Annotated in this window: 42 protein-coding genes (2 of these 42 running past the window's edge); 21 read left to right on the top strand and 21 right to left on the bottom strand. The window is 71.1% G+C overall.

Annotated elements, in window-relative coordinates:
* From CPH93_RS32615 to CPH93_RS32600, 4 genes are all read right to left on the bottom strand, one after another.
* Positions 1-766: the start of a RiPP maturation radical SAM C-methyltransferase gene (locus CPH93_RS32615; protein ID WP_093481682.1), read on the bottom strand. Its footprint begins 1,166 nt before the window's first position; only the first 766 of its 1,932 coding nucleotides appear in the window; it begins with the start codon at positions 764-766; its stop codon lies beyond the left edge, outside the window.
* A 248-nt stretch (positions 767-1,014) separates the two neighbouring features.
* Positions 1,015-2,880: a S9 family peptidase gene (locus CPH93_RS32610; RefSeq protein WP_100315494.1), complete on the bottom strand. Its 1,866-nt coding sequence runs from the start codon at positions 2,878-2,880 to the stop codon at positions 1,015-1,017.
* Positions 2,877-4,085: an MFS transporter gene (locus CPH93_RS32605; protein WP_096214903.1), complete on the bottom strand. Its 1,209-nt coding sequence runs from the start codon at positions 4,083-4,085 to the stop codon at positions 2,877-2,879. Before CPH93_RS32605 ends, CPH93_RS32610 begins: the two co-directional genes overlap by 4 nt.
* A gap of 468 nt (positions 4,086-4,553) precedes the next feature.
* Complete coding sequence (locus CPH93_RS32600; RefSeq protein WP_093648484.1) at positions 4,554-6,623, bottom strand: SpoIIE family protein phosphatase; 2,070 nt, start codon at positions 6,621-6,623, stop codon at positions 4,554-4,556.
* Positions 6,624-6,866: 243 nt separating this feature from the next.
* On the opposite strand from CPH93_RS32600, the gene CPH93_RS32595 reads away from it, so the two are divergent.
* Entirely contained in the window at positions 6,867-8,375 is a 1,509-nt protein-coding gene (locus tag CPH93_RS32595; protein WP_096214902.1) for a glutamate synthase subunit beta, read from the top strand.
* 14 nt (positions 8,376-8,389) lie between these two features.
* On the opposite strand, the gene CPH93_RS32590 is transcribed toward CPH93_RS32595, so the two are convergent.
* From CPH93_RS32590 to CPH93_RS32580, 3 genes are all read right to left on the bottom strand, one after another.
* Positions 8,390-8,635, bottom strand: coding sequence for a hypothetical protein (locus tag CPH93_RS32590; protein WP_093481688.1), 246 nt, complete (start codon positions 8,633-8,635; stop codon positions 8,390-8,392).
* A gap of 80 nt (positions 8,636-8,715) precedes the next feature.
* A complete protein-coding gene (locus tag CPH93_RS32585; RefSeq protein WP_093481690.1) occupies positions 8,716-9,858 on the bottom strand; it encodes an inorganic phosphate transporter in 1,143 nt (380 codons plus the stop codon).
* A 218-nt stretch (positions 9,859-10,076) separates the two neighbouring features.
* Positions 10,077-11,714: an APC family permease gene (locus CPH93_RS32580; protein WP_173909926.1), complete on the bottom strand. Its 1,638-nt coding sequence runs from the start codon at positions 11,712-11,714 to the stop codon at positions 10,077-10,079.
* A 1,106-nt stretch (positions 11,715-12,820) separates the two neighbouring features.
* Here CPH93_RS32580 and CPH93_RS32575 point away from each other — a divergent pair.
* Entirely contained in the window at positions 12,821-15,580 is a 2,760-nt protein-coding gene (locus CPH93_RS32575; RefSeq protein WP_443031414.1) for a SpoIIE family protein phosphatase, read from the top strand.
* A gap of 85 nt (positions 15,581-15,665) precedes the next feature.
* On the opposite strand, the gene CPH93_RS32570 is transcribed toward CPH93_RS32575, so the two are convergent.
* The 3 genes from CPH93_RS32570 to CPH93_RS32560 form a co-directional block, all read right to left on the bottom strand.
* Positions 15,666-17,117: an LCP family protein gene (locus tag CPH93_RS32570; protein WP_096215677.1), complete on the bottom strand. Its 1,452-nt coding sequence runs from the start codon at positions 17,115-17,117 to the stop codon at positions 15,666-15,668.
* 17 nt (positions 17,118-17,134) lie between these two features.
* A complete protein-coding gene (locus CPH93_RS32565) occupies positions 17,135-19,234 on the bottom strand; it encodes a bifunctional polysaccharide deacetylase/glycosyltransferase family 2 protein (RefSeq protein ID WP_093648492.1) in 2,100 nt (699 codons plus the stop codon).
* A 2,103-nt stretch (positions 19,235-21,337) separates the two neighbouring features.
* Entirely contained in the window at positions 21,338-21,877 is a 540-nt protein-coding gene (locus CPH93_RS32560) for a hypothetical protein (RefSeq protein WP_096214901.1), read from the bottom strand.
* Between the two features lie 974 nt (positions 21,878-22,851).
* Between CPH93_RS32560 and CPH93_RS32555 the strand changes: the two genes are divergently transcribed.
* The 7 genes from CPH93_RS32555 to CPH93_RS32525 all read left to right on the top strand — a co-directional run bounded on the left by CPH93_RS32555 (position 22,852) and on the right by CPH93_RS32525 (position 30,327).
* Positions 22,852-23,481 (top strand): response regulator transcription factor, encoded by a 630-nt coding sequence (locus CPH93_RS32555; RefSeq protein WP_093648496.1) that lies wholly within the window; start codon positions 22,852-22,854, stop codon positions 23,479-23,481.
* Between the two features lie 213 nt (positions 23,482-23,694).
* Positions 23,695-24,750, top strand: coding sequence for a 4-hydroxyphenylpyruvate dioxygenase (hppD, locus tag CPH93_RS32550; protein ID WP_231977034.1), 1,056 nt, complete (start codon positions 23,695-23,697; stop codon positions 24,748-24,750).
* Positions 24,747-25,904: an alpha-hydroxy acid oxidase gene (locus tag CPH93_RS32545; protein ID WP_096214899.1), complete on the top strand. Its 1,158-nt coding sequence runs from the start codon at positions 24,747-24,749 to the stop codon at positions 25,902-25,904. Before hppD ends, CPH93_RS32545 begins: the two co-directional genes overlap by 4 nt.
* Positions 25,894-26,805: a phytanoyl-CoA dioxygenase family protein gene (locus CPH93_RS32540; RefSeq protein WP_096214898.1), complete on the top strand. Its 912-nt coding sequence runs from the start codon at positions 25,894-25,896 to the stop codon at positions 26,803-26,805. Before CPH93_RS32545 ends, CPH93_RS32540 begins: the two co-directional genes overlap by 11 nt.
* Positions 26,805-28,118, top strand: coding sequence for an aminotransferase-like domain-containing protein (locus CPH93_RS32535; RefSeq protein WP_096214897.1), 1,314 nt, complete (start codon positions 26,805-26,807; stop codon positions 28,116-28,118). The genes CPH93_RS32540 and CPH93_RS32535 overlap by 1 nt, the downstream gene beginning before the upstream one ends.
* Positions 28,119-28,136: 18 nt before the next feature.
* Positions 28,137-29,225 carry a prephenate dehydrogenase gene (locus CPH93_RS32530; protein WP_443031475.1) on the top strand — a complete coding sequence of 363 codons (1,089 nt, stop codon included), beginning with the start codon at positions 28,137-28,139 and terminating at the stop codon, positions 29,223-29,225.
* A gap of 70 nt (positions 29,226-29,295) precedes the next feature.
* Positions 29,296-30,327 carry a zinc-binding dehydrogenase gene (locus CPH93_RS32525; protein WP_162501017.1) on the top strand — a complete coding sequence of 344 codons (1,032 nt, stop codon included), beginning with the start codon at positions 29,296-29,298 and terminating at the stop codon, positions 30,325-30,327.
* Between the two features lie 92 nt (positions 30,328-30,419).
* On the opposite strand, the gene CPH93_RS32520 is transcribed toward CPH93_RS32525, so the two are convergent.
* Entirely contained in the window at positions 30,420-31,217 is a 798-nt protein-coding gene (locus CPH93_RS32520; protein ID WP_096214894.1) for a PhzF family phenazine biosynthesis protein, read from the bottom strand.
* A 228-nt stretch (positions 31,218-31,445) separates the two neighbouring features.
* Between CPH93_RS32520 and CPH93_RS32515 the strand changes: the two genes are divergently transcribed.
* The 3 genes from CPH93_RS32515 to CPH93_RS32500 all read left to right on the top strand — a co-directional run bounded on the left by CPH93_RS32515 (position 31,446) and on the right by CPH93_RS32500 (position 34,694).
* Positions 31,446-32,705, top strand: a complete 1,260-nt coding sequence (locus tag CPH93_RS32515; protein WP_096214893.1) for a multidrug effflux MFS transporter — start codon at positions 31,446-31,448, stop codon at positions 32,703-32,705.
* Between the two features lie 12 nt (positions 32,706-32,717).
* Positions 32,718-33,188, top strand: a complete 471-nt coding sequence (locus tag CPH93_RS32510) for a RidA family protein (protein ID WP_096214892.1) — start codon at positions 32,718-32,720, stop codon at positions 33,186-33,188.
* 246 nt (positions 33,189-33,434) lie between these two features.
* On the top strand, positions 33,435-34,694 hold the full coding sequence (locus tag CPH93_RS32500; RefSeq protein WP_096214890.1) for a PP2C family protein-serine/threonine phosphatase: 1,260 nt from the start codon (positions 33,435-33,437) through the stop codon (positions 34,692-34,694).
* Positions 34,695-34,785: 91 nt separating this feature from the next.
* On the opposite strand, the gene CPH93_RS32495 is transcribed toward CPH93_RS32500, so the two are convergent.
* Together CPH93_RS32495 and CPH93_RS32490 are read right to left on the bottom strand one after the other, a co-directional pair.
* Positions 34,786-35,205 (bottom strand): MarR family winged helix-turn-helix transcriptional regulator, encoded by a 420-nt coding sequence (locus CPH93_RS32495; protein ID WP_096214889.1) that lies wholly within the window; start codon positions 35,203-35,205, stop codon positions 34,786-34,788.
* 172 nt (positions 35,206-35,377) lie between these two features.
* Positions 35,378-36,259, bottom strand: coding sequence for an NmrA/HSCARG family protein (locus tag CPH93_RS32490; RefSeq protein ID WP_096214888.1), 882 nt, complete (start codon positions 36,257-36,259; stop codon positions 35,378-35,380).
* Between the two features lie 103 nt (positions 36,260-36,362).
* Between CPH93_RS32490 and CPH93_RS32485 the strand changes: the two genes are divergently transcribed.
* Positions 36,363-36,842, top strand: coding sequence for a MarR family winged helix-turn-helix transcriptional regulator (locus CPH93_RS32485; protein WP_093481713.1), 480 nt, complete (start codon positions 36,363-36,365; stop codon positions 36,840-36,842).
* 226 nt (positions 36,843-37,068) lie between these two features.
* On the opposite strand, the gene CPH93_RS32480 is transcribed toward CPH93_RS32485, so the two are convergent.
* Complete coding sequence (locus CPH93_RS32480) at positions 37,069-37,500, bottom strand: SRPBCC family protein (protein ID WP_093481715.1); 432 nt, start codon at positions 37,498-37,500, stop codon at positions 37,069-37,071.
* Positions 37,501-37,577: 77 nt separating this feature from the next.
* Here CPH93_RS32480 and CPH93_RS32475 point away from each other — a divergent pair, with 77 nt between their 5' ends.
* Entirely contained in the window at positions 37,578-39,023 is a 1,446-nt protein-coding gene (locus tag CPH93_RS32475) for a hypothetical protein (RefSeq protein ID WP_096214887.1), read from the top strand.
* A gap of 104 nt (positions 39,024-39,127) precedes the next feature.
* On the opposite strand, the gene CPH93_RS32470 is transcribed toward CPH93_RS32475, so the two are convergent.
* Both CPH93_RS32470 and CPH93_RS32465 read right to left on the bottom strand, forming a co-directional pair.
* The gene (locus tag CPH93_RS32470) at positions 39,128-39,751 is read right to left on the bottom strand and encodes a CBS domain-containing protein (protein ID WP_096214886.1); all 624 of its coding nucleotides are present in this window, start codon (positions 39,749-39,751) and stop codon (positions 39,128-39,130) included.
* A gap of 344 nt (positions 39,752-40,095) precedes the next feature.
* Entirely contained in the window at positions 40,096-40,992 is an 897-nt protein-coding gene (locus CPH93_RS32465; RefSeq protein WP_096214885.1) for a universal stress protein, read from the bottom strand.
* Positions 40,993-41,656: 664 nt separating this feature from the next.
* On the opposite strand from CPH93_RS32465, the gene CPH93_RS32455 reads away from it, so the two are divergent.
* Entirely contained in the window at positions 41,657-42,061 is a 405-nt protein-coding gene (locus CPH93_RS32455; RefSeq protein ID WP_096214883.1) for a VOC family protein, read from the top strand.
* A 154-nt stretch (positions 42,062-42,215) separates the two neighbouring features.
* Here the strand turns inward: CPH93_RS32455 and CPH93_RS32450 are convergent, their stop codons facing one another.
* From CPH93_RS32450 to CPH93_RS32440, 3 genes are all read right to left on the bottom strand, one after another.
* Positions 42,216-44,060, bottom strand: coding sequence for a phospholipase C (locus CPH93_RS32450; protein WP_096214882.1), 1,845 nt, complete (start codon positions 44,058-44,060; stop codon positions 42,216-42,218).
* Positions 44,061-44,231: 171 nt separating this feature from the next.
* Positions 44,232-45,482, bottom strand: a complete 1,251-nt coding sequence (efeB, locus tag CPH93_RS32445; RefSeq protein ID WP_096215676.1) for an iron uptake transporter deferrochelatase/peroxidase subunit — start codon at positions 45,480-45,482, stop codon at positions 44,232-44,234.
* Between the two features lie 5 nt (positions 45,483-45,487).
* Positions 45,488-46,663 carry an EfeM/EfeO family lipoprotein gene (locus CPH93_RS32440; protein WP_096214881.1) on the bottom strand — a complete coding sequence of 392 codons (1,176 nt, stop codon included), beginning with the start codon at positions 46,661-46,663 and terminating at the stop codon, positions 45,488-45,490.
* 616 nt (positions 46,664-47,279) lie between these two features.
* On the opposite strand from CPH93_RS32440, the gene CPH93_RS32435 reads away from it, so the two are divergent.
* The 5 genes from CPH93_RS32435 (at position 47,280) to CPH93_RS32410 (ending at position 54,723) form a co-directional block, all read left to right on the top strand.
* Complete coding sequence (locus tag CPH93_RS32435) at positions 47,280-48,485, top strand: cytochrome P450 (protein ID WP_096214880.1); 1,206 nt, start codon at positions 47,280-47,282, stop codon at positions 48,483-48,485.
* A 272-nt stretch (positions 48,486-48,757) separates the two neighbouring features.
* Entirely contained in the window at positions 48,758-49,822 is a 1,065-nt protein-coding gene (locus tag CPH93_RS32430) for a type III polyketide synthase (RefSeq protein WP_096214879.1), read from the top strand.
* A 469-nt stretch (positions 49,823-50,291) separates the two neighbouring features.
* Complete coding sequence (gene dnaK, locus CPH93_RS32420) at positions 50,292-52,190, top strand: molecular chaperone DnaK (RefSeq protein WP_093648502.1); 1,899 nt, start codon at positions 50,292-50,294, stop codon at positions 52,188-52,190.
* Positions 52,187-52,801, top strand: a complete 615-nt coding sequence (gene grpE / locus CPH93_RS32415; RefSeq protein WP_096214878.1) for a nucleotide exchange factor GrpE — start codon at positions 52,187-52,189, stop codon at positions 52,799-52,801. Before dnaK ends, grpE begins: the two co-directional genes overlap by 4 nt.
* Before the next feature lie 212 nt (positions 52,802-53,013).
* Entirely contained in the window at positions 53,014-54,723 is a 1,710-nt protein-coding gene (locus tag CPH93_RS32410; protein ID WP_096214877.1) for a cholesterol oxidase substrate-binding domain-containing protein, read from the top strand.
* A gap of 24 nt (positions 54,724-54,747) precedes the next feature.
* Here the strand turns inward: CPH93_RS32410 and CPH93_RS32405 are convergent, their stop codons facing one another.
* Together CPH93_RS32405 and CPH93_RS32400 are read right to left on the bottom strand one after the other, a co-directional pair.
* Positions 54,748-55,860, bottom strand: coding sequence for a CapA family protein (locus CPH93_RS32405; protein WP_096214876.1), 1,113 nt, complete (start codon positions 55,858-55,860; stop codon positions 54,748-54,750).
* A 90-nt stretch (positions 55,861-55,950) separates the two neighbouring features.
* Positions 55,951-56,727 carry a GNAT family N-acetyltransferase gene (locus tag CPH93_RS32400; RefSeq protein ID WP_096214875.1) on the bottom strand — a complete coding sequence of 259 codons (777 nt, stop codon included), beginning with the start codon at positions 56,725-56,727 and terminating at the stop codon, positions 55,951-55,953.
* A gap of 396 nt (positions 56,728-57,123) precedes the next feature.
* Between CPH93_RS32400 and CPH93_RS32395 the strand changes: the two genes are divergently transcribed.
* Positions 57,124-57,671, top strand: partial view of a SpoIIE family protein phosphatase gene (locus tag CPH93_RS32395; RefSeq protein ID WP_096214874.1) — the 5' end (the start) only. 1,630 nt of this gene lie beyond the right edge of the window; 548 of the gene's 2,178 nt are visible here — the first part of the coding sequence; it begins with the start codon at positions 57,124-57,126; its stop codon lies off the right edge, out of view.

The raw sequence follows: 57,671 nt of genomic DNA, 5'->3' as shown, positions 1-57,671 counted from the left end.
GCGCCACGGAGGACGCCAGCCGCTCGAAGTAGCCGCTGTAGTCGGGCGGGAGGATGGTGGCGGGCGGCAGCGGGCTGGTGCTCATCGGGTTGGCGGTGCTGGTGCCGTCGGCCTGCCGGTGGCACAGCCCGGGGACGGCGGACAGCTCGGTGCCCTCGTCGAGGGCGGTGAGGAGCTGCGGGAAGGCGGCCTCGCCCTCACCGCGGACCACGAAGTCCAGGAAGCCGAAGTTGCGGTGGGCGGCGGCGCCCTGCTCGGCGTCGCAGTTGGCGCCGCCCATGACGGTCTTGATGTGCGGGGCGAGGCGCTTGACGTATTTGGCGGCGGCCAGCGCCGCGGTGTTCTGCTGGAAGGTGGAGGTGAAGCCGACGACGTCGGGGCCGGCCGCGACGATCCGAGTGGCGATCTCCTGGACGAACTCCGGTACCACGCGGTGCAGTTCATGGGACATCTGCAACCGTTCCGCGCGCAGTTTGCCGCGCATCGAGGCACTGAACTCCTCGGCGCGCCACTCGGGATCGTCGTAGAGCGCGGAGGAGAACACCCAGTCGCCGCATCCCATGAAGTACGAGGAGAGCGCATAGAACTGGTAGTCGTCCCCGGTGAAGGCGGTACGCCGGGTGATCCAGTCGGTGAACTCCAGGTTGGCGTGCAGGACATCGGCGTGCCCGGAGGTGCGCTCGTCGACGCTTCGTCTGAGGATTCCGAGTGCGAGCGAGGGCAGATCGATCGGGGACCAGGGCATATTGACCAGCAGGACGCGCATATCGGCTCCACGTACGGCGGCGGAAGGGTTGGCGGGCGGCCGGCGGCCGGCCGGTGCGGTGCACGGGTCCGGCCGGCCCGGTGGTGCCGGGCCGGCCGGGGAGGGTCAGTCCTCCTCGGTGTCCTCCGCGTTGCGGAACGGGACGGTCACCGTGATGCCGACGGTCGGCCGGCGGTTCTCTTCGTCACCCGTGAGCGGGTCGTTGTGGATGATGTCCTTCTGCATGGCTGTTCTCCTGTTCTGGCGAGTTATGGAACGTGCGTCGTGCACTCGGGGGCACCGGATGGGCCGGTGCCCCCGAAGACCCCGTCCGCTGCGGAACGGGGAGTTCGAGGGGCCGCGGGGGCGCGGCGCAGATGCTGGTCCAGGAAGCCCATGGCGCGCTGCAGTACGGCCATGTGGTGTGCGCCGCTGTATCCGTCGTGGCCGGTCTCCAGCCACAGGGACTCGTGCGGCACACCCGCCTCCCGCAGGGCGGTGAGGTAGCCGCGTACCTGGCCGGGCGGGCATTTGGCGTCGAGGGTGGCGGCGATCACCAGCAGCGGGGCGCGGACCTCGGCGGCGTAGTGGAGGGGTGAGCTGCGCGCGTAGCGTTCGGGTACGTCGTCGGGGGTGCCGCCGAACAGCCGCTCGTCCAGGGCCCGCAGCGCGGGGGTGCCCGTACGGTGGGCCGCCACGCAGTCGGCGACCGGTTTGACGGCGACCCCCGCCTGCCACAGGTCCGGGCCGGTGCCGAGCGCCAGCAGCGCCAGGTAGCCGCCCCAGGAGGTGCCCCACAGACCGATCGCGTCCTCGCGGGCCAGGCCGCGGCGCAGCAGATCGGAACGGACCGCGACGAGGTCGGCGACCTGGGTGAGCCCGACGCCCGCGCCGAACGCGGTGCGCCAGCGGGGCCCGTAGCCGGTGGAGCCGCGGTAGTTGACCCGGGCGACCGCGAACCCGGAGGCGACCAGGGAGTGCACCTCCGGGTCGTAGGCGTCGCGGTCGTGGTCGGCGGGACCGCCGTGCACCAGGAACACCAGCGGAGGCCGTCGGCCGGGGGCCGAGTCCGGTTCGCTGAGCAGGGTGTGCACGGGCCCGTCCGGGCCGGGGGTCCACAGCTCGCGGTGCCGGCCGGGTACCCGGGCGGGCAGGGTGGCGAGCGCCGGGAGGCGGGTGCCGGCGGTGGAGCGCATCTGCGGCGGGGTGGCCGCGTCGGTCCAGAGGTAGTGCACGTCGTCGCCCGGGTGCGGGGCGGCATCGAGCAGGGTGCCGGGCGGCGAGGGCACCGGGGTCAGGGTGCGCCGGTCGAGGTCGGCGGCCGCGAGGGTGGAGCGGCCGTGGCGGTCCTGGCGGACGAGGACCCGGCGGCCTTCGGGGTACCAGCGCGCGGTGATCTCGGTGTCGAACCGGCACCAGTCCTGGGCCCGCAGCCCCGAGCCGGGCCGCCAGGTGGCCAGCCGGTAGTGGCCGTCGGCCTCCTGGACCAGCAGCAATTCGGTGCCTGCCGGGGAGGGTGCGAAGCCGAGCGCCCACAGCCGGCCGGTGCGTCCGGAGAGCTGGTCGAGCAGGGCCCCGGAGCAGGTGAGGAGGGTGACCGCCCGGTCGGAGCCGGCCGCGCCCGACAGGGCCAGCAGCCCGCCGGACGGCGAGATGCCCGCCAGCAGCGCATGGCCGTCGACGGTGTGCACCGCCCGGGCCGGGCCGCCCGGCATGCCGAGGTGCACGGTCATGCCGTGGCCGTCGCCGAGGCCGATGGCCACCGTCCCGGCGTGGCTGACGGCGAGTCCGTGCGGCAGGCCCGAGGGGAGACCGGTCAGGCCGGGCTGCCGCGGTCCGCCGTCGAACTCCTGGAAGTACCAGCGCCCGGCGCCGCGCCGGTTCTCGGCGAACCACCACACCCGGGCGTCGGCGTCGAGGGCGCAGTGCAGGGTGCCGTCCGGGCTGTCGGTGACCTGGCGTGCGGTGCCGGTGGCAGCGTGCCAGGTGAAGATCTCGCAGCGGCCGCCGGCGTCCGCGGCCAGGGCCATGCGTGCCGGGTCGCGCGGGCAGACCTCGGGGAGCGCCGGCCGGTAGACCCGGAAGCCGGTGCCGGGGGACGGGGCTGCGGCGGGGCGTGCCGCGTGCGGGCTCATGCGGGCTCCTCCCCCGTGCCGCGGGTGAGGGCCGGTGCCGCCCAGGTCGCATGGAGCGCGACCGCGGCCAGTAAGGCGGCGCAGCCCACGAGGGTGGTCCCGGGTCCGACCCGCCCGGCGGCCAGCCCGGCGAGGGCCGGTGCCAGGGCCGCGGCCGCGCCGGACGCGGTGGCCAGCACGGTGCCGGTGCGGGCCTGGAGCCCGGGCGGTATGACCTGGATGATGCGGGCCTGCAGCGCCACGGTGGCCAGCGGCGTGAGCAGACACAACAGGCCGAAGAGCAGGCCGAATTGCCAGGCGTCGCGGGCCGCCGCCAGGGCCGCGGCGGGCGGCAGCATCAGCCAGGACACCGCCACCAGCACGCGCGTCGGGGAGCGCCGGCCGGCCAGTCGGGGCGCGAGCAGCGCGCCGGCCAGCCCGGCCGCCCCGGCGAGCGCGAGGACGAGACCCGGCCCGGCCGCGCCGCGGCCCTGGTCCTGCAGGGCGAAGACCGTCGTGTAATACAGCGCGGCGAGCAGCCCGTTGACGGCCGAGAGCCACCCGAGCGCCAGCCGCAGGAGGGGCTCGCGCCGGATCAGCGCCACCCCGGCCCCGGCCTCCGCGGCCGCCACGCGCCAGTTCCGGCGCGGGCCGGCCGGCGGCCGCTGTTCCCGGGGCGGGGACAACTCGGTACGCAGGGCGCGGATGCAGCCCGCCGCGACGACGTACGAGAGGGCGTCGGCGAGGAACGGCAGCCAGCGTCCGGCCTGGAAGAGCAGCCCGCCCAGGGCCGGCCCGAGGACCAGGGCCCCCCGCTCCCCCGCCTGTAATCGGGACAGCACCCGCCGGTGTTCCGCCGGCGGACACACCAGGGCGACGGTGCCGAGCGACGCCGCCTCGTAGCAGGAGGTCGCGGACCGCTCGACGAGTACGGCGCCGATGAGTACGGCCATCGGGACCGTGCCGGACCGGACGGCCAGCGCGACGCCGGTCATCGCGGCGGCGGACACCAGCGCGGCGCCCACCATCACCTTCTTGCGCGCCCCGCGGTCGGCGGGTACCGCGGCGAAGGGGCCGAGGAGCAGCGTGGCGGCCGCGCAGACCCCGGCGACGGCCCCGACCTCGGCGGGGGTCCGGCCCAGGCTCAGCAGCAACAGCGGCAGGACGAGCCCGGACATCTGGCTGCCCAGCGCGTCACAGGTGCCCGCGCACCAGAACAGCCGCATGTCGCGGCGCACTTGGGCCGGCGGAACGGCGGATGCCGTCGCCGGGGCGGAACCGGTCACCGGGTACGGCCCGGGGCCGGTCTCGCGGGTGACGCCGGGCGTAAGCCGCGCGGTGAGTCATCCGCCGGGGTTGCCGACGTGCGCCGTTCCATGCGAAGCCACCTCGTATCCGTGGGTCGACCTTGAAGATCGACCTCACCAAAAGGTCAACTTGCGGGGGAAATGTGTTCGAAGTGTGCCGGAGCTTAACCAGGCGGTGACGTAGGCCACAAGATGTCGGTCCATGAACACCTTCGGGCGGCATGTCACCGGCCCGGAACAGTCAGCGGACACCGGCCGGGACGGTCAGCGGACACCGGCCGGGACGGTCAGCGGACACCGGCCGGGACGGCGAGCCGGCCGCCGGCCGGGACGGGCGAGCCGGCCGTCGCGCACCACCCGCCGCCCCCTCTCCCCCCACGCGCCCCCCTACCGCCGGCGGTGCACGCGGGCGAGGAGCAGGACGGTGTCATCGGCCGGAGAGCTCGCCACGAGACGGGAGAGGATGCGGTCGGCCGCGACCTCCAACGAGCCGGGGATCCGGGCCAGTTCCTCCTGGAGCTGGTGCAGACCCTCGTCGATATCGCGGCCCCGCGCCTCGATGAGGCCGTCGGTGTACAGGGCGAGGACGGCGTCGTCGGGCAGGCCGATCTCCGCCGTGCGGAAGGTGGTGCCGCCGATCCCGAGGGGGACGCCCAGCACCTCGTCGATGACCTCGATCCGGCCGTCGGGGTGCCGGACCAGGGGCGGCGGATGACCGGCGCTGGCGAGCCGGGTGCGGCCGGTGAGGGGGTCGTAGCGGATGTAGAGGCAGGTCGCCAGCTCGATACCGGCCTCCAGCGCGCACTGGTCGAGTTCGCCGAGCAGCTCGGCCGGTTCCTGGTCGTGCCGGGCCAGCGCCTTGGCCGTGATCCGCAGCCGGCCCATCGATGCGGCGGCCGAGACCCCGTGTCCCATGACGTCACCGACGACCAGGGCGACCCGGTGGTCGGGCAGCGCGATCACGTCGTACCAGTCGCCGCCGACCTCGGTGACGCGGCTGCCGGGCAGATAGCGGTGCGCGAGGTGCAGATACGGGCTGGGCGCCAGATAGCTGGGCAGCAGGGCCCGTTGGAGGGTGAGCCCGATGTTCCGCTCCCGGTTGTACAGCCGCGCGTTGTCCAGGCACAGCGCGGCACGCGAGGCGAGCTCTCCGGCCAGGCTGAGGTCCTGCTCGGTGAAGTCCGCCCGGCGGGCGGACCGGCCGAAGATGGCGAGTCCCTGGACCGTTCCCCGGGCGATGAGCGGGGCGAGGAGGAGGGCGACCAGCCCGCTGTCGGCCATCAGCCGGGCCCGCGAGGCGTCCAGCACCGTCCGCGCCAGGAAGTCGTCGTTCACCGGCACGCAGATCGGACGGCCGGACCGCAGCATCTGGTGGATCGCGGAGCCCGGTGGGTAGTGCACCACTTTCAGCCCGCTGACCAGCTCCGTCGCGGGAGCGGGCAGTACGGTGCCGGAGGCGATCCGCCGGGTGTCCACGGGCAGCGCCGGGTCGAACGACTCGCTCTCGTTCCGCCAGTCCACGAGCTCCACGACGGCTCCGTCGCAGAAGTCCGGCACCGCTGCGTCGACCAGTTCCTGGGCCGTGACCTCCACGTCCAGGGTGGTGCCGATGCGGGCCGAGGCGCGGTCCAGCAGCGCCAGCCGCTGCCGGCTGGCGGTGGCCTCCACGATGGCCTGCTCCTGGTCGGTGACGTCCACCAGCAGCCCGCCGACGCCGGGCCGGCTGCCGACGGCCTGGGTGAGCGGGAAGAAGCTCACCAACAGCACCCTGTCCCGGTCCGGGTGGCCGCGGGTACGCATCCCCACCCGCACCCCCTTGACGGTCCTGCCCTCGGTGGCGACGGAGCGCAGCATGCGCTCGTACTCACCGTCGTCCGAGGTGATCATGATCTCGGCGAGGTGGCGCCCGAGGTGTTCCTCGATGGGCAGCCCGTTGATGTCGGCGAGTGCCTGGTTGAGGTGGCGGTAGCGCAGTTCCTCGTCGAGCATGACCAGGCCGATGGGGCAGGTCGCGAAGAGGGCGTCGAGGAAGGCCAGGTTGGTCTTGACCCGGTCCAGCTCGTCGCTGCGGCTCGCCAGGGCCATCACCACCGTGTGCCCCGCCTCGCCGGTCACCGGGAAGACCCGGAAGCCGCAGTCGAAGTCCGTGCCGTCCCGGTGTCTGACGCGCTGGCGGCCGCGCCAGTAGCCCTCGGTACGGCCGCGGTCGGCCATGCGGGCGCATACGTCCTCTTCCGAGGAACCGCCGGCGGTTCCTCGGAAGAGGAATGCGCCGGGCCGCGACAGCGCCTCGGCGGCGCGGTAGCCGAAGAGGTCCTGGGCGCCCGGGCCCCAGTAGCAGATCCGGTTGTCGTCATCGATGCCGCACACGGCCACCGCCACGTGCTGCAGCAGCGACCCGGGCTCGGACCAGAGCGGACCCCGGGCCCTCGCATCGCTCGGCCGATCTGATGACACCGGCTTTCCCTTCCGGCCGTCGCGTGGGCCGGCTGCTCCGCCCAGCGCGGCGGAGCGGCTCTCTCAATTCTGCGCTCGTCGCGCACGTACGGACACCTCGGACCGCCGCGGGGCCGGGGACGCCGCTCACCGACTCGGTACCACCGACGACAAAGTCACACGAAACCCTGTAAAGCCGTAAAAAGCGGGCGTAGGCTGACCAGGACGCCGTATTGCACCGCGAGCGAGCGATGGAGGCGTCGTATGACCGACCCTTACGGCTTCCTCAAGACCCCCCGCCGGCCCATGGCGGCGCGCCCCGTCGAGGAGCGGCTGCACGACTGGCACGAGGTCTACGCCGGGCAGGCGCTGCTGCCGCTCATCTCGGAGCAGGCGGGGCGCTGCATGGACTGCGGCATACCGTTCTGCCACAGCGGCTGCCCGCTGGGGAACCTCATTCCCGAGTGGAACGCGTACGCACGGCGGGGCGACTGGCGGGCCGCGGCCGAGCGGCTGCATGCGACGAACAACTTCCCCGAGTTCACCGGGCGGCTGTGCCCGGCACCCTGCGAGGACGCCTGCGTCCTGGCCCTCAACGCCGATCCGGTGACGATCAAGAACGTCGAGCAGGCCATCGCCGACCAGAGCTGGGAGCGCGGGTACACCTCGCCGCATCCACCGCAGCGGCTCAGCGGAAAGTCCGTGGCCGTCATCGGCTCGGGACCCGCGGGCCTGGCGGCGGCGCAGCAGCTCACCCGAATCGGGCACACCGTCGCGGTCTACGAGCGCGCCGACCGCATCGGCGGGCTGCTGCGCTACGGCATCCCCGAGTTCAAGCTGGAGAAGTGGCACCTGGAGCGCCGCATCGCGCAGATGCAGGCGGAGGGCACCAAGTTCCGCACAGGGGTGGACATCGGCCGCGATCTCGACGCCACCGAGCTCACCCGGCGGCACGATGCGGTGGTCGTCGCCGTCGGCGCCATGGAGCGGCGCGAGCTCGCCGTCCCGGGCCGCGAGCTGTCCGGCATCCATCAGGCCATGGACTATCTGACGCTCGCCAACCGCGTCACGGAGGGCGACTACGGCTCGCCGCCGCTCACCGCCGAGGGAAAGCACGTGGTGATCGTCGGTGGCGGGGACACCGGCTCGGACTGCCTGGGCACCGCCCTGCGGCAGGGCGCGGCCTCCGTGGTGCAGCTCGACATCAACCCGGAGCCGGGCGACGTCCGGCCGGAGGCCCAGCCCTGGCCCATCTATCCGAAGGTGTTCCGGATCTCCCATGCGCACGAAGAGGCCCGGGGCCGGGAGGGCACGGATCCCCGGCTCTTCTCCTCCGCCACGCTCCGCTTCGAGGGGGACACGTCCGGCCGGGTCCGCGCCCTGCACCTGACGGAGGTGGAGCCCACGGCCAGGAAGCCGCGGCCGGGCACCGAGCGCGAGATCCCGGCGGAGCTGGTTCTGCTCGCCCTCGGCTTCTCCGGTCCGGAACGCGGTGGCGGACTCATGGAGCAGCTCGGGCTCACCCTGGACGACCGGGGGAATTTCGCCCGGGACGCCGGCTTCGCGGCCGAAGGGGCGCAGCGGGACGCGTGGCCGGTCCGCCGCGGGACGGACGGGGTGTTCGTCGCGGGCGACGCGGGCCGCGGCCAGTCGCTGGTGGTGTGGGCCATCGCGGAAGGACGGTCCGCCGCGGCGGCCACCGACCGCTATCTCACCGGCTCCACCGAACTCCCCTCCCCCGTCTCCGCCATGGACCGGCCGCTGGTGGCGTGAGGCCGCGCCCGCGGCTACGGCGACTGAGACACGATCAGATGGATCCCGTAGCCGCCGAGTGCGGCGCAGAGCGCAAAGCAGAGAAACGCGGTGGCCCGTGCCAGCGGATCCGCCACGCTGCCGCGCCCGGTCCCGTTCATCCGCAGTCTGTGGGAGCGGGCCAGCGCGATGATCCCGAGCGAGAAGACCACCACGAGCAGGGTGACCAGGGTCAGGCTGACGACGCAGACCACGACGAGGCCGTGCCAGTCGATGTGCATGTCTCACGCCTCTTTCTGTGACGCCCCGACGGGGCCGTACGCATGCTCTCCAACGGGCGGGCCGGCCGCCGGCGCCACGGTCACGCCATGAGGTCGTCGGGCTGGTCCTGCTGCGCCTTGTCGGGGACTTCATTGACGTTCTTGGCGTGCACGGGATGGCGGCGGGACAGCGCGTACATCCCGCCGACCGCGACCAGCGCGGCCCCTGCCGCCAGCACGAGACCGCCGGTGCCGTGCCCCGCCAGCCAGGCCGAACTGCCACCGACCGCGGCGGCGGCCGGGAGCGTGAGCACCCAGGACACCGCGATCCGGCCGGCGATCCCCCACCGGATCTCGGCCAGCTTGCGGCCGAGGCCCGCGCCGAGGATCCCGCCCGCACAGACCTGCGTGGTCGACAGCGGGAACCCCATGTGCGAGGACGTCAGGATGACGGTGGTGGCCGTGGTCTCCGCGGTGAACCCCTGGGGCGACTCGATGTCGGTGAGCCCCCTGCCCATGGTCCTGATGATCCGCCAGCCGCCCGCATACGTGCCCAGCGAGATCGCCAGCCCCGCGCTGAGGATCACCCACCACGGCGGTTCCGCCCCCTGGCCCAGCACACCGGCGGAGATCAGGGCCAGCGTGATCACGCCCATGGTCTTCTGGGCGTCGTTCGTCCCGTGGGCCAGTGCGACCAGGGAGGCGGAGCCGATCTGCCCGGTCCGGTACGCGCGGGTGACGGGCCCGCGCGGCGCATGACGGGTGATCACGTAGGCGAGGTACGTCGCGAGCAGGGCCGCCACACACGCCACGGCCGGCGAGATCACGGCGGGGAGCACGATCTTCTCCACCACCTGCCCGAACCGGACCGCGCTGGTGCCCGCCGCGACCCAGACGGCCCCGATCAGCCCGCCGAACAGGGCGTGCGACGAGCTCGACGGCAGGCCCGCGAGCCAGGTGAGCATGTTCCACAGGATCGCGCCGAGCAGCCCGGCGAAGATCATCGTGAGGCTGACCTTGCTGTCGTTCACGATCCCGCCGGAGATCGTCTTGGCGACCGTCGTGGACAGAAACGCCCCCGCCAGATTGAGGACCCCCGCGATCAGCACGGCGACCCGCGGAGTCAGTGCCCCGGTGGCGATGGAGGTGGCCATCGAGTTGGCCGTGTCGTGGAACCCGTTGGTGAAGTCGAAGGCGAGCGCCGTGACGATCACCGCAACGAGCAGGAGCGAGACGCCGTCCACCGGTACCTCCAGTCCAGAAGCGCACATTCCGGACGCGTGACGTTACAGTAAGTAACGACCTCGGCCTGCTGAGCCTCGCCGTGCGGCGGCGGCCGACCACTGCACCAGCCGCCATGCCCTCTGCCCACCGGCCTGGACGCACACGAGCCGATGGGTTCGGCCGGTTGCCCGGCCGAACCCATCGGCTCGTGTGCGTCAGTTCAGCTCACGCAGCGGGATCAGTGACCGCCCTCGTCGACGACGGCGACCTCTTCGATGTTCTGCTCGATCGCCTCACGCGACACCGCGGTGCTGCGGGCCCAGAAGTAGATCACCAGCGCGAACGCCGTGACGACCACCATGTCCCACCACAGCGGGAGGTGGCTCTGGCCGCCGAAGCCGCCCTGCCAGGAGATCAGACCCATGCCGATCAGGTACACCGGAAGCCACCGCGCGGCCTTCCAGTCCAGGCGCGGGGCGTTCGGCAGCTGCTTCTTCGTCGCGTACCAGGCGTAGCTGCCGAGCAGCACATACCCGATGATGATCGCCCAGCCGAGCCGCTGGAGGGTCTCCCAGCCGGCCCAGTAGATGATCAGGCTCGCGACGATGAAGGACAGCGGCGAGATCACATTGCCGCCGGGCAGCCGGTACGGACGCTCGTGGTGCGGCAGCCGGTTGCGGAACACCCCGAAGGCCAGCGGGGCACCGGCGTACATCAGCACGCTCGCCGAGGTGATGAAGGAGACCAGCTCCTGCCAGCTGGGGAAGGGCAGGAAGCAGACCACGCCGGTCACGAACGAGATGATCAGGCCGAACCACGGCACGCCACGACGGTCGGTCTTCTCGAAGAGCCGGGGCGCGTAGCCGTTCTTGCTGAGGCCGTAGGAGATGCGCGAGGTCGAGGTGGTGTAGATCAGGCCGGTGCCACCGGGGGAGATGATCGCGTCCGCGTACAGGACCCAGCCCAGCCAGCCCAGACCCACGACGGTGGCCAGACCGGCCCACGGGCCGCTGATGCCGGCGTAGTCGAGCTTGGCCCAGCCGTGCGCGAAGGAGGCCAGCGGCAGCGCACCGATGTAGACGACCTGGAGAAGGATGTAGATGACCGCGCCGATCAGGACCGAGCCGATCGTGGCGCGCGGCAGGTCGCGCTTGGGGTTGCGGCTCTCGCCCGCGAGCTGGATGGCCTGCTCGAAGCCGAGCAGCGCGAAGATGATGCCGCTGGTGCTGATGGCGCTGAGCACGCCCTTGGCGCCGAACGGTGCGAAGCCCTGCGAGGTGAAGTTGTGCGGGTGGAAGTTGGTGGCCGCGAGGATGAAGATCGCCCCGAGCGGGACGGCGATCTTCCACCAGGTCGCCGCACTGTTGGTGTGCGCCAGCACCTTCACACCGAGGAAGTTCACCGCGACGAAGATCGCCATCAGGACGACGGCGACGATGAAGCCGCTGGTGGTGAGCGTTCCGTTCGCGTTCAGGAAGCCCTGGGCCCAGGACCAGTGACCGGCGTAACCGATCATGGCCTCGACCTCGATCGGAGCCACCGTTGCTGCTTGGAGCCAGGAGAACCAGCCGAACGACATGCCGGCCAGGCCGCCGAAGGCGTAGTGCGGGTAGCGCGCCGTACCGCCGGCCACCGGGAAGAGGCCGCCGAGCTCGGCGTGCACCAGTGCCAGCAGGACGATCGCGACCGCGCCGATACACCAGGAGATCAGCGCCGCCGGGCCCGCCACCACTACGGCCTTCTGCGCTCCGTACAGCCAACCGGACCCGATGATGGAACCGACGGAGGCCCACATCAGACCGATGAGTCCCACATCCCGGCGAAGGGAGCCGGATTCACGTGGCCTGACCGGAGCGATCTCGTCAACGCTTGCCATAAGAGGCCTTTCAAGACAGGACTGGCTCAAAATTTGCCTCAGATTAGGGAGCATTCAGAGCCCTGCAAAGAGCCATTGGCTGAATAGTTATATTCCGTGACCTTCCTTTAGGAAGTCATTACCTAACTCTCGACTCGTCACTGTGGACATTCGGCGGAAGATAGGCAGGGAAGGGTTCTACGGGTGGCCGAGGTAGCACTCAGCAACAATCCGGTCACCCATCCGACTGTCGCCGCCGCGTCCACTTGAGGAAATCTTGAGGTTTCTCGGCGGGGCATTGTCATGACCGGAGAAAGCCCTGCTCCCGCGGCCGGTATTTCCGCAATGGATCTTCGCCCCGCCCCGCCCCTCACCGAGTGGCAGTGCGGGGACCGGGCGAGCCAGGGCGCGCCCCACCTCGGCATACCGGGTGGTCAGGCGGCGGCCCGCCCGCCCGGGCGCCGGGCTCACAGCCTCCGGGCCCACTCCGTGAACCCGCTCCCCCGCGGCCGCCGCGTCACCCTCGCGGCAAATAGGAGGATGAGGAGTGCAATAGGAGGGAAGGACGCCGAAGAAGCGGCGACTTCGACCGGACGGCACCCGTGGCGATCACTCCCGACCGGATCTGGAATTTTCTGCACCCGCCGACTCCCTGGAGCCCAAAGAAGGTTTCGGAGTTCTGATCGAAGAAGCCGACATGGTCTTCAACGGCGGGCGAATAAACGATGTATAGGCCATCAAGACGTTCCTTGCACAAACGGCTCGCCCTCAACATCCGCCGGGGAGTTAGAAAGTTCCGGACCACCCACGGCACCCGCCCGGGACCCCGCCCGGCGCACGGCCGGACGTCCGGGCGGCCATGAATGCCGCAGGGGGCACAACTGGGCGCCCACGTACGTCACTTGGCGAACGTGCACACCTTGGACCTCAGGGGCGTATCAACTCGGCCGGGCCCCGGGTTCGTTACGCATTGCGAGAACCTCTGTTCGATATCCGGGCGCGGGGTCCGCGGCACCGCCCGCGCGACCCACAGGGGCGGCGTGGTGGCGGAAATGGGCCTCGCACAGCCATGCGATATCCCGGCGTGGTGTTGTCAGGTGCAGGAGTACGCAAGGTACACATGGAGCATGGCCCGAATCTCCGGCCGCTTCCCGTGGCTAACCTCGGAGCGCAGGTTCACCGGTCGGCACTCGGACGACGACGGTCGGCGTGAGCGGCGTGGCGGCTCGCCGACGGCATCAGCGGGACGGCTGCGCGCGCTGGCGAGTACCCGCAGCGTCGCCGGTCAGATGTTCCTCCTCCAGGTCCTGATCGTGCTGCTGCTCATCGTGGCTTCGGTGACCGCGTTGCTGCTCCAGTCCCGCAGCGACAGATTCCAGGGGGCACGGGACCGTTCGGTCGCCGCGGCCGAGGCCTTCGCCCACAGCCCGGGTCTGGTGGCCGTGCTGCGCAGCCCCGACCCGTCCGCGGTGCTCCAGCCGCTGACCGAGGCGGCCCGCAAGCGGGCCGGCGTGGACTTCATCGTCGTCATGAACCGTGCCGGGATCCGCTATACGCATCCCAGGCCGGAGCAGATCGGCAAGCGCTTCATCGGCACCATCGGGCCCTCGCTCGCCGGCCGCGTCACCATCGAGAGCGTCGTCGGCCCGCTCGGCCACGAAGTGCAGGCGGTCGTCCCCGTGAAGGACGCCCGGGGCACGGTGGTGGGCCTGGTGTCGGCCGGAATGCGGGTCAGCCGGGTGAGCAGCGCGGTGGACCGGCAACTCCCGGTCGTACTCGGCGCCGGAGCCGCCGCACTCGCGCTGACCACGGCCGGCACGGCGCTGGTGACCCGCCGGCTGCGGCGCCAGACCCACGGGCTCGGCCCCGTGGAGATGACCCGGATGTACGAGCACCACGACGCGGTGTTGCACGCGGTGCGCGAGGGCGTGCTCATCATCGACGCGGACGGGCGCGTGCTGCTGGCGAACGACGAGGCGCGCCGGCTGCTCGGCCTGTCCCCCGACGTGGAAGGGCACCGCGTCACCGGCCTCGGGCTCGCTCCGCGCACGGCCGAACTCCTGGTCTCCGGGCGCGTGGTCACCGACGAGGTGCTCCAGGTCGGAGACCTTCTGCTGGCGGTGAACATCCGGCTCACGGATCCCCGTGGTGGACCGTCCGGCACGGTGGCCACGCTGCGGGACTCCACCGAACTGCTCGCCCTCGCGGGAAAGGCGGAGGCCGCGCAGAGCCGGCTGCGGCTGCTGTACGAGGCGACCGTCGCCATCGGCACCACGCTCGATGTGCGGCAGACCGCCGAGGAACTGACCCGGGTCGCGGTCGACAGGTTCGCCGACTTCGCCACGGTCGACCTCGCCGAGCCCGTCCTGGCCGGCGAGGAGCCGCCGGCGGGCGCGTACAGCGAGGCGCCGGAGCTGCGCCGGGTGGCGCTGTCCGGTCTCCCTGAGGACCATCCCCTCTACCGGGTGGGCGAGCTCCACCGGTACACCGTGCCCAATCCGATGGCCACCGGGTTCATCACCGGACGGTCCGTGCTGGTCCCCGATCTGCGGGACGCCGAAGAGTGGCGCGCCCAGGAACCGGAGCGCTTCGAGCTGGCTCTGGAGCACGGCTGCCGGTCCCTCATCACCGTTCCGCTGCGGGCCCGCGGTGTGCTCATGGGGGTCGCCAACTTCTGGCGTTCCCACGACAGCACCCCCTTCGAGGAGGGCGATCTGTCCCTGGCCGACGAGATGGCGGCCCGGGCCGCCGTGAGCATCGACAACGCGCGCCGCTTCACCCGCGAGCACACCATGGCCGTCACCCTGCAGGAGAGCCTGCTCCCCCGCGGCCTGCCCGAGCAGGACGCCCTCGACCTCGCCCACCGCTATCTGCCCGCGCAGACCGGGGTGGGCGGCGACTGGTTCGATGTCATCCCGCTGCCGGGCGCCCGGGTCGCCCTGGTCGTCGGTGATGTGGTCGGTCACGGGCTGCATGCCGCCGCCACCATGGGCCGGCTGCGTACCGCGGTGCAGAACTTCTCCAGCCTCGACCTGCCGCCCGACGAGCTCCTCAGCCACCTGGACGAGTTGGTCCACCGCATCGACCACGAGGTGACCGGGTCGGACGACGAGGCCACGGTCGCCGGCGCCACCTGTCTGTACGCGATCTACGATCCGGCCGCCGGCCGCTGCACGATGGCCCGGGCCGGCCACCTTCCGCCGGCGCTCGTCCACCCCGACGGCACCGTGGAGTACCCGGATCTCCCCGCTGGGCCGCCGCTCGGCGTCGGCAGCCTCCCCTTCGAGGCGCTGGATATGCACCTGCCCGAGGGCAGCAGCCTCGTCCTCTACACCGACGGCCTGGTCGAGGGCCGCAACCACGATATCGACACCGGCATGCAGAACCTCGCCGCGACGCTGGCGCAGCGCGGCCGGACCCCGGACGAGATCTGCGAAGCCGTCCTGAGCGCGCTGCCCCCGGCCCGGCAGCGCGATGACATCGCCCTGCTCGCGGCGCGTACCCATCTGCTGGACCCCGAGCGCATCGCGGAGTGGGAGGTCCCGTCCGACCCCGCGGCGGTGGCCGAGGCACGCGCGAACATCACACGGCAGCTGGCGCAGTGGGATCTGGACGAGATGGCGTTCGCCACCGAGCTCATTCTCAGCGAGCTCATCACCAACGCCATCCTCTACGCCACCGGTCCGCTCCGGGTGCGGCTGCTCCACGACCGCACCCTGATCTGCGAGGTCTCCGACACCAGCAGCACCTCCCCGCACCTGCGGTATGCGGCCGAGGAGGACGAGGGCGGCCGCGGGCTCTTCCTCGTCGCCCAGCTGGCTGAGCGATGGGGCACCCGGTACACCCCCGACGGCAAGATCATCTGGGCCGAACAGACCCTGCACTGAGCGGCGGCGGGCGGCCGCGCCGAGCGGTGGCGGACGGCCGCGTCAGCCGGGGACGTACGCGAAGCCGCCCACCCCGCTCCTCCTCTCACCGCGCCTTGTCCTTGACGTCCACCGGCCGGTCGGCGTTCAGCTCGCTGAAGAGCTTGTGCGCCTGGGCCTTGTCCCAGAGCACGGCACTGCCCTTACGGGTACGGAAGCCCAGGCTGGCCACCGGAACGTTGATCTGCTTGCCGTGCCCGCCCGTGACGCCCTGGACCGCCCGGAACATCCTCGCCAGGTCCACCAGGCCGGTTTCCCGGTCGACGATGAGCGTGTCCAGCCCGGCGTTCAGCGCGCCGTAGAGCGAGAACGGGTTGAGCACGGTGCCTGGCTTCCCCGCCCGGTGAGCAAGCGCGGACAGGAACTTCCGCTGGTTCTTGCTTCGTCCCAGGTCGCCCTGGGCCTCCTGGTGGCGCTGGCGGACGAAGGCCAGCGCCGCCCTGCCGTCGAGGGTGTGGCAGCCCTTGGTGAAGTTGGCCCCGGACTTCTTGTCCTTCAGGTCCCGGTCGAGGCAGATCGGCACGCCGCCGACCGCGTTGACGAGGTTCACGAAGCCCGCGAAGCCGACTTCCACGTAGTGGTGGATCGGCACGCCGGTGTTGCGCTCGATGGTGCGGACGAGCATTTTGGGGCCCCCGACGGCGAACGCCGCGTTCAGCTTGTCCTTGACCGGGCCGTGGTGCTTGCCGGTCATGGGGCTGGTGTAGCCCGGCACGGTCAGCCAGGAGTCACGTGGCAGGCTCACCATGGTGGTGCCGCCCGCGCCGGTGTGCAGCAGAATCATCGAGTCGGTGCGCCGGCCGCCGGCCGATCCGGTGTGCAGATCCCGCTTCTCCTCGTCGGTGAGGCCCTCGCGGCTGTCGGAGCCCACGATGAGGTAGTTGGTGCCCTTGCCGGCCCGCTGCCCCTGCCCGGGTGTACCGAGGTCGACCTCGGTGTTGAGCTTGGTGTCGGCCCAGGCGAGGGTGCCGGCCGGGATGGCCAGGAGCACCACGAGCACACCGATGACGACGCGCCGCACCGGCCTCCTGCGCCGGGAGCGATGCGACCGCCGCGCGACGCCGGGCCGTTCCTGTTCCTGTTCTTGTTCCTGTTCTTGTTCTTGTTCTTGTTCTTGTACCTGTTCTGTACCGGCGCCTCCTCGGTCCGTACGGCCGACTCCGCCGTTCGGAGGGCCGTCTCCGCGGTCCGCTCGGCCGTCCTCCTGCCACGACCAGGGCGGGCCCTGCGGGGTGGCGTAGCCGTCCGCAAAGGGTTTTGCCGGGTGCGGATGCCGGGGCGGGTCCTCGCGCCACGGGGATTCGGTCACGTCCACCACCTCCCCCGCCACGATGCGCCGGCCGTTCCAGGATCCGCCCGCTTCCCACACGTCCTCCAGATCGGCGTCCTGCGTCAGGTCCGGACGGGCGCCCGCCCCGTACGACGGGTGCTCGGCCGGACCGTACGGGCCTCCGCCAAACACATCGCTGCCGGCCCAAGGGCCCCGCGAGTTGCTCATGTGTGCACTCTCCTCGGTCACTTCGACGACAGACTGCTCGGCTGCGGGACGGGCTCCTTGAGCAAGTGCTGGTTGGCGGTGCCGGCGCGCTGCATGCGGTGCCACTTCAGCCGGGTGCCGAGCAGGGCGGTGACCACGGACTGGATGACGACGAGGTACAGCAACTGCCGGTAGAAGAACAGCTGGAGCGGCAGCGCCCACAGCGACCGGAGCCGCTCGTGGTCCAGCCGCAGGGCGTAGGCCGCGGTGATCAGCTGGATGACGAGGAAGCCGAGCCAGACCCCGACCGCCTGCGCGGTGTCGCCGAAGCACAGGCCGTACAGGGCGAAGACATCGACGACCGGCGCGAAAAGCGGCAGCACGATCTGGAACAGCGCGAGATAGGCGAGCCCCCGGCGGCCGAAGCGTCCGGCCGGGCCGACTTCCACCACGGCGTGGCGGTGCTTCCACATGGACTGCAGGGTGCCGTAGCACCAGCGATAGCGCTGCCGCCACAACTGGCTCAGGCTGCTGGGCACTTCGGTCCAGGCGATGGCCGACTCCTCGTAGACCACCCGCCGGCCCATCCGCCACAGGGCCATGGTGAGATCGGTGTCCTCGGCGAGGGTGTCGTCACTGATACCGCCGATGGCCAGCAGCGCGTCCCGCCGGAAGGCGCCGATGGCGCCGGGAACCGTGGGCATGCACTCCAGCACCTCGAACATGCGCCGGTCCAGGTTGAACCCGAGGACGTACTCCAGGTGCTGCCATCTGCCCAGCAGCCGCCGCCTGTTGCCCACCTTGGTGTTTCCGCTGACCGCGCCGATCGTCGGGTCGGCGAGCGGCTGGACGAGGCGGTGCAGGGCCTCCGGCTCGAAGACCGTGTCCGCATCGATCATCACGATGATCTCGCAACGCGCGTAGCGCAGGCCCGTGCTGAGCGCCCCGGGCTTACCGGAGTTGGGCTGTTCCACCACGGTCACCCGCGGATCGGTGATACCGCGGGCGATCTCGACGGTCCGGTCCGTCGACCCGTCGTCGATGACAATGATCTGCAGGTCGCGGTGGGTGGAGGCGAGCAGCGAACGCACCGTGGCCTCGATGCCCGCCTCTTCGTTGAACGCGGGCACCAGCACCGTCACCGGGTCGTTCACCTCGCGCAGCCAGGGCGCACCTGAGCGGTGCCGGCGCCGGCGCCGTACGTGCACCCGGGCCAGGAGGGCGAGCAACACCAGCCGAAGCATGCCCAGTCCGCCCGCGATGCCCAGCGCCCAGGTCATGGAGCGGGCAAAGGTGTGCCCGACGGACTGCGTCCACATCAGTGCCTCGCCCTGTGCCCGCTCGGCCAAGGACGCGGTCGAGGTCATCGAGGGCCGTCCGAGTCCGCCCGTGACGGTGGTGAACTGTCCCACGTTCGGGTCGGCCAGCAGCTTCTTCGCCTCCTGGTATCCCAGGGCGGTGTGGCTGTACTGGCGCACCACGCCCAGTGGGGGCTTACGCGACCGGGCGGTGGCGGCGACCACGACGTACCCCTGGGAGGTGGCGCGCCGTGCGGCCGCCCATTCGGCGCCGCACAGCGTGTCGGCGGTGGTGGTGTGCGGCAGCCGCAGCAGCCGGGTGTTGACGTCTGCGGCCCCCGCCAACGCGGTCTGGGTGAGGGCGAGTTCCCAGTGCGAGCGCAGGTGCGAGGCGCTGCCCAAGTCGCCGCCGGTATAGGTGTACGAGCCGATCTCATGGCCCTCGTCGCGGATCCGCCGCACCAGTTCCGGATGGCGGGCCGCCTGATTGCCGTAGAGGAAGAACGTCGCCCGCGCGTGCCGGGCCCGCAGCAGGTCGAGCAGGCGCGGGGTCCACACCGGGTCGGGCCCGCCGTCGAAGGTGAGCGCGGCGGTACGGAACGGCATCTGCGCGGTCTCGGCTCCCTTGCCGGTGACCCGCAGTACCGGGTCCCCGTTGTCCGCGGACCTCGGGATGGGACTGGTGCAGGCTCGTCTGTGCCGGGCTCCGTCGACCTCATGGGTCGTCCAGCCCTCGAACAGCAGTGAAGCGGCGACGATGGGGAGGATCAGCAGCAGCAATAACCAGTGCCAGCGTGGGGGGCGGCGCAACGCATGCCGCCCCTGCCCTGACAACGCCACAATGGGCCCTTTCTGTCGAGCGGACGTGCCACATCAGAGGCGTGCGTCCGCGCAGGCAGCCATGGCGCCTGCGCGGACGAACACGTCTCGGGTCAGTGCAGGCGAGGCTTCACGCCGGAGGGCGGAAGCGCACCGGTCCGGCTGTGGTCACGGGGCAGGGGTGGTGCGGGAAGGGGCCCTGGAGGTGTGGTGACCGACGGGAACAGCCCGTCCGGAGGTGTCCGGAGTCTCCGAGGGACCGGGGCCGCGCGGCGCTCTGTGCGCCGGGCGCGACGTGTGGTCCGGGAGCGGATCGGCCTTTCCCGGCGCCGGCTTTGCGGCCGGCTGCAGGAGGCCGCCGAACACCACGGCGAGGAGGACGAGATATCCGGTGCACATGCACCCTACGGTCAACGCTGCATGCCCCAGGAAGCGTCTGCGCCGACCTGAGTTGTCGACAAATACGGGACGATTCCCTTGCTTACCGGGGCGACTGCTGTGGGGGGTAGCGGTTCGCATGGAGCGTGAGTGTAACCAGTTAACCGCGAATGAGAATAGGCAAGGTCAGCCAGCCTCTTCCGCCCTCCGATGACGGCGGCAAAGGCCGCCGGACGAGCCGGGACTCCAGCTCCCCCTTATGATCTCACTCGTCAACATACCTATTCACACACGCCGATGGTTCACAGCGAGCCGGATCGATGCCCCCGCGGGGCCCGGCAACCCCACCCCGGCCAAGTCATACTGTGAAGTAACTCACGCCGAGTGGCGATAGCGTGAAGTAATTGAACTGCTTACTGCGCACCATGTTCGTTTTGCGCCTGACTGACCGGTAACGAGCCGCTTGTGCAGGCCGGTTCCGCATCGCCGCCCGGCCTCCCCCCATGGGCGCCGCGGCCCCGCACCCGCCACCGCCGGGCACCGCGCGCGGCCCCCGGCACACCCCCGCATCAGGCACTTTGACATCGCCGCACTACGCCACCGGGAGCCCGGGCCCAGCGGCCAAAGCGGCACCCAAGTCCCTTGATTCCACCGAATGGTGAGATACCGAGTTAATACCACGAGATATCCCGGCACGCCGCACTCCTGTGCCGCCCTGCACCCCCACCGCAGAAACCAAGCGAAAAAGGCACGGGACAGGCCAGCCATATCGAGTGCAATTCTCCGTTAGTCGAAATTGCCGCATCCCTTTACGGTTGAGAACGGCCACGGATGGATACCCGGCCCCCATTCCCCTGGATGACCGCCACCGATCATGGCCGGAATGCTTGCACCGACAGCTCCTTCACCTTCTCCCGGATACCGCCATATCGGCAGCAGTGATCAACGGACTTCCTCCCTACATCTCGACGAACCGGCATTGACGGTCTGTTACGGGAGGATTTCCTGACCATGGAGGCAAAGTCGTCAGCCGGACGCTCTCGCACCGCTCCACGCGCTCGCACCCCGGGGGTCGGTCACCCACCTCACCTGCCCGTACCGAGCAGCCGGCCTGCGATCGTGATGCCCCGTCAGGTCAGTGACACCGGGGCACACCGGGCCTCGGGGCAGCACAGCATGGCCCGCCCCGTCCCGTCAGCAGGCCAGGAGGGGACGTTGCACAAGTCCCGGGCCCCGGGGCACATGCGGCGTCGCTGCCGTTTACCTGTTGTATCCCCCATGTTTCGTCTGATGTCATGGCCCGTTCACAAGAATGGGCCCCTAAGCAGCCCGGGATGCCGCGCGTGTGCCCGCCTTTCCCGCCTTCCGGCAGCCGTGCACAACCGTCCACCGAAAGTCAGCGGAAGTCGCCGGCAACAGTGTGGCTCGCGCTTCGAGCGGCCTCCCGGCTGCTTCCACAGAACCAGGACGCCCCACCATCCGCCCCGCCGAAAGTCTCAATCCCGGCTCGCCACAATGCTGTTGGGGGCGAACTGGGATGCAGTTCCCCGGGGATGCGCCCGCACAGTGCCGGGCATCGGCGGATGATCGCAGGAGAACTACGAATTACCTGCCAGTTCAGTGCCTCTTGACCACTGCTGCCGGCGTGTTCCGCCCCCGCGTTGTGCCGGTCTGCCGCCCCGGTACTCCGGTGCCGCATTCCCCGGAACTCCGCACGGCCGCCCCAGCCACCCCCGCCATGCCTCCCTACCCCACCCCCGCCGCCGCGTCCCGCTCGGCGTACTTCTTCAGTGTCAGTAGTTGCTTGCGCATCATGACCAGGTCCCCCCAGGCGAGGAGTCTTTGCTGGAGGCGCCGGATCAGCGGGCGTCGCGATTCGCTGACGACCTTCACCAGGAGCCGGCAGCCGTCGCCGTGCGGAACGACGACATAGCTGACGGCCATCTGCCCGTACCTCCGTGCCGGTGCCTCGGGAAGCACGCCGGTGAGGTGCTTGTCCGTGGCGAAGTCCACGAGGTCGAAGACCAGGAAGCGCTGTCCGACAGCCAGGGGAACCAGGTTCGGCGTGAGACGGTCGGGGCTCTTCCGGCCGCGGAAGTCGATCCAGTCGTAGCTGTACGGCGCGATGGTCAGCTGGCGGACCCAGCGGAACACCGTGGCGCACGGCGCTGCCACCTCCACGGCCCGGGTCCAGCCTTCATAGGGGACCGTCAGAAGTCCGTCGCACGGATAGTGCGCCTCGCGCTCGGCGGCAGTCGTGCCCCAAACCCTCCCAGTGAAATCCATGTCAGGACAATACGCCGTGCCGTGGGAGGGGCGGAGTGTGGGCAGGCCACTGAGGAAATCGGGCTTGAAGCGGTCGGATCCGCTTCTGGTCAAGAGTCGGCTGAGGTGACCTCACCGTGCCCCGGCCGTCAGGTTGACCAAGCACCGGGCAAAATTTCGGCAAGAGCGTGATAAAGGCTGGGCAAGGACCGACATGACGGCTGTTCTGCCGCGAACCACGCCACGGGGGTCATGCACTCTAAAGCTATCGGCGACAGCGTTGGACGGACGCGGGGCCCATCGGCCGTTGCGGCGATGGAGGGCCGTTGCGGGGCGGTGCGGGCTCAACGGGGATGATACCACGGCGAATTCAAACGGCTCGGTGATCGGTTGGGGCAGTAGGCTGACCGAATCCGTTCGGTCCGTCGATCCGTTCCGGTCACCCCCGGGCCCGCTCGCGCTGACCGGCCTCCCGCCCTGCACGGAAGAAGGTGACACACATGGACCGCACAGGGGCGACGTTCGTCGCGGAACAAGGTCGCCGGCCCATGGGTTGGGGTTGAGGGGGACGGCGCGCCGCTAGAGGAGGAAGTCGGCGAGGGAAGCGGCGCCGAGACTCTGTACGCCGCCGACTCGCCGAGGGGACAGGGAAGTTGAGCGTGCCGCGCCCGGTCTTCGTCGTATCGCAGTGCCGGCAGGTGCGCACTCGGACTCGGGCAGCTGCCGTGCGAGCGCGCCGGCGGGCCCGTCGCTGTTCTTGGGTGAGCAGGGAGAGCCGACGCCCCAAGGGGGCCGGAGGCCTGACCGCTCTGCTCGCCGACCAACAACATGTTCTCGGGTTAGAGAAGTTCTCTGGATGAACGGGGGTTGCGGTGCTGGAGGAAACGCACTTAGAGCAGTGGGGCGCCCGGAGGAACGGGAGCGTCGCGGGGTGGGACCCGGATACCGGTCGGGGCACGTCCGGGGAGCCGCCCGCACACCCCGCGGTGCGGGTGATGCTGGTGGCGGAGCAGTCGGTGACCCGGGCCGGGCTTCGTTCGATACTGGCTTCGGCACCGGAGTTGCGCGTGGTCAGCAGCTTCGGCGACCCGGAGCAGGCCGCGGACGCCTTCCGCGAGGAAGCGCCGGATGTCATCCTCGTCGGCACGCGTGAGGGGCTGGCCGCGGACGCGGCCGCCGCGCAGAAGCTGCTGTCGGTGCATGCCGCGCCGGGAGCGAAGGCGATTCTGCTGCACTCCGCCGCCACGAGCATGGAGGTCTCCCAGGTGCTCACGGGCGGTGTGCACGGCTGTATCGATCCCGCGATGGACGAGGACCAGATCATCCGGGCCGTGACGACGGTCGCGCTGGGCGGCGCGGTGTTCCTGCCGGCGCCCACAGTCCAGCCGGTGGAGGTGACGCTGGCGATCGACGGGCCCTCCCCCGCCGAGGCCCGTCTGACCGAGCGTGAACGCGCCGTACTGGGCAAGCTCGCCCGCGGACTGAGCAACTCCGAAATCGCCTCCGAACTGTTCCTGGCCGAGGCCACCGTGAAGAAGCATCTGACCCAGGCCATGCGGAAAGTCGGCCAGCCCGACCGGCTGCGGGCCGGTCTGTACGCCTACCAACATGGCATCTTCGGATAGTTGAGCGGGGTATCCGGCGGGCGACCATTGGAGTATTCCGGGGTGACCAACGACGAAGCGCAAGCCTCCGAAGGTGTGTTCTGCCGGATGCCGACCAACAGTTAATTTGGCTGCACTCTTTCGTACGGCTTGCTCGCCATTACCCGAGGGGTGGCGAGCCATGTCTCGCCCTACCCAGCGGGGGTTTCGTTGAGTGACTTAAACGTCAGCCATGTGGAATTCTTTGTCGGGGACGCCCGGCAAGCCGCCTTTTACTACCGCACCGCATTCGGATTCGAGGCGATCGCCGAGGGCGGTCCGGAAACCGGTCTCACGGACCGCAGATCGATTCTGCTCGCCCAGGGCGACATCCGTCTCCTGATGACCTCCGACCTGACCTCCGACGGGACGGTCGCGCGGTACGTGGCCCGCCACGGGGACGGGGTGGCGAACATCGCGCTGCGGACCGGGGACGCCGAGGGCGCGTTCCGGCAGGCGGTCGGGCACGGTGCCGAGCCGGTGGCCACCCCGTCCGTCGTGGAGCAGCCGGACGGCGCGGTCACCACGGCCGCGGTCACGGCGTTCGGCGACGTCGTCCATTCCTTTGTGCAGTACGCGCACGAGGGGCAGCTGCCCGGCCCGCATCTGCGTGCCCTGGAGACGGCCGGGAACGTGGAGAGCGGCGAACAGCTGCATACTCTCGACCATTTCGCCGTCTGCCTCCCGGCCGGTGAACTCGCCCGCACCATTTCCTTCTACCAGCACGGGCTGGGATTCACCGAGGCATTCGAGGAGTTCATCGAGGTCGGCGACCAGGCGATGGAATCCAAGGTGGTGCGCAGCGCATCCGGCGCCATCACCTTCACGTTTCTCGAACCCGATGTGCGGCGTAAGCCCGGCCAGATCGACGCATTCATCGATGCCCACGGCGGAGCCGGCGTCCAGCATCTGGCTTTCGGCACCTCGGACATTGCCACCGCGGTGAAGAAACTCTCGTCCGATGGCGTCGAGTTCCTGCACACCCCTGCCACGTATTACGAGGCGGTGGAAGGCCGGGTGGGTTCCCTCGGCGGCGATCTGGACGTCCTGCGGGAGCTGTCCGTGCTCGCCGACCGTGACGACTGGGGCCTGCTGTACCAGATCTTCACTCGTTCCCCGCACGCCCGGGGGACCTTCTTCCTCGAACTCATCGAGCGGCGCGGGGCGCAGACCTTCGGCAGCGGCAACATCAAGGGGCTGTACGAGGCGGTCGAGCGGGCCCAGGCCGGTGCCGGCGCCGGTGCTCGATGACCGGCGGCACGCTGGACCGGCCGCTGACGGTCGACGAGTACGCTCCGCTCGCCCAGGCCCAATTGCCCGCGGCGACCTGGCACTACGTCGAAGGCGGCGCCGGCACGGAGAGCACCGTGGCCGCCAACCGCGCCGCGTTCGGCCGGGTCCGGATCCGGCCCCGGGTGCTGGTCGATGTCGCCCGGTGCGAGCTGTCGGCCACGGTCCTCGGCGACCCGGTCGGGGTACCGCTCGGCGTGGCCCCCATGGCGTACCACGAACTCGCCTGCGAAGAGGGTGAGTTGGCGACCGTCCGGGCCGCCGGGAGCCTGTCGGCGCCCACCGTGGTCAGCATCTTCGCCAGCCGGACCTTCGAGGACATCGCCGCGGCGGCCGCCGGCCCGCTGTGGCTGCAGCTCTACTGGCTGCACCGGCGCGATGTCCTGCAGAAGGTGGTACGACGGGCGGAGGCCGCCGGGTTCCGCGCCCTGGTGCTCACCGTGGACACCCCCCGGCTCGGCAGACGGCTGCGCGAGGCGCGCCACGGCTTCCACCTGCCCCCGCACATCGCGGCACGCAATCTGGACGGCGAGGTCACCGGATTTCTGCACGACCGGCGCGACGGCAGCTCGGCCCTGTCCCGGCATGCCGACGCCTTCATCGACCCGTCGCTGAACTGGTCGGACCTCGACTGGCTGCGGTCGCAGACCCGGCTGCCGCTCGTCCTCAAGGGCGTGCTCACCGCCGAGGACGCGGCGCACGCCGCCGAACTCGGCGTCGACGGGCTGGTGGTGTCCAACCACGGCGGGCGCCAACTCGACGGCGCTACGGCCACGTTGGACGCGCTGCCGGAGGTGGTGCGGGCGGTCGGCGGCCGCTGTCCGGTGTTCCTCGACGGCGGTGTCCGGCACGGGACCGACGTACTCAAGGCGCTGGCCCTGGGCGCGCAGGCGGTCTTCGTCGGCCGTCCGGTGCTGTGGGGCCTGGCCGCCGACGGAGAGGCGGGCGCCCGCCAGGTGCTCAGCACGCTGCGGGACGAACTGGAGGACGCCATGGCGCTGTCCGGCTGTCCGTCCCTCAAGGACCTCGACCCGACGCTGCTGGCCCGCGGGCCGGCCACGGCAGCGCATGACGGATTTCCACGGCCCGGCGGAAGGATGAACGATGACCACTGACGCATTCCAGCTCAGCCCCGACGACCGGAAGCTGCTGCCCTCCGACGAGGAGGTGGAGTTCTACCAGGAGCACGGCTGGTACCTGTCGCGCAAGCTGCTCACCGACGACGAGGTCGACACCCTGGTGGAGGCGAGCGAGCGGTTCTACGGCGGTCACCGCGACCGGACCCTGCCGGTCCGCCCGCCGCGCCTGGCGTACTGGGACCCGTCCAAGGGCGATGTCCACCGGCACAACGACTACATCTTCTACGAGGACGACACCGTCCGCCGGATCCTGTCCAAGCCGGTGATCGCCGCGGTCGCCGCGCGGATCGCCCGGACCAGCCAGATACGGCTGTGGAACAGCACCCTCATCTACAAGCCCCCGCGCCCCGAGGACGAGGGCACCATCGTGCCCTGGCACTTCGACCGGCACTACTGGCAGACCTGCACCTCCGACGAGATGCTGACCGCCTTCATCCCCTTCCACGACTGTGACGAGGAGATGGGCACCATCACGATGGTCGACGGCAGCCACCGCTGGAAGGAGGTGGGCGGGAACGACGCGACCACCCGGCACTTCGCCGAGCGGGACCGGTCGGAGCTGGACGAGATGCTGGAGGAGAACGCCGCCTTCAACAACGAGACGGTCCGCAAGGTCCCCGTCGTCATTCCGAAGGGGCACATCAGCTTCCACCACTGCCGTACGTACCACGGCAGCGGCGTCAACCGCAGCGACCGTCCCCGCCGGGCGATCTCGTTCCACCTGCAGGACCGGACGAACCAGTACCGGCCGTTCCAGATCTCCACGGGCGAGAAGGTCGTCTACAACAACGACGTCCTGGTCCGGCAGACGCCCGACGGCCACCCCGACTACACGGACCCGGAGTTCTGCCCGGTGCTCTGGCAGGAGCAGGCATAATGCGGCGGCCCGGACCGGACACCGGGCTGCGGGCGGCCGATCTCCACTCGTCGCTCTCGGACCCGCTGCTCGACGTGATGAACTTCCTCAACGAGGTGACGCTGCGGTACCCCGACGCGGTCTCGTTCGGTCCGGGCCGTCCCTATGACGGGTTCTTCGAGGTGGACCGGATCAGCACCTACCTCGACACCTATACGCGGTACCTGGAAGAGGACCTCGGGCGCACCCCCGAGGAGGTCCGCACCGCGCTCTTCCAGTACGGACGGACCAACGGCCAGATCCACGAGCTGGTGGCCCGGACGATCGCCCAGGACGAGGGGATCCACACCGATCCGTCGGGCATCGTGATCACGGTGGGCTGCCAGGAGGCGATGGTCCTGGTGCTCAGGGCGCTGCTCGCCGACCCGGACGACGTACTGCTGGTCACCGACCCCGGGTATGTGGGGATCACGGGCGCGGCGCGGTTGCTGGGGGCCGAGACGGTGCCGGTCCCCGAGGACGGGGCCGGGCTGGACCTCGCCGCGCTGCGGACCACGCTCGCCGCGGTGCACGCCCGAGGGAAGCGGCCGCGCGCCCTCTATGTGATCCCGGACTTCTCGAACCCCTCCGGGACGTCGATGCCCACCCCTAAGCGGCACCAGCTGCTCGACCTCGCCGCCGAAGAGGACTTGCTGCTGCTGGAGGACAACCCCTACGGGTTCTTCAGCCGCACCGGGGAACGCCGGCCCACCCTGAAATCGCTCGACACCCGGCACCAGGTGATCTACTTCGGTTCCTTCGCCAAGACGTGCTTCCCGGGGGCGCGGGTCGGCTATGTCCTCGCCGACCAGCCGGTCACCGGTGACGACGGGCGGCGCACCCTCCTCGCGGACGAGCTGTCGAAGATCAAGAGCATGGTCACGGTCAACACCCCGGCGCTCGCCCAGGCCGTCATCGGCGGCATGCTCGTCGCCCATGACTGCCGGCTGCGGGACGCCAACAAGGACCTCATCGAGTTCTACCGCGGGAACATGGAGGCGCTGCTGGACGCGCTCGCGCGGCATCTGCCCCAGGACCGGTGGCAGGTGCGCTGGAACGTGCCGGACGGCGGGTTCTTCCTCGTACTGACCCTGCCGTTCGCCGCCGACAACGCGTTCCTGGAGGAGGCGGCGCGCGACTACGGGGTGATCTGGACCCCGATGAGCTACTTCTATCTGGGCGACGGTGGCGAGCATCAGATCCGGTTGTCAGCCAGCTATTTGACGCCGGATCAGATCGAGGAAGGAGTGCGGCGGCTCGCCTCGCACCTCATCCACCGGATGGGCCAGGGGTAGCCCGTGGCTCTCCCAGAGCTGCGCACCGCCGCGGTCGTCGGCACCGGCCTCATCGGCACCTCCGTCGCCCTCGCCCTCACGGCGCGGGGCGTGACCACCTACCTCATCGACCGGGACGAAGCCGCGGCCCGCACCGCCGCCGCACTGGGGGCCGGCACGTTCGGCGCTCCCCCGGCGCCGGTGGACCTCGCGGTGCTCGCGGTGCCGCCGGCGACGGTGGCGGAGGTGCTGGAGGAGCACCAGAAGGACGGTCTGGCGCAGGCGTACACCGATGTGGCCAGCGTGAAGGGCCGCCCCCAGGCCGAGCTGGCGGCCCGTGGGTGCGATCTGACCTCGTTCGTCGGCGGCCATCCCATGGCGGGACGGGAGCGCTCGGGTCCGCGGGCGGGCCGGGCGGACCTCTTCGACGGGCGGCCCTGGGTGCTCACGCCGCATCCGGCGACCCGGTCCGCGGTGCTGCGCCGTGGGCTGGAGCTGGTCAGACTGTGTGGCTCGGTGCCCGTCGTGCTGGGCCCGGAGGCGCATGACCGCGCCGTCGCGCTGGTCTCCCATGTGCCGCATCTCCTCGCCACGCTGATGGCGGCCCGGCTGTGCGACGGCGAGGACTTCGCGGTACGGCTGGCAGGCCAGGGGCTGCGCGATGTCACCCGGATCGCCGCGGGCGACGCCGGCCTGTGGACGGACATCCTCGCGACCAATGCGGAGGCCGTGGCGGAGATCCTGGGCGAGCTCGCCGAGGACCTCGACGCGGTGCTGCGGGCGCTGCGGACGCTGGCCGCGGCTCCCGCCGGTCCGGCGCGGTCCCGCCCCGCCGCGGAACTGACCGCTCTGCTCCGCCGGGGCAACACGGGCCATGCCAGGATCCCCGGCAAACACGGCGGAACTGCCTTACCATACTCATCAGTTCGGGTCGTCCTGCGGGACCGGGCGAATGAGCTGGCCCGGCTGCTGGCCGACGCTTCGCTGACGGGGGCGAACATCGAGGACATCCGTCTTGAGCACGCGACCAACAAGGACGCGGGCCTGGTGGAACTCCTCGTGGCAGGCGAGTCGGCCGGCCGGCTCGCGGCCGATCTCACGCGCCGCGAGTGGACCGTCCACGTATAGCGGCCGGTGCGCGGCGTCCGAACGACAGCGGGCCGAACGGGCCTTGGCGAGCGAATCCAGGAGTGCGACTGTGCGGGCAGTAGTGATGTTCGGGGCAGGGGACGTCCAGGTGAGGAAGGTGCCCGACGCCCGGCTCGACCGGCCGACCGACGCGTTGGTGAAGGTCACCCATGCCGCTATCTGCGGCAGCGACCTCTGGCGCTACCAGAAGCTCGCGCCGACGCCGGACGGCGTCCGGCTCGGGCACGAATTCCTCGGAGTGGTGGAGGAAACCGGCGCGGAGGTAACCTCCGTACGCCCCGGCGACCTGGTGCTCGCCCCCTTCAAGTGGTCGGACGGCAGCTGCGAGTTCTGCCGTGCGGGGCTGCACAACTCGTGCCTGAACGGCGGGTTCTGGGGCGGGGCACTGGACGGCGGCCAGGGCGAGCGGGTGCGGGTGCCGCTGGCGGACGGCACGCTCGTCCCCCTGCCGATGGAGCCGGACGACCCACGCGTACCGGCGGTCCTGGCGCTGGCCGATGTGCTGTGCACGGGGCATCACGCCGCCCTTTCCGCGCGGGTGGGTCCGGACAGCACCGTCGCCGTGATCGGTGACGGCGCGGTCGGGCTGTGTGCGGTACTGGCCGCCGCCCGGCTGGGCGCGCCGCGCATCATCGTGCTGGGACGGCACCCCCGGCGTACCGACCTGGCCCGCCAGTACGGCGCCGTGGAGGTGGTGGCGGAGCGCGGCGCGGCCGCCGTCGAGCGGGTCAAGGAGCTCACCGGCGGCCATGGCGCGGACGCGGTGCTGGAGTGCGTCGGGACCGGCGCGGCGCTGCGGGACGCCCTCGACATGACGCGTCCCGGTGGCGCCGTCGGCTATGTGGGCGTGCCGCAGGACGGCGAGGGCGTCGACGTACGGCGGTTCTACCGCCGCAACATCACCCTCGCCGGCGGGGTCACCCCGGCCCGGGCATACATCCCCGAGCTCCTGCCCGATGTGCTGTCCGGGCGGCTCGATGCCTCTGCCATCTTCGACCGCACCGTCGGGCTGGACGGGGTTCCGGACGGCTACAAGGCCATGGCCGCGCGCGAGGCGCTGAAGGTGCTCATTCGTCCCTGAGTGCCCACAGCACGCTCGTGAGCCCCGCTTCCCAGCCGTACCGGGTAGCGGGGCTCACGAGCATGTGGGGCCCGCAGCGCACGCCTCAGGTATCAGGACGAGAGCTCTCCGTCGAACACGGTCACCGCGTGGCCCAGCAGCGTGACCCGGTCGTCGTCGCTCAGCTCGACGCCCACCCGCCCGCCGCGCGCGGACAGTTGCACACCGGTCAGCGCGGTACGCCCCAGCCGTCCGGCCCAGTGCGGTGCGAGGACGCAGTGCGCGGCGCCGGTGACCGGGTCCTCGGGGATGCCGGCGGCGGGGGCGAAGACCCGGGAGACGAAGTCGTGGTCGTCGCCCTCCGGGGCACTGGCGGTCACGATCACTGCCCGTCCGCTGAATCCGGCCAGGGCGGCGATGTCCGGGGCCAGCTCGCGCACGGCGTCCGCCTTCGGCAGCTCCACGAGCAGATCGTGCCGGGCCCGGCCCGTCCACACCGGCTCGGCCCCTAGGGCCTTGGCGAGCCGGGACGGGACGGGGGTGGCGGTCGGCGGGTCCGCGGGGAAGTCCAGAGTGAGGGCGCCCTGGTGGTGCCGGCGGGCGGTCAGCACTCCGCTCAGGGTCTCAAAGTGCAGATCCGTGTCAGGGGCGGTGTGCTGGATCCCGTAGAGGACGTGGGCGGTGGCCAGCGTGGCATGGCCGCACAGATCGACTTCCACGGTCGGGGTGAACCACCGCAGCCCGTAGGTGTTTTCCCCTGCGGGATGAACAAAGGCCGTCTCCGACAGGTTGAGTTCGGCGGCGACCCGTTGCATCCAGGCGGCGTCGGCCGGCTCGTCCAGCAGACAGACGCCGGCGGGGTTCCCGGCGAACGGCCGGTCGGTGAAGGCATCGACGATGAAGGCACGCATACCTCCGACGCTACTGTCGGCGGGCCGTCGCGAGGGAAACGGGTACCGGTTGGCGCTCTTCGGACCACATCCCGGAGCCCAACGGGGCAGGGGCAACGGTCCGAGAGGAGGGTGTCCACCACTCTCGCGATCATTAGGATTCATCACCGATCGTTGTACGGGACAGCAACCGGCCCCGCCTCGTCCAGGCGGCGGGCCCAGGGCGCACCGGCGTCCGGAAGGGCAGGGATGGACAGCACTGAGGCCAAGGTCCCGCCGTTGCTCCTCGCGGTGCTCATCTCGCTGAGCGTGGGCGGGCTGATGTCCTCGGACATCAACCTTCCGGGGCTGGCGCAGACCGCCCACGCCCTGGGCACGTCCGTCTCGGCAGTGCAGGCGACGTTCAGTCCCTACCTCGTGGGACTGCTCGTGGCCCAACTGCTGTACGGGCCCTGGTCCGACGCCCTCGGCCGACGGCGCCTGGTCATCGGCGGCTTCTCGCTCTACGCGGTGGCCTCGCTGGCCTGTGCGCTGTCGCCGAACATCGCCGTCTTCGCCGCGGCGCGGCTGCTCCAGGCGCTCGGCGCGGGCGCGGGACTCGTCCTGGCCCGCGCCATCGTCGGCGATCTGTACGGCCAGCAGACCGCGGCCCGCGTCTTCACCACGATCATGCCGGTGGTCGGCGCCTCACCGGCCATTTCCCCGCTGATGGGCGGCTATCTGACCACCCTTCTGTCGTGGCGCTCCCCCTTCTTCCTGACGGCCCTGATCGCGCTGGCCACCGTGGTCGCGGTCGTGCTCCGGGTGCCGGAGTCGCTGCCGCCGGAGCGCCGGGCGCGGCGGCTGCGGACGACGGTGGGGAACTACCGGCATCTACTGGCGAGCGCCAAGTTCTGGGGCTTCGGCCTCAACCTGGGCATGGGGTACGCGGTCTACACCGGCTACCTCGTCGCCTCCCCGGTGATCTTCCAACGCCTGGGCATGAGCACCGAGATCAACGGCTACTGCTACATCAGCATCGCGGCCGCCTATATCGCGGGAAACCTGCTGTCGCGCCGTCTGGTCGCGCGGCACTCGATCGACCGGCTCCTCGTCCGGGGCCATCTGATCTTCTCAAGCGGTGCGTTGGTGCTGCTGGCGCTGGGGCTGACCGATCCGCACACGCCGTGGCCGCTGCTGGTCCTGATGACGGCGGTGACCATCGGCAACGGCTTCCTGTTCCCGATGTCCGTGGCGGGCGGGGTGACCTCGTTCTCCGCCATGGCGGGCGCGGCCTCCGGACTGCTGGGGGCGGTGCAGATGGCCGGCGGCAGCTTCGCGTCACTTCTCGTGAGCAGGATTCCGCCGGATGTCCGCTCCTTCTCGATTCTGGTGGCGGTCTTCGCCTTCACGGGCCTGATCGCCTTCCACTCCCTGCGGGCCTTCGCCGCCCGCCCCACCACCGGGTCCGGCGCGGTCCAGCAGGCACCTGCCGCGCCCGTCACCTCCGCAACCCCGAACGAAGACTGAGGAGAAACACCGATGGGTCAGGTCACTCGCCGGCTGGAAGAACTCGGACTGACGTTGCCTCCGCTGCTGCCGAAGCTGGCGAATTATGTGCCGGCGAAGACGGTCGGCGAGCTGGTCTTCGTCTCCGGCCACGGTCCGCTCAACCCCGACGGTTCGGTGAAGTACCGGGGCCGGCTGGGCGCGGACTTCACGGTGGACGACGGCAAGGAAGCCGCCCGGCTCGTCACGATGAACATCCTCTCCGCCCTCCAGGCCGAGCTCGGCGACCTCGACCGCATCCGGGAGTTCGTCAAGCTGCTGGTCATGGTGCAGTCCGCGCCCGATTTCCAGGAACAGCATGTGGTCGCGGAGGGCGCCTCGGATCTGCTCACCGAGGCCTTCGGGCCCGAGTGCGGCTCTCACGCCCGTTCGGCCGTCGGCATGATGAGCCTGCCGTTCGGCATCGCGGTCGAGATCGAGGCCGTGGTACGCATCGCTCCCTGACCGGCCCTGCGGTGCCCCGGCCGGGTTCGTGGTCCGCACCTGACCGCCCGGCCGGGCCTGCCCGCCGTTCGGGTGAGCGGTGCGGGCCGAGCGGATCCCCGGCCGCTGCCGTGCCGTGTGCCGCCCCGGGAGCGGCGGGGGGCGCGAGGCGGCGCTCCGGGCCCCCGGTCGCGCGGCGGTCTCCTGGCGGGCGAAGGCGCCGGGCCTCTCATAGATTGGCCGGGTGGGGGCCGTGAGCGGGCGGAGATGGGGCAGGAGCGCGTGCGGAGACCGGAGCTCGACCATGCGGCGCTGTTCGCCGCGACCCCCAGCGCGTGCCTGGTCCTCGATCCGGATCTGGTGATCGTGGACGTCAATGAGGCGTACCTCCATGCGACGGGCCGGACCCGGGACGACCTGCTGGGACAGTTCGTCTTCGACGCCTTTCCGGACAACCCCGCGGACCCCGATGCCGAGGGGGTGCAGAACCTGTATCCCTCGCTGCGCCGCGTACTGGCCACCGGGGAACCGGACACGATGGCGGTCCAGCGGTACGACATCCCCCTTGCCGACCGGCCGGGGGACTTCGAGGAGCGCTGGTGGTCCACGATCAACACCCCGGTCCCCGGACCGGACGGCAGGGTGGCCTGGATCATCCACCGGGTGGAGGACGTGACCGCCTTCGTCCTCTCCCGCCGTTCGCGCCGGCTGCCCGGCGGGCGGCTGAGTGAGCGCGAGGAGGCGATGGAGGCCGAGCTGTACGTCCGGGCACGGGCGCTGCAACACCTCAACGAGGAGCTGCGCCGGGCCCACTCCCGCGAACGCCAGGTGGCCCTCACCCTCCAGGAGGCGATGCTCCACTCCCCGGACCTCGCCCGGCACCGCGACATCGCCGTGCGCTATCTCCCCGCCATCGGGTCGCTGAACATCTGCGGTGACTGGTACGACATCGTCGACCTCCCCGGCGGCGGATTCGCGGTCGCGGTCGGCGACGTCGTCGGTCACGGGCTGGAGGCCGCCGCCGTCATGGGCATGCTCCGCAGCGCCCTCAGCGCTGCCGACCGCTCGGTCGTCGGCCCCGCCCAGGCCCTGAAAGTGCTGGGACTGTACGCCCGGTCCGTCGACAAGGCCCTGGCCACCACCGTCGTCCAGGCGCTGATCGACGTCGCCGGCCGCCATCTCACCTACAGCAGCGCCGGTCACCCCCCGCCCGTCCTGCTGCACCCCGACGGCAGCCACGACCTCCTGGACCAGGCCACCGACCCGCCCCTGGGCGCCCACCCCGAACATGTGCCCCGCGTCCAGGCCCATGTGCCGTACACGCCCGGCGACACCCTCATCCTCTACACCGACGGGCTGATCGAACGCCGCGACGAGGACATCGACGTCAGCCTGACCCGCCTGACCGACGCCCTCGCCCCGCTCAGCAGGCTCAGCCCGGAACGCCTCGCCGACGCGCTGCTGGCCCGCCTCGGCGTCAGCGCGGGCGCCCCCGACGACATCGCCCTCGTCATCGTCCGGCTGTAGCTCCTACCTGGCCCAGTTCTCGTACAGCTACGGCCAACGGACAAGTAGCTCTGAGTAACTTGAATCCCCTGTGTCAGCGCGTGGCGCGTGATCAATGGCCAGCACTCGTCGCCATTTCAAGGTTGTGGCTCATGCGTTCCAGGACGCGGACGGCCGTGCGGTACTCGTCCATGGAGATCCCGGTCGTGGACAACTCGCGGAACGCGTCGACGCGGGCAGCCACGTCGGTCAGGCGCTGGCGACCACCAGGTGTAAGGGCGAGCCGGTCTGGTGCGGGGCGGTCCGCCCAGCCGGCGGCGAGAACGGTGTCGATGGCTCCAGTCAGCGTGGCGATGTCGGCATTGGCGGTGAGGGCCGACAGGACTTCGATGTCGGCGACCTCGGGGGCGTCATGGATGACGTTAAGGACCTGCCAGGCGATCCGTGTGAGGCCGAACTCCGCCAGCATGTCGTTCATGTAGCAGGTGAGGGCCTTGTCGGTGCGGTTGAGCCAGTAGCCGATCGGTTTCATGAGCGTGCTCTTTCACTGGTGGGCCGTGTTGTCCGGCGTCAACCGGGCAAGCGTGCTGGTCCATGGCTCCCGACATGGCGGCGTCGGCGCGCTGGAGTGCGCCAGGCAAGGGCGTTGCCGGTGGAAGCCTGCGGGCGTGGCTGGGCCCGGGCCGCAGCCGCGGGCGGAGATGTCACTGGGGCGTGGGCGCGTGGGACAGGAGTGCGGGCCAGTCCTGGGCGACGGCCCAGTCGGTGAAGCTGTGCCAGCTGACTTCCGGGTAGTCACGGCGTAGCCCGGTGACGTCGACGTCGAGGCCGACGGTGGCGAAGTATTCGAACATGGCTGCCAGGTCGGCCGATCGGCTCCGGACGTAGGCCAGGGGTACTTCCTGGTGGGCGACCGGGAGGCCGAGGGCGGTCGCGAGGATCTGCGCCATCTGGCTGGGGGTGCACTCGTCGGAGGCGATGTCGATGCGGTGGCCGGCGAAGTCGTCAGGGCGCTGGAGGGCCAGCGCGGCGAATGCGCCGATGTCGGCGGCGGGGATGAGCGTGAGGGGCCGGTCGGCAGGCATGGGCCAGGCGAAGGTGCCGTCGCGCAGACCATCGAGAGTCCAGCCGCTGGCGTAGTTGTCCATGAACGCCGCCGGGGCGATCACTGTCCAGGGCACCCCGGCCGCACGCAGGTTCCGCTCGACCAGGCGCTTGCTCTCGTAATGCGGGACGCCGGTGCGCCGGTCGGCGTGAGCGGCGGACGTGAACACGATGTGCCCGAGGCGGGCCTCTGCCGCGGCATCGACCAAAGCCTTGCCCTGTCGGACTTCGGTGGCAGTGTCGGTGCCGAACGGGGTGGTGACCGCGAAGAGGGAGTCCGCTCCGGCGAGGGCAGCCTCCAGCGACGGGCGGTTGTCGAAGTCGGCATGGCGCACCTCGGCACCGAGACCGTGCAAAGCGTCGGCCGCGGGCGAGTTGGGATGACGGGTGAGTGCACGCACCCGGTGCCCAGCCGCCAGCAGGGCGCGGGCGGTGGCTCCGCCCTGGGCTCCGGTGGCTCCGGTGACGGCGATGGTGAGCATGGTTCTCCAAAATTGGTAGTATCACTGCGTGACGCATTAACTGCGTCGCACAGAAGATTACGGGATTTTGCTGCGTCGCGCAGTAATTTGGAGTGTGATCCAGATGCCAGACTCACGTCGGGCCCGGCTGTACGAGGAGTTGTCGAGGGAGTCCCGCCGTTACCTGGCGGCCTACGTGCTGTTCAACCAGGCCATCGCCGACCATCTCGGACTGCACCCAACCGACGTGCAGTGTCTGAGCCTGCTGACCGCAGAGTCCGGGCCGCTCACGGTCAAGCAGGTCGCCGACATGACGGGCCTGACCACGGGCTCGGCCACACGCCTGGTCGACCGGCTCGAACGTGGCGGCTACGTGCTCCGCGCCCCCGACCCACAAGACCGCCGTCGCGTGCTGGTCAGTCCGGTGCCGGATCGCATTGCCCGTGTCACCGCGGTGTGGGACGACCTCGGCCAGACCTGGCAGGCGCTCCTCGACGGCCACACCGAGGACGAACTTGAGGTGATCACCCGGCACATGCGACGGGCACACGACCTCAGCCACGCCCAAATGCAGCGCTTGCGGTCCCGGCCGAAGCCAGACTGAGTCCGGGAAACGCCAGTCCACCGACCGGACGCCGATGAGATGGCGCCGGGACAGCTCTTCCCGCCATTGCCCTGGACGTCAGCTGGCCGCTACTGCTTGCTCCCGTTGCCTACGCTGCCCGGGCATGGTGGGCCCGGAACCGAGGTCGAGAGGGTTGCGTGAACTGCACGCAAGATTAAGGCAGTTGAGGCCGCGCCGGGAGGACCACCGCCTGGGGCGTCGGGCGTTACCGCTCCTGTTCCACCAATTGCTTCAGCTGCTGGAGGTCGGTCCGCAGGCCCCGTTCGATCGCGGCCGCCTGGGCGAATCCCTGTGGTCCGCCGAACGCCTCCTTGACCGTGCCCGGGTCGTACTCGAAGCGGGCCTGGAGCCGGGTGTGCTCCTGGTCGATGGGCAGCAGCGAGAAGGTACCCGCCAGATCGGGTCCGCTGGTGGTGTGCCACCTCATGACGTTTTCCGTGCTGTCGTCGGTGATCTGGACGTCGCACTCCTTCGCCTGGCCACCCGCGTCGAGGTCCAGATGCGTCCGGTCCGTCCCCTGCGACCGGGCCTCGCGGACACCGTCGACGCACCGCGGATAGGTCTCCGCGCGGTGGAGGCAGTCCCAGGCCGTTTCGAGGGGAACGCTGATGTCGATGTGTTCTTCGAGAGTGCTCATCGCGCACCTCTCAGCTCGGTTCACGGCTACCACTCCAGGGTGCTCCGGGCGGGGGCCGGAGGCGACCCGGCCCGAGGATGTCCGGTGCCGCCGGGGCGGGCCGGGTGGCGGTCGGCGGTCCGGCCGCGGGGCCGGTCTACGGTGGCCCGGTGACAGCGAGTGCACAGAAGCGGGAGTGCCGTCGCGATCTGTGGGCGGTTGCGGGTGCGGTAGCTCTGTTCGTGCTGGCGGCAGTGGTCGGGCGGGTCCTCAACCGGACCGTGTACGGGGCCGAGGGAATTCTGCGGCTGGAGTGGCCACCGCTGTACGCCTGGTGGCTGCCGCATGTCGGCCCCGGCACTCCGGCGGCGCTGGCCGTGGCCGCGCTGGTGGTGGTGCAGGGGCCGGCGGCCGCGCGGCGGCTGCCGTGGCGGGTGCTGGTGGCGGCCGTATGGGGCGCGGCGATGGCCTGGACCTGGTCGCTCGCGCTGGTCGACGGATGGGGCCGGGGCGTCGCCGAGCGGCTGACCACCAGCCTGGAGTATCTGCAGTCGGTGGACCGGGTCCGTCACCTGGGCGTTTTCCTGAGCGACTTCACCCACCACATCCTGGTCGGCTCGCCGGACCTCTGGCCGGCGCATGTGGCCGGTCATCCGCCGGGTGCGCTGCTGACGTTCGTCGGGCTGGACCGGATAGGACTGGGCGGCGGCGCCTGGGCCGCCGCCTGGTGCGTCACCGTGGGGTCCTCGCTCACCGCGGCCGTCATGGTGACCGTCCGCGCGCTGTGCGGTGAGGCACTGGCGCGCCGGGCCGCCCCGTTCGTCGCCCTCGCCCCGGCGGCGGTGTGGATCGGGGTCAGCGCCGACGGCTACTTCGCGGGTGTCGCCGCCTGGGCCGTCGCCCTGCTGGCCCTGGCGGCCACCCGCCGTACCCGGGCGCCCCGGCTGACCGCGCTGGGCGCGGGGCTGCTGCTCGGCTGGGCCTGGTACCTCTCCTACGGCCTGACGTTGCTCGTCGTGCTCGGGGCCGCGGTGCTGCTGCTCGCGCGCTCGGCCCGCCCGCTGCCCTATGTGGGTGCGGGCGTCCTGGTGTGGGTGGTGGCCTTCACCTGGGGCGGGTTCTGGTGGCCGGACGGCTATACGACGCTGGTCGAGCGGTACTACCAAGGTGCCGCGAAGGTACGCCCGTACGGCTATTTCCTGTGGGCGAACCTCGCGGCCCAGGTGGCGAGCGTGGGATTGGCGACCGTCGCCGGTCTGCGCCGGGCCGCCGGTGCGGTGTGGCCGGCGGTGCGCGGGACGCGGCGCGCGGCGCCGGCCGGTCGGGGCGCCCTTGCCGTCCTGGTCGCGGCGGGGCTGGGCATGGTGCTGCTCGCGGATGTGTCCGGGATGAGCAAGGCGGAGACCGAACGGATCTGGCTGCCCTTCGCGGTGTGGCTGCTGCCCGCGTGCGCCCTGCTGCCGGCCCGCACCCACCGCTGGTGGCTGGCCGCGCAGGCCGTCCTCGCCCTGCTGGTCAACCATCTGCTGCTGACCGGCTGGTGAGCGGGCACAGCGGCCGTACGGGGTCGCGGGGGCGGCACGGGTTCGCGGGTTCCCGGGCGTCCGCTCTTGCCCCGCCTGGCGGCGGAGCCGGGGCGCACGCCGCCCTACTCCGCCGCCTTCTGCTGCGACAGCGGAATGTCGTCCCATTCGGCGGTGAGCCGGTCGATCACCTCGACCACCCCGTCCACGCTTTCGCACATCCGCACGGCGATGGGGACCAGGCTGGTGCGGTCCAAGGTGCCGGTGAGGGTCACCGAGCCATTGGAGACATCGACCGTCACCGTGGACGGTGGCACCCCGAGCGTGCGGGTGAGCACCTCCTCCAGCACCTCTTCCTGGATGGCGCGGTCGCGGCGCAGGAACAGCCGCACGAGGTCGCTGCGGCTGATCACGCCGATCAGCCGCCCGGCGTCGTCGATCACGGGCAGCCGCTTGACCTTCTTCTGCTCCATGAGCTTGGCCGCCTCCACGACGCTCCACCCGGGCCGGGCCACCACGGCGGGGCTCGTCATGATCGCTTCGGCGGTGGTCGACCCGAGCTTCGCGATCTGCCGGCGCAGCAGATCGGCTTCGGATACCACCCCCACCACCTGCTCGTCCTCGTCGACGACGGGGACAGCGGTGATCTCATATTCGTCGAGCAGACGGGCAATCTCCTTGAAGGTCGTGCCCCGTTGGACGACGACGGCATGGGGAGTCATCAGGTCTGCCACACAGCGGTGCCTCATTTCGGCCAGTCCCTCCGGGTCTGCCCGGGCCGTCTCTGGTGACGCCACGGGCGGGTCATCCGGTACTGCCAAGCCTGCCTCGCGAGGGGCGGGCCTGCCGCGCACCGGTGCAACTTGCATGGGGTGAAGGGGCCCGGGGAGGCGGAACCGTCCCGGGCCGGGGTGATCACGGGGCCGTTGTCAGCCGCCCCCGGCGGCCGGGCAACGGCACGGTGTGCAGCGCAAGAGGCACGGGCCGTGAGGGCGGAACCCCGTTCCGTCCCGCGTGCGGCCCCTCCGGCGTCGGGGGCCTGCGGCCGGCGGTCCGATGCCGTGCTCGCCGCGTTCAGTCATGCTCGCCGCGCTCAGTCATGGGGGACCACGGCGACCGGGCAGGACACGTGGTGGATGGCGGCGTGCGCCACCGGTCCGACGCGCGGTGCGAGCAGCGGACGGTGCAGCCGGCGGCCGACGGCCAGGAGCTCGGCCCCGAAGACCGTCTGGACCAGGGCGCGGGTCGGGCTCTCCGGGAGGACGGTCTGCTGCACCAGCACCTCGGGAAACCGCTCACACCACGGGCGGATGGCGTCCCGCAGCTCGATGTCCGCCTCTTTGGTGAGCTCCTTCTCGGCATCGGGGTCGATGCCCCAGGGGGTGTAGGCGTGCACGGGCAGCGGGCGCCCGTGGACGGCCTGCAGGGGAAGGCCACGGCTCGCCGCGGCGTCGAAGGCGAAGGCGAGCAGCCGCTCGCAGGGCCCGCGCAGGCCGAGGCCGACGACCACCCGGGCGTCGGAAGCCGGCGTGGTGCCGTCCGGGCGTTCCTGACCTGGCGGTTTCGCCCGGTCACCGGCCCGGACGAGGATCACCGGCCCCTTCGCCCGGCCCACCACGTCCAAACTGACATCCCCGAGCACATAGCTCTCCCAGACCCCTAGGGCCCGCGAACCGAGCACGAGCATCTGCGACTCGGCGGCCGCCTGCAGCAGCGCCGCCTCGGCCTCGGACCCCACCAGATCCTCGATGATCTGCAGCCCCGGGTGGCGCGTACGCACCTCGTCCCGGGCCCGGCGCACAATCTGCCGGGCGCCGGCGTTCTGGTCGCGGTCCGCGGGGGTGTCCGGCGCCTCGGCGGCCAGCAGGATCCAGGCATGGAGCAGCCGCAGGACCGACTGCCGCCGGTCCGCCTCGTCAGCCGCCCAGTGCGCGGCGGCCAGGCTCTCCGGCGAGCCGTCGAGCCCGACGGTGATGATTTCCGGCTCCATATCTGTCCTTCTTTCGCGCTCCGAGGTCCGACCGCATCGGCCCGTCGGGGCGACCGCGGCGGTCCCGTGGGACGTAGCTGCATGCCCCACGGAAAGGCGGCGTACGGGTGCGACGGGGCAGTGGGTGGCCCATCGGTGCTCCTCCTCGGCGGGTGCGCGCGGGGCCGGGCGACATGCCCACCCCAGCTACCGAGCCTGCTGGATGCCCCGGCCCGGCACCAAGGAGTCGATGGGCGCTGCAAGGAGACCGAACGGCCCGCCGACGCCCTGCCATATGGCCCTTGACCGGATGTGCCGGACCCGCTCCGCCATACCGCGCCGGACGACCTCAGGACCGTCGGGCCGGACGACCTCATGCCCCTCGGGCCGCACCGGCCGCGGTGCGCACCCCTCCGCCTCGCTCATGACGCCTCCAGAGGTACGACGTCCGGCCCCTGTCCCCATCGTGGCCCCTCGTGCAGGGGCGTGCCAGGCCACACAGCCGCGGGCCGGGTTCGGCCGCCGCACAAGGCACACCGGAGTGGCGCAAGCGGTGTCGCGTCCGGTGGGCGCCCAGGCGGAGGGGGCGGCGTCTTCCGGGTGCGCGGAGTGCCGGCCCGGCGACGGGGTACCCGGTTCGGAGAGGCGGGCGGGGGCCCGTCGGCGTCGGCAGGAGGGAATCCGCATGGCCATCGCCAAGACCGGCATCCTGGTACTGGATTGCACGGAGCCCGCGCCACTGGCGGACTTCTATGCACAATTCCTCGGCGGAGAAGCACGGATCGGGAGCAGCCCGGACTACATCGAAGTCGTCGAGGGCGGCCAGATCCACCTTGCGATTCGGCGGGACCCGGGCGCGGCCCCGGCCAGTTGGCCCCGCCCCGACGACTCACAACAGGCTCATCTGCACTTCCTCGTCCCTGAGGACAACATGGACGAGGCCGAGCGCGAGGCCGTCGCGCTCGGCGCGCGGCCGCTGGAGACGCGCGAGAACCACGGGCCCTATGACGCCCGCCGCTATGCGGATCCCGCGGGCCACCCCTTCGTCCTCGCCGCGAGCGAGGGGCACGCGCTGGGGCAGGCGAACTGAACGAGCCGTCGGCCGGTGGCGGACCGGAACGGCCAGGGGCGGCGGGAGGACCACGTCCCCGCATCGGCAACGGCCCGACGGATCACCGTCTCGGATGATCCGCCGGGCCGTATGCCGTTCTCCGTGCCGGGCTCCGTTCCCCGGAGCCATCCGGTCAGACGGCGGCGCGCTGCTCCTTGCGGCGGCGCAGCACCAGGAACGTACCGGTCACGCCCCCCGCCACCACGGCCGCGCCGATGGCGACCGGAAGGACGACGGAGCCGGCGGAGTCACCGGCCGCGGCGGCGTTCTGCATCGCCGGGCCCGGGTCGATGGTCGTGTCGACCGGTGCGACATGCCGCACCGGGCCGACCGACTTGACCGAGCCGTCGGTGTTGAGGAGCACCTGCTTGTTGTTCGGGTGCCGGAAGTCGAACATGCCGTTCAGCGAGCCCGCCCGGGCGTCGAAGGACGCATCGCCGATCTGCCCGGTGTGCCAGTTGTGCTCGATGAACTTGATGATCGAGGTCTGCTCGGTCCGGGTGTGGTCGATCTTGTTGACCTTGCTGTACGGCGAGATCACCAGCAGCGGCTGCCGGGTGCCGGGACCGCAGCGGTCCTTGTAGCCGCCGGCGGCCGCGGGGCCCGCCTGGCAGGCCGGGCTGTCGGTGGCCTTGCCGTTGGAGCCGGTGCTGGTGTCCTTGGAGCCGTTGCGCGGCTTGACGAAGGTGTGGTCGTACCAGCCGTCGGAGTCGTCATAGGCAATGACGACGGCGGTGTCCTTCCACTGCGGCGACTGCTGGATGCGGTTGATCTGCTGGACCAGGAAGTGCTGTTCGTCGATCGGGTCGGAGTAGGCGGCGTGCGCGTCCTGGTACGCGGGGGCCTTGAGGAAGCTGACGGCCGGCAGCTTGCCCGCCTTGAGCACGGCGTCGAAGTCGCTCAGGTCGTAGTTGTGGTTGGCCTGCCCGGCGTGGCCGACCTCGCTGACGCTCTTCGGCGGCAGGTGGTGCGGGTTGGACGTCGACTTGTAGTACTCGAACGGCGAGTGGTGCGGGCTGTAGTCGACGGCCGCCGCTCCCCCGATGTTGGCGTGGGTGGTCCCGCCGCACTTGGCATAGTGCCCCGCCTGGCCGTCCCACGCGGTGCTGGGCCGGAAGCCGCCCTGGAACCAACCCCAGCTGACATGGCGGGAGTTGAGGACGTCACCGATGTTGCGCCCCTGCATCGCGGCGAGCGCGTTCTTGCTGGTGTGGTCCTTGTTGGAGCAGTCGTCGTAGGCCGGGTCCGGGTCCTTGACCATGGTGCCGACGCCCTTGGCATCCGGCGACTGCACGGCGTGCGGATCGGGCGTGGCGGTCTGCTTGGGGTGCTCCGTGCCGGAGGCCGGGTCCATGGAGACGACGCCGTGCGTCTGCCCGGAGATCAGGTTGATCGCGCCCGGTGAGGAGGGGCCGTAGACCGAGCTGAAGGAGCGGTCGTTGAGGGAGTAGTGCTGGGCGTAGTTCCACAGCCCGGTGACGGTGTTGCCGTCGTAGTAGTCCATCACCAGTCCGGGCTCGCCGTAGAGCCCGCCGGAGCACTTGCCGGAGTCGGTGTTCTCGACGAACTTGTCGGCCTTGCCGCCGTTGTACGCGTACTGCTCGGGCCCGTAGTCGTGGTTCTGGTCGCAGGTCAGGGCCTGCTCGGGGGTGAGCCGCTTGGGCGCGTACTGGTTGGGGTTGTGCTTGAGCAGCCCCGCGGTGCGCAGGTTGTCGATGTCCCGGGGAGTGCGCGGCGAGGGGGTGAACTTGGTGCCGTCGGTGTTGGCGGCCTTCGGGTACGTCGCGAAGTAGTGGTCGAACGAGATGTTCTCGTCGAAGAGCACGACCACGTGCTTGATGGGGGTGGCCGTACGGGAGGAGTCGGGCGCTCCGGCCGCCGCCCATGCGGGCCCGCCGGCACCCAGGGCCGCGAGGGCCGCGGCACCCGTGAGGGCCCCCAGACTCCGTATCGTTGCTCGTCTTCCCCTACTGGCCATGCTGGTTCACCCTCCGGGCAGGGACGTGTCGGTGCCGTACGGCCGGGATGTTCTGCCGGTCGGACGGCGGTGCGGCAGAGCCATGATGGCCTGAGAGTGAACACTGGGTCAGGTAACCCAGGCCAAACCTTGACCGCGTGTTGACCCTTCGGGCCCGGAGGCGGCCGCCGGTCATGCCAGCAAGGCCCGGCCGTACCAGTCGGCTTCGCCACGGACGCCGGGCAGAGCGAAGAAGTATCCGCCCCCGAAGGGCTTGATGTAGTCCGCCAGCGGCTCGCCGGCCAGCCTGCGTTGCACGGTCTCGAACTGGCGGGCAAGGTCCTGCTGGTAGCAGCAGAACAGCAGGCCCATGTCGAGGTTGCCGTTGCTGTCCGTCCCGTTGTCGTAGTTGTAGGCACGACGCAGCAGGCGCTGGTCGTCGGTGGCCGCGGTCCGTGGGTTGGCCAGCCGGATATGGCTGTCCAGGGGGATCACATCGCCCTTGGGATCGCCGGGATAGTGCGGCGTGTCGTGTTCGGCGTCGCCGTCCAGGGGTGCTCCGGTCTCCCGGGCGCGGCCGAACATCCGCTCCTGTTCGGTCAGCGACACCCGGTCCCAGAACTCCACCAGCATGCGGATCAGCCGCACCACTTGGTAGCTGCCGCCGACCGCCCAGTCCGGCTCGCCCGCGCCCCGCCCCACCCACACCAGACGGTCCATCTCGCGGGCGGAGCGGGCGTCCGGGTTGGCCGTACCGTCCTTGAACCCCAGGAGGTTGCGGGGCGTCCCGGACGGCCGGGGCGGGCTGGTGAAGCCGTCCAGCCGCCAGCGCACCTGCATCCCGCCCCGGGTGTGCCGGGCGAGGTCGCGCAGGGCGTGCAGCACGGTGTCCGTGTCGTCCGCGCACAGCTGGATGCTCAGGTCGCCGTGGCACCACTCGGCCCGGAGGTCGTCGTCCGGGAAGGAGGGCATGGTGGTCAGGTGGCGCGGCGCCCGGCCGTGCAGCCCGAACCGTTCGTCGAACAGGGCCGCGCCCACGCCGACCGTCACCGACAGCGCGCCGGCGGGGACCTGCGGCCCCAGGAGGCCCGAGTCGGCGGGCGGGCCGGTGATGCCGACGGGTGCCGGCAGTCCGCCGCCGGTCAGGAAGCGGGCCCGGGCCGTGACGGTGCGCAGCAGGTCGGCCAGTTCGCGGCGGTCCCCGGCGGTGACGTCGAACGCGGTGAACGCCGTGACCCGGCGGGGCGGCGCGAGCACCGAAGCCTGCCGCGGGCCGTGGAACGGAACCGGGAGCGCGGCTTCCGCCAGCAGCCCCGGGCCCGGCACCGGCACCGTCGCGCCGGCCGCCGGCAGACCGTCGCCGGGCGCGGCGCCGCCGGCCGCCAGACCGGCCCCGGCCAGTGCGGCACCCCGCAGGAATCCCCGTCGCCCGACACCGTTCATGCCCGTCACACCGTTCTCCGCGCATCGCACAGCGTCGCCACCGACGCCAGTCGTTCCACCAGGTCTCCGAGGGCCGCGTCGACGCGCTCCCGCCGGGCCCGGTCCAGCTGGGCCGGCGAGGTCCACCGGCCGCCTCGCCGGAAGCCGTCGAGCAGCCGCTGCGTGCGGTCCAGTTCGTCCTCCAGCTGCCGCAGACCGGGGTAGCGGGTGACCAGCAGGGGGCGCAGTCGGCTGAGGACGGCGCGGGTTCCGTCGAGGTTGGCGCGGGCGGTGGCGAGGTTGCTGCCGCTGCCGTAGTCGGTCCGCCCGGTCAGCTCGAACTCGATGGTGTTCTCCAGGATTTCGTGCGCCCGCAGGCCGAGGTCGGCCGGGTCCATCCGCTCCTGCGCCCAGTCGTCCCGGAGCTTGCCCACGGAGGCGACGAGCGCGGCGGCCGGTGCGCGCAGGGCGGCGGCCGACTGCCCGTGCCACAGCCCGTATTCGAGGCGGTGGAAGCCGGTGAACGCGGGGTCCCGGTCGCCCTTCGGCAGACCGGCGCCGGTGCCGTTGATCTGCTGGTCCGCGTCGCCGAAGGTGCCGTACGCCGCGCCCAGCCGTTCATAGGCGAGGTGTGCGGGCAGCCAGGCGTTGCGGGCGCCCGCGAGGTCCCCGCGGGCGACGGCGTCCCGTAGCGTCCCGGTCCGGCCGACGAGGTCGTCCAGGCCGCGCCCGACCCACTTCTGGTAGTCCAGTGCCGGGGGAATCAGGTCGTGCTGGGTGAGCGGAGCCGCGGCCGGGCCCGCGGGGCCGCCGCCGTCGATCCGGACCGTGGGCCCGGTGACCGCGTCGGCATCGTCCGGCAGGCACATGAACGCGTAGTACCCCTGGCCCAGCCGGACCCGCAGCCGGCGGGTGGTCCCGGGGCCGAGCCCCTCCACCTCGCCGTAAACCGCCCCGTTCCGCGGGGACTTGAGGTAGACCTCGGCCGCGGTGTCGGAGGTGTTGTGCAGCTCGAAGACCTGCGTCCCGGGGCGGGCGTGTGCCCAGCCCCGGCCGCAACCGCTCGGCGAGACCTCGACGGTGGTGTGCGGCAGCCCGTCCGCCGTGCCCCGGCCGTCCCCCGCCGCGCCCCCCGGGCCGTCGGCCAGCACCAGCGTCACCAGTAGGCCGGCGACGAGGAGCGCGCCCCCGACACCCCGCACACGGGCGGACCGCAGCCATGGGGGGCCGGATCGTGGCACTACCGGCCTCCCGGGGGTCGTTCACAGCACGCGCGCGCGTACCTGGTGCAGGCAGAACAGGGCCTCGGTCCCGGCACGTCCACCTGCCGTGCCCGACGGCAACGCTGCACATGCTAAGCAGCACGCGCCGCCCGAACACCCATTCCCCCGAAGAGATACCAGAACTTCCCGCGTGGTTCACCGGGGCGTCGCCGTACGCGGTCGTCCCGCGGGGCACGGCGGTGCCTCCGTCCGTTCTGGGCAGTCCGGGGCCGTCATGAGGATCGGAGGGCGGCGCATATCGGCTCCGGGCGACTCCGGCCGGGCACACCCCGTCAGACGCCGTACCACCCGATTGGCCCAATGCTCCGGGCGCCCGGGCGGGGCCGGGAGCCGCCGGGAATGGCGGGACATGGTGCGCTCACCGGCCCGTTTGCCCGACGGGCGGAAAGGCCATTCGGGGCCTCCCTGTGTTTCGATCCTTGGGAGGAAATGGGCGCTTTTTCTGCCCGCGGCCCCGTTGCTGCCGTGCACAGGCGCCTTGCTGTCTTCGCAGGCGGTGAATCCGCTCGCGCCCTTCTCACTTCGGGAGTGCGATATGGAATCCGGCGCCAACGTCTGGAACTGCCCATTCGACTATGCCGAGGCTCTTGAATTCGACCCCACACTCAAGCGCCTGCTGACCGAGGAACCGGTCGCCCGCATCCGGCTGCCGTACGGGGAGGGCGAGGCGTGGCTCGTCACCCGGTACGAGGACGTGCGCACGGTGACCACCGACCGGCGCTTCAGCCGCAGTGCCATCATCGGGCGGGACTTCCCCCGTATGACGCCCGAACCGATCGTCCAGGACGAGGCGATCAATGTGATGGACCCGCCCGCCAGCAGCCGCTTGCGGAGCCTGGTCTCCAAGGCCTTCGCGCCGCGTCAAGTGGAGCGCATGCGGGCCCGCACCCGGCATGTCGTGGACGAGCTGCTGGACCGGATGGCCAAGCACGGCTCGCCCGCGGACCTGATGGAGAGCCTGGCCTCCCCGCTGCCGCTGACCACGATCTGCGAGGTGCTCGACATCCCCGAGGCCGACCGCGGCCAGCTGCGTGCGCACGCCCGGACGATGATGAACGTCAGCCTCGACAACCGGGACAAGGCCGTGCGGGCCAAGGCTGAGATGCGCGGCTACTTCAAGACGCTGACCGCGAAGCGTCGTCAGCACCCGGGAGACGACCTGATCAGCGCGCTGGCCACCGCGCGGGACGGCGACGAGGTCCTGGGCGACCAGGAACTCACCGTCATGGCCATGGTGCTGCTCATCACCGGCCAGGACACCACCACCTACGAGATCGGCAACCTCACGTACACGCTGCTGACCCGGCCCGACGACCTGGCCATGCTGCGCTCCCGCCCCGAGATGCTGCCGCAGGCGATGGAGGAGATGCTGCGGTTCATTCCGTTCCGCAAGGGCGTCGGCATCCCCCGGGTCGCCACCGAGGACGTGGAGCTGAGCGGGGTGACGATCCGCGCCGGCGACATCGTGCACGTCTCCTATCTGACGGCCAACCGGGACCCCCGGAAGTTCGACCGGCCCGACGAGCTGGATCTGGAACGTGACAAGCCGTCCCACATGACGTTCGGCTGGGGCGGGCACCACTGCCTGGGCGCCCCGCTCGCCTTCACGGAGCTCGAAGTCGCCCTCGGATCCCTGCTGGAGCGCTTCCCGGAGCTGCGGCTCGCGAAGGCGCCCGAGGACGTGCGCTGGAACACGACCTCGATCTGGCGCTATCCACTGGAGTTGCCGGTCGCCTGGTGAGGGGGCCGGCCCAGCGAAATGCGGATCTCACCCGGCTGGCGTACGGTTACTAGTCGGAAAGATGATCCATCTGCACGGGGAGAGGTCATTCTTCGACTGGCCCGCCAATTCTCTACAAGAGTCGTCAACCCCGGGCCTTTGGGCCCGCCAACGGTTCCTTTGCCCGTTTGACCAGGCACCGTCCCGCGGCGGGTTCCACCGGCCGAATTCGACTCGCATTCTGCGAGGGGAATTGCACAACGGCGGTCCCTGGTCTGCAAGGAGTGCATCCCATGGCGGTTCTGTGCAAACCTGCAATAGCGGTCCCTGAATACGTCATCACCCAAGAGGACACCCTCGAACTCGCACGACGGCTGCACAAGGACCACTCGCAGCTGAAACTGGTGCTCCGGCTGATCGAGCACACCGGCGTCCTCAAACGGCATTTGATCCAGCCGATCGACAAGGTGCTCAAGCACCCGGGCCTCGATGCCCGCAACGCGGTGTACGAGGAGGAGTCCAAGGCCCGTGTCCCCGCGGTGGTGCGTACGGCACTCGACCAGGCCCAACTGGAGCCGCAGCAGATCGACCTGATCGTCTATGTGTCCTGCACCGGCTTCATGATGCCGGCGCTGAGCGCATGGCTCATCAACACCCTGGGCTTCCGGCCGGAGACCCGGCAGATACCGATAGCCCAGCTCGGCTGTGCCGCAGGTGGCGCCGCAATCAACCGGGCACATGACTTCTGCACGGCGTACCCCGACGCCAATGTGCTGATCGTGGCGTGCGAGTTCTGCTCGCTGTGCTACCAGCCCACGGACCTGGGCGTGGGCTCGCTGCTGTCGAACGGCTTGTTCGGGGACGCGGTCGCCGCCGCGGTGGTGCGGGGGAACGGGGGCACCGGCATCAACCTGGAGCGCAACAGCTCGTACCTGATCCCGAACACCGAGGACTGGATCTCCTACGCGGTGCGCTCCACGGGATTCCACTTCCAGTTGGACAAGCGGGTGCCCGGCACCATGAAGCCGCTCGCCCCGGCCCTGCGCACCGTGGCGGAGCAGCACGAATGGAACGCGGGCGACCTGGACTTCTACATCGTCCATGCGGGCGGCCCGCGCATTCTGGACGACCTGTGCCACTTCCTGGACGTACCGCCGGAGGCCTTCCGCTTCAGCCGCGCGACGCTCACCGAGTACGGCAACATCGCCAGCGCGGTGATCCTCGACGCCCTGGGCCGGATGTTCGACGAGGCATCGGCGCTCGACGGGCAGCGCGGTCTGCTGGCGGGCTTCGGGCCCGGCATCACCGCCGAGATCGCCCTGGGCACGTGGACCTCGACCCCGGCGACGGCCAGGTGAGCGCGCGTGCTCGGTGCGCCCGGTGGTGAACCGCCGGGCGCACCGGGCGCACCGGGCGGTCCGCTTCCGCTGCGGCCGGACGCCCCGGGAGCGGGTGCGGGGCCCGGGGCCGCGGGCGCGGGACCGCGGGGGCGGCGGGCGCGGGGCCGCGGGGGCGGCGGGCGCGGGGCCGCGGGGGCGGCGGGCGCGGGGCCGCGGGGGCGGCGGGCGCGGGGCCGCGGGGGCGGCGGGCGCGGGGCCGCGGGGGCGGCGCGGGGCCGCGGGGGCGGCGGGCGGGAGCGTGGCAACAATTGGCACATACGTCTCTTTTGCGTTGAATGGGAATATCTTTACAGATATGTCGGCACGCTTTATGCAGAAGACGAAGGCGGCTTGCCTCCATCACGGCAGGTGAGAGGGCCTGCGGGGCAATTTCCGGGCAATCACGGGCCGCTCCGGGAGTGGGCCGCAACGCGAGGAGAAGAAGACCATGGCACGTGCAGTGGGTATTGACCTCGGTACGACGAACTCGGTGGTCAGTGTGCTGGAGGGCGGCGAGCCCACGGTGATCACCAACGCCGAGGGCGCCCGGACCACCCCGTCGGTGGTGGGCTTCGCCAAGGGCGGGGATGTGCTGGTGGGCGAGGTCGCCAAGCGGCAGGCCGTGACCAACGTGGACCGCACCGCGCGCTCGGTCAAGCGCCACATGGGCGAGGCGGAGTGGCGCTTCCCGGACAGCGGCGACATCGACGGCAAGCGCTACACCGCACAGGAGATCTCCGCGCGGGTGCTGCAGAAGCTCAAGCGCGATGCCGAGGAGTACCTGGGCGAGGACGTGACCGATGCCGTCGTGACCGTTCCGGCGTACTTCAATGACGCCCAGCGCACCGCCACCAAGGAGGCCGGGGAGATCGCGGGCCTGAAGGTGCTGCGGATCGTCAACGAGCCGACCGCCGCCGCCCTGGCCTACGGCCTCGACAAGGAGAACGACCAGACCATCCTGGTCTTCGACCTCGGGGGCGGCACCTTCGACGTCTCGCTGCTGGAGATCGGCGACGGCGTCGTCGAGGTGAAGGCCACCAACGGCGACACCCATCTGGGCGGTGACGACTGGGACCAGCGGATCGTCGATTACCTGACCAAGCAGTTCAAGAACGCGTACGGCATCGATCTGTCCCAGGACAAGATGGCCACCCAGCGGCTGCGGGAGGCCGCCGAGAAGGCGAAGATCGAGCTGTCGGCGGCGACCGAGACCACCATCAATCTGCCGTATCTGAGCGCGACGGCCGACGGCCCGCTGCACCTCGACGAGAAGCTCACCCGCTCCCAGTTCGAGCAGCTGACCAGCGACCTGCTGGAGCGCTGCAAGACGCCGTTCCACAATGCCGTGAAGGACGCCGGAATCAAGATCTCCGACGTCAATCACGTGATCCTGGTCGGCGGCTCGACCCGGATGCCCGCGGTGACCGAGCTGGTCAAGGAGCTGACCGGCAAGGACCCGCACAAGGGCGTCAACCCGGACGAGGTCGTCGCCATCGGCGCCACCCTCCAGGCCGGCGTCCTCAAGGGTGAGGTCAAGGACGTCCTCCTGCTGGACGTCACCCCGCTGTCCCTCGGCATCGAGACCAAGGGCGGCATCATGACCAAGCTCCTGGAACGCAACACCACGATCCCGACCAAGCGCTCCGAGATCTTCACGACGGCCGAGGACAACCAGCCGTCCGTGCAGATCCAGGTCTACCAGGGCGAGCGCGAGATCGCGGCGTACAACAAGAAGCTCGGGATGTTCCAGCTGACCGGTCTGCCGCCGGCCCCGCGCGGGGTCCCGCAGATCGAGGTCTCCTTCGACATCGACGCCAACGGCATCATGCACGTCACGGCCAAGGACCTGGGCACCGGCAAGGAGCAGAAGATGACCGTCACCGGCGGCTCCTCGCTGCCGAAGGACGACATCGACCGGATGGTCCGCGACGCCGAGCACCACGCCGAGGAGGACCGCCGCAAGCGGGAGACCGCGGAGACCCGCAACCAGGGCGAGCAGCTCGTCTACCAGACCGAGAAGTTCCTCAAGGACAACGAGGAGAAGGTGCCCGGTGAGATCAAGAGCGAGGTCGAGACCGCCGTCGGCGAGCTGAAGGAGAAGCTCAAGAACGAGTCCCCCGACGGCGACAACACCGCCGAGATCCGCACCGCCACCGAGAAGCTCGCGGCCGTCTCCCAGAAGCTGGGCCAGGCGATGTACGCCGACGCGCAGGCGCAGTCCCAGGGCTCCGGGCCGACCGCCGAGGGCTCCGGCGAGGGCGGTTCGGGAGCGGCCGGCGGCGAGCAGGACGACGTCGTCGACGCGGAGATCGTGGACGACGACAAGCAGGAGGGAAGCGCACGATGAACCGCCCGCCCCATGTCCGTGGCCTCCCCCACCCTCCGCTGGCGCTCGTCGGACACGGGCCGGAGGAGAGCCCCGGGCCGGTCCCGCCCCGTACCACCGACGGGAAGGAGCCGGCCGAGCGGGACACCGGCAGCCCGTCCGGCGAGGCCCGGGGCGCCGAGCGGCCGGTGCCGCCGGAGGCGGCGCTCCGCGCCGAACTCCGGGAGCGGACGGCCGACCTGCAGCGGCTGAAGGCCGAGTTCGACAATTACCGCAAGCGGGTGCACCGCGATCGTCTGGCGGTGGGCGAGATCGCCGTCGCCAATGTGCTGAGCCGGTTGCTTCCGGTGCTCGACTCGCTGGCCGAGGCCACCGAGCGCGGCGAGGTGACCGGCGGGTTCCAGCGCATCGCCGAGGCGCTGCACACCGAACTGGCGGCGCTGGGCCTCCAGCCGGTCGGCACGGCGGGTGCCCCCTTCGACCCGCAGATCCACGAGGCCCTCACCTTCACCCCCGACGAGCGGCTCGACCGCGCCCTGTGCACCGAGGTCCTCCGCCAGGGCTACCGGGTCGGGGACCATCTGCTGCGGCCAGCACAGGTGGCCGTCGCCGGGCAGCCCCCGGCGGAGTAGCGGGGATCCGCCGCGGGGGGGGATGACTGCCCGTCACCGCACGCACGGGAGGCAACCGCCCGTCACCGCACGGGCATTGCAACTGACGGTCCGTCACCTTACTCTTCCGGCACACCCCCACCGCACCGGGGCGCTCGTTCGGTCTCATCCCTACGACGCGTACGCGGTGCAGCGGGGCGGCACGCCGCGAGCCGCGTGCCGGGAGGACAGCCATGTCCGACGACAGCGCTCGAAGGAACTCCCTCACCCGCCGTACGCTGCTGGGCGGGGCCGCCGCGGGGTTCGCCGCGGCAGCGGGGTTACGCCCCGCGTACCGCATCCCCGCGGGCAGCGCCGCGGCCACCCTCTCCCCTCCGCCGGACTTCCCCGCCGGCATTCCGCTCTCCCAGCAGGCCTTCCGGAACTGGTCGCTGGAGATCGTGGTCGAGAACGTCTGGACCGCGTCGGCCCGCACGCCCGACGACGTCGTCACCCTCGCGAACTGGGCCCATCAGCACGGCTACCGGCTCCGCGCCCGCGGCAAGGGCCACACCTGGTCCCCGCTGGTGCTTCCGGCCGGGGCCGACACCGGCCGTACGGTCCTCGTCGACACCACTGCCCACCTCACGGCGGTCAGCGTGCGCCCCGGCGGCCCAGGGGCCCCCGGCAGCGTCACCGCGCAGGCGGGGGCGACGCTCGACGCCATCCTCGCCCGCCTGGAGGAGTCGGGCCTCGGCCTGGCCACCACCACCGCTCCGGGCGACCTCACCATCGGCGGGGTGCTCGCCATCGGCGGGCACGGCACCGGGGTGCCCACCGCCACCGAGAATCCGCCCGCGGGCGCCGGCTTCGGCACACTGAGTTCCCAGGTCACCTCGCTCACCGCCGTGGTGTGGAGCGAGCCGGCAGGCCGCTACGTCCTCAAGACCTTCACCCGCAGCGACCCGGACATCCGCGCCTTCCTCGTGCACCTGGGGCGCGCCTTCGTCACCGAGGTGACGATGACCGCCGCGGCCAACACCCGGATCCGCTGCCAGAATTGGTACGACGTGAACGTGGCCACCGTCTTCGGACCACCCGGCACCGGCGGGCGCACCCTCGCCTCCTACGTGGACCGCACCGGTCGGATCGAGGCGATCTGGTTCCCGTTCACCGATGTGCCGTGGCTGAAGGTGTGGAGCGTGGCACCGGCCAAACCGCCGTTCGCCAAGCAGCTCGACGGCCCCTACGCCTACACCTTCGCCAACCGCGTCACCGAGGACATGTCGAAGCTGCTCGGGGAGATCGCCGCGGGCGGGGGCGACAAGACACCCGCGTTCACCAAGCTCGCCATGTCCATCGTCGGCTCCGGGCTGATCGTCACCGGCACCTGGGACGTCTGGGGCTGGTCGAAGAACAGCCTGCTGTACGTCGAACCCACGACGCTGCGGATCGTCGAAGCGGGCTGGGCGGTGCTGACGTCCCGGGCGAAGGTGCAGCGGGTGGTGCACGAGTTCTACGCCCGCTACCAGAGCGTGCTCACCGCGTACCAGAGCCGCGGCTCGTACCCCGTCAACGGCCCGATCGAGCTGCGGATCACTGCTACGGACCCGGTCGACGGTCCGCTGCTGTCCCCGGCGCGGGCCCGCCCGGACCGTCCCGAGTGGGACACCGTGGTGTGGCTCGACTTCGCCACCTATCCCGGCACGCCCGGCGCCGGTCCCTTCTTCCGTGAACTGGAACAGTGGATCTGGCAGAACTACACCGGTTCCTACGCGACGGTGCGGCCCGAGTGGTCCAAGGGCTGGGCCTACACGGACGGCGGGCCGTGGACGGACCCCGCCGTACTGGGCGGCACCGTTCCGGCCGCCTTCGGCGACTGGCACACGGCCCGGGAGAAACTGAACTCCTACGACCCGGCGCGGGTGTTCTCCAACGCCTTCCTGGACACGCTGCTGCCCTGAGCGGGGGCGCGCGCTCGCTTCGTTCTAGGCGGGGCGGAGGGTGAGCGCGCCCCTGGGCCCGCCGGCCGTGCACGGGGCGAAGCCGGAGCCGATCGAGTCCAGGAGCGTGCGCAGCCACCGGGAATCGTCCGCGGAGGCGGGCCACAGCCGCATCTGCCGGGACTGCAGCGGGACGATCCGCAGCTCGTGCAGCCGGCCGGTGTCCGGGTCCACCGAGACGAGGTAGAGCAGCCGCAGGTCGTCCCGGTAATGCTCGTAGCCGGTGATGCCCTCGTAGTCGTCGATGAGGTCGCCGCACCCATGGATCACCAGCTTGCCGCGGTACGCCTCCAGGGCCCGGGGGTGGTGCGAGGAGTGTCCGTGGACGACGTCCACCCCGCCGTCGAGGAGGACGTGTGCGAAGGCTGCCTGGTCGCGGGGCACGTGATAGCCCCAGTTGGAACCCCAGTGCACGGAGGCCACCGCGATATCGCCCGGCTGCTTCAGCTGCCGTATCCGGTCGGCGATGCCGGATGCGGCGGCCCGTGAGGGCTCGGCCACGAAGGCGACCCCGGACCGGTCCCCGGTCGCGGCCCAGGTGCCGGGGATGCCGCTGGACGGCATCCCGAACGAGAAGACCAGGACCCGGCGGCCGCCCGCGACGGGGACGATCGCCGGGCGGCTCGCGGCAGCGGCGTCCGCGCCGGCACCGGCCGTCCGCAGCCCCGCCTCCGCCAGCGTGGCGAGGGTCTCCGCCAGGCCGCGGCGGCCGAAGTCGAGGACGTGGTTGTTGGCGAGTACGCAGACGTCCGGGCGGGCGGCGGCCAGGCACGGCAGGTTCGCCGGGTTCATCCGGTAGTGGATCGCCTTGTCGGGCTCGAAGTCGGAGTACCGGGTGACGCTGGTCTCCAGATTGATCACCCGGGCGACGGGCGCCGCCTCGTCGAGCGCCGTCAGCGCCTCGCCCCACGGCCAGGAGAAGGCGGCCGGACGGGGAACGGGACCGTTCGCCGCCTCCGCCAGCGCGACGTAGTCACGGGCGTCCCGGGAGTAGCCCTCGCGCAGCGCCGGATCTCCGGGATGCGGCAGGATCTGGTCGACGCCACGGCCGAGCATGACGTCACCGCAGAGGAACAGCGTGAGCAAGTCACCGCCCATTCCCCCAGGTTAGGTCCGGACGGCCGGGGTTTCTCGGCGGACCGGCGGGCGCCCGGCGCCCCGGCTCCGGGAGCGGCGGACCGGCCGTGGTCAGACGGGGAGCCCGGCACCCTGACGGGCCGGCTGTCCGGTGAAGTAGTGCACGTACTCGTGCCGCAGCCGGAAGCCGGCGGTCCAGGCGAGCAGCCGGCTGGGGCGGTGGTCGCGGGAGCAGGTCCAGCTGGGGGTGCGGCCGCGGGCGGCGATGTCCCGGCACAGGGCGCTCACGCAGGCCAGGGCCAGGCCCCGGCGGCGGTGCGCGGGGTCGGTGAAGCAGGCGACGTCCTCGTACGCGGTGCCGTGGACGTAGGTGCAGGCGACGGCGAGCATCCGGTCCCGGTCGAGGGCCGCCCAGCCGAGCCCGGAGGCGGCGAGCCCGGCCGGGCCGCCCCAGCTGGCGTGGATCCACGCCGCGTCCGCCGCGAGGGCGGTGAGCGCCGGCGCATCCTCGGGTGCCAGTCTGCGGACCGTCACGCCGTGCGGGGGGCGCGGCATCGCTGCCGGCACCCGGTGCACGAAGAGCATCCGCTCCCACGGCACGATCAGACCGAAGGCGTTGCCCAGCGCCGGCAGGAAGCAGCCGGCCGCCCGTACGTAGTGCGCATCGAAGACCGCGAGGGCCTCGGGGGCCAGGGCGCTCGGATCGCCGCGGAGTAGCACATGGCCGGCGCAGGCCACGGCCACGGTGCGGGGCCCGACGGCGCGGTCGGCCCACCAGCGGCCGGTTCCGGTGGCCCGCACATGCTCGGCCAGCGCGGCCGTCCCCGGTGCTCCGGCGGCGAACCAGCGGGTGAGGGTGGGGAGTTGGGCCGGGGCGAGTTCGATCACGGGGGTTCCTCGGGTGTCGCGGGGCGGCCCGGACGGTGCCTCGTCGCCGTGCGGTGAGCTGCCGGGCGGCCTCGGAGGCGGTGGCATTGGCACCCGAACCGGCACCGGCACCGGCGCCGGCAACCAGGACAGTACGGGAGGATCAGAACATTTCAGGTGCGATCTCTGCCGAGGCGGGAGGTGGCTCCACCGAACGGACCCCACCGCCCAGAGCCCGCGCAGCTCCAGTCGCCTCCCGGCACCCCGTACGCCCCCGCGCGCGGCCCCCTGCGCCATGTGTCGCCACCCGGATCCACACGGTGACCAGTGAAGATGCGGCCTGGACTCCGCGGAGCGGTGTGACACAGTGGGAGGTGACTCGACCGCGCGGTCGGTGTGTGCAAGAGAGGGCATGTCATGTCCCTGGATTCGGACCGTCTCGACGCGGTCACCGCGCACCCCAGGTCCGCTCCTCTGCGGAGCGAGGAGTACGAGGACCTCTTCGATCAGGCGCCGGTGATCTTCGCTGCGCTGAGCGGCCCGCAGCATCTGCTGGAGGCGGCCAATCCGGCGTTCTTCGAGGCGCTCGGAGGCGGCCGCGGCCGCACCGGTGTGCCGCTCGGTGAGCTGATCCCGGAGCTGGCCGCGCAGGGCGTCCTCGACCGGCTCGACACGGTGTACCGGACCGGCACCCCGTACCGGGCCCGCGCCGGACGGCTGGTGCTCGGTGCGCCAGGTGCGCAGCGGGAGGGGTTCTTCGACTTCACCTACGAGCCGCGCCGGGACGCGGTCGGCCGGGTCGACGGGGTGATCGTGATCGCGGTGGAAACCACGTCGCACCACCACGCCCAGCTTCTCGCCGCCGAGCAGCGCGTCCTGCTGGAGCGGATCGCGCGCGACGCCCCGCTGAGCGAGATCCTGACCGGGATGGCGCTGGCGATCGAGGAGCTGTCGCCGGACATGAT

Origin of the sequence: Streptomyces sp. 2323.1, assembly GCF_900221035.1 — a bacterium.
GTDB lineage: Bacteria > Actinomycetota > Actinomycetes > Streptomycetales > Streptomycetaceae > Streptomyces > Streptomyces sioyaensis.
Note: the sequence above shows the minus strand (reverse complement) of the source record. Positions and strands in the feature narration are given on the sequence as shown.

Bases quoted from the DNA above. Each gene is read 5' to 3' on its own strand.
- CPH93_RS32475 (WP_096214887.1), top strand. From the start codon at position 37,578: ATGTCCGGTGCCGCCGGGGCGGGCCGGGTGGCGGTCGGCGGTCCGGCC.
- CPH93_RS32490 (WP_096214888.1), bottom strand. From the start codon at position 36,259: ATGCTCACCATCGCCGTCACCGGAGCCACCGGAGCCCAGGGCGGAGCC.
- CPH93_RS32560 (WP_096214901.1), bottom strand. From the start codon at position 21,877: ATGGATTTCACTGGGAGGGTTTGGGGCACGACTGCCGCCGAGCGCGAG.
- CPH93_RS32430 (WP_096214879.1), top strand. From the start codon at position 48,758: ATGGCGGTTCTGTGCAAACCTGCAATAGCGGTCCCTGAATACGTCATC.
- CPH93_RS32435 (WP_096214880.1), top strand. From the start codon at position 47,280: ATGGAATCCGGCGCCAACGTCTGGAACTGCCCATTCGACTATGCCGAG.
- CPH93_RS32595 (WP_096214902.1), top strand. From the start codon at position 6,867: ATGACCGACCCTTACGGCTTCCTCAAGACCCCCCGCCGGCCCATGGCG.
- CPH93_RS32545 (WP_096214899.1), top strand. From the start codon at position 24,747: ATGACCGGCGGCACGCTGGACCGGCCGCTGACGGTCGACGAGTACGCT.
- CPH93_RS32495 (WP_096214889.1), bottom strand. From the start codon at position 35,205: ATGAAACCGATCGGCTACTGGCTCAACCGCACCGACAAGGCCCTCACC.
- grpE (WP_096214878.1), top strand. From the start codon at position 52,187: ATGAACCGCCCGCCCCATGTCCGTGGCCTCCCCCACCCTCCGCTGGCG.
- CPH93_RS32480 (WP_093481715.1), bottom strand. From the start codon at position 37,500: ATGAGCACTCTCGAAGAACACATCGACATCAGCGTTCCCCTCGAAACG.
- CPH93_RS32510 (WP_096214892.1), top strand. From the start codon at position 32,718: ATGGGTCAGGTCACTCGCCGGCTGGAAGAACTCGGACTGACGTTGCCT.
- CPH93_RS32520 (WP_096214894.1), bottom strand. From the start codon at position 31,217: ATGCGTGCCTTCATCGTCGATGCCTTCACCGACCGGCCGTTCGCCGGG.
- CPH93_RS32455 (WP_096214883.1), top strand. From the start codon at position 41,657: ATGGCCATCGCCAAGACCGGCATCCTGGTACTGGATTGCACGGAGCCC.
- CPH93_RS32590 (WP_093481688.1), bottom strand. From the start codon at position 8,635: ATGCACATCGACTGGCACGGCCTCGTCGTGGTCTGCGTCGTCAGCCTG.
- CPH93_RS32610 (WP_100315494.1), bottom strand. From the start codon at position 2,880: ATGAGCCCGCACGCGGCACGCCCCGCCGCAGCCCCGTCCCCCGGCACC.
- CPH93_RS32465 (WP_096214885.1), bottom strand. From the start codon at position 40,992: ATGGAGCCGGAAATCATCACCGTCGGGCTCGACGGCTCGCCGGAGAGC.
- CPH93_RS32410 (WP_096214877.1), top strand. From the start codon at position 53,014: ATGTCCGACGACAGCGCTCGAAGGAACTCCCTCACCCGCCGTACGCTG.
- dnaK (WP_093648502.1), top strand. From the start codon at position 50,292: ATGGCACGTGCAGTGGGTATTGACCTCGGTACGACGAACTCGGTGGTC.
- CPH93_RS32605 (WP_096214903.1), bottom strand. From the start codon at position 4,085: ATGCGGCTGTTCTGGTGCGCGGGCACCTGTGACGCGCTGGGCAGCCAG.
- CPH93_RS32470 (WP_096214886.1), bottom strand. From the start codon at position 39,751: ATGAGGCACCGCTGTGTGGCAGACCTGATGACTCCCCATGCCGTCGTC.
- CPH93_RS32485 (WP_093481713.1), top strand. From the start codon at position 36,363: ATGCCAGACTCACGTCGGGCCCGGCTGTACGAGGAGTTGTCGAGGGAG.
- CPH93_RS32450 (WP_096214882.1), bottom strand. From the start codon at position 44,060: ATGGCCAGTAGGGGAAGACGAGCAACGATACGGAGTCTGGGGGCCCTC.
- CPH93_RS32405 (WP_096214876.1), bottom strand. From the start codon at position 55,860: ATGGGCGGTGACTTGCTCACGCTGTTCCTCTGCGGTGACGTCATGCTC.
- CPH93_RS32540 (WP_096214898.1), top strand. From the start codon at position 25,894: ATGACCACTGACGCATTCCAGCTCAGCCCCGACGACCGGAAGCTGCTG.
- CPH93_RS32575 (WP_443031414.1), top strand. From the start codon at position 12,821: ATGGCCCGAATCTCCGGCCGCTTCCCGTGGCTAACCTCGGAGCGCAGG.
- CPH93_RS32515 (WP_096214893.1), top strand. From the start codon at position 31,446: ATGGACAGCACTGAGGCCAAGGTCCCGCCGTTGCTCCTCGCGGTGCTC.
- CPH93_RS32500 (WP_096214890.1), top strand. From the start codon at position 33,435: ATGGGGCAGGAGCGCGTGCGGAGACCGGAGCTCGACCATGCGGCGCTG.
- CPH93_RS32570 (WP_096215677.1), bottom strand. From the start codon at position 17,117: ATGAGCAACTCGCGGGGCCCTTGGGCCGGCAGCGATGTGTTTGGCGGA.
- CPH93_RS32580 (WP_173909926.1), bottom strand. From the start codon at position 11,714: ATGGCAAGCGTTGACGAGATCGCTCCGGTCAGGCCACGTGAATCCGGC.
- CPH93_RS32535 (WP_096214897.1), top strand. From the start codon at position 26,805: ATGCGGCGGCCCGGACCGGACACCGGGCTGCGGGCGGCCGATCTCCAC.
- CPH93_RS32555 (WP_093648496.1), top strand. From the start codon at position 22,852: ATGCTGGTGGCGGAGCAGTCGGTGACCCGGGCCGGGCTTCGTTCGATA.
- efeB (WP_096215676.1), bottom strand. From the start codon at position 45,482: ATGAACGGTGTCGGGCGACGGGGATTCCTGCGGGGTGCCGCACTGGCC.